Annotated in this window: 50 protein-coding genes, 2 tRNA genes and 2 pseudogenes (2 of these 54 cut by a window edge); 37 read left to right on the forward strand and 17 right to left on the reverse strand. The window is 69.3% G+C overall.

Annotated features, from left to right (window positions below; translation table 11 throughout):
- The 15 genes from OOK40_RS19375 to OOK40_RS19445 all read left to right on the forward strand — a co-directional run.
- On the forward strand, nt 1–430 hold the 3' portion of the coding sequence (locus OOK40_RS19375) for an ABC transporter permease (protein ID WP_266483173.1). Its footprint begins 605 nt before the window's first position; the window shows 430 of its 1,035 coding nt (coding positions 606–1,035); its start codon lies beyond the left edge, outside the window; its stop codon occupies nt 428–430.
- A gap of 77 nt (nt 431–507) precedes the next feature.
- Nucleotides 508–1,545, forward strand: a complete 1,038-nt coding sequence (locus OOK40_RS19380; protein WP_266484441.1) for a substrate-binding domain-containing protein — start codon at nt 508–510, stop codon at nt 1,543–1,545.
- Nucleotides 1,546–1,670: 125 nt separating this feature from the next.
- Entirely contained in the window at nt 1,671–2,855 is a 1,185-nt protein-coding gene (locus OOK40_RS19385; protein WP_266484444.1) for a Gfo/Idh/MocA family protein, read from the forward strand.
- Nucleotides 2,856–2,864: 9 nt separating this feature from the next.
- Nucleotides 2,865–3,869, forward strand: a complete 1,005-nt coding sequence (locus tag OOK40_RS19390; protein WP_266483175.1) for a sugar phosphate isomerase/epimerase — start codon at nt 2,865–2,867, stop codon at nt 3,867–3,869.
- A 282-nt stretch (nt 3,870–4,151) separates the two neighbouring features.
- Nucleotides 4,152–7,835, forward strand: coding sequence for a ThuA domain-containing protein (locus OOK40_RS19395; protein WP_266483179.1), 3,684 nt, complete (start codon nt 4,152–4,154; stop codon nt 7,833–7,835).
- Between the two features lie 85 nt (nt 7,836–7,920).
- Nucleotides 7,921–9,048 carry an inositol-3-phosphate synthase gene (locus OOK40_RS19400; RefSeq protein ID WP_266483182.1) on the forward strand — a complete coding sequence of 376 codons (1,128 nt, stop codon included), beginning with the start codon at nt 7,921–7,923 and terminating at the stop codon, nt 9,046–9,048.
- Complete coding sequence (locus OOK40_RS19405; RefSeq protein ID WP_266483184.1) at nt 9,045–10,202, forward strand: SCO3242 family prenyltransferase; 1,158 nt, start codon at nt 9,045–9,047, stop codon at nt 10,200–10,202. Before OOK40_RS19400 ends, OOK40_RS19405 begins: the two co-directional genes overlap by 4 nt.
- Nucleotides 10,199–11,068, forward strand: coding sequence for a sugar phosphate isomerase/epimerase (locus OOK40_RS19410; protein WP_266483187.1), 870 nt, complete (start codon nt 10,199–10,201; stop codon nt 11,066–11,068). The genes OOK40_RS19405 and OOK40_RS19410 overlap by 4 nt, the downstream gene beginning before the upstream one ends.
- Nucleotides 11,065–11,727 (forward strand): EboA domain-containing protein, encoded by a 663-nt coding sequence (locus OOK40_RS19415; RefSeq protein WP_266483189.1) that lies wholly within the window; start codon nt 11,065–11,067, stop codon nt 11,725–11,727. Before OOK40_RS19410 ends, OOK40_RS19415 begins: the two co-directional genes overlap by 4 nt.
- Nucleotides 11,727–12,575, forward strand: a complete 849-nt coding sequence (locus tag OOK40_RS19420; protein WP_266483192.1) for a TatD family hydrolase — start codon at nt 11,727–11,729, stop codon at nt 12,573–12,575. Before OOK40_RS19415 ends, OOK40_RS19420 begins: the two co-directional genes overlap by 1 nt.
- Nucleotides 12,576–12,587: 12 nt before the next feature.
- Nucleotides 12,588–13,757: a metabolite traffic protein EboE gene (gene eboE / locus OOK40_RS19425; RefSeq protein WP_266483194.1), complete on the forward strand. Its 1,170-nt coding sequence runs from the start codon at nt 12,588–12,590 to the stop codon at nt 13,755–13,757.
- Nucleotides 13,754–15,148: a nucleotide pyrophosphatase/phosphodiesterase family protein gene (locus OOK40_RS19430; RefSeq protein ID WP_266483196.1), complete on the forward strand. Its 1,395-nt coding sequence runs from the start codon at nt 13,754–13,756 to the stop codon at nt 15,146–15,148. The genes eboE and OOK40_RS19430 overlap by 4 nt, the downstream gene beginning before the upstream one ends.
- 47 nt (nt 15,149–15,195) lie before the next feature.
- Nucleotides 15,196–16,239: a sugar phosphate isomerase/epimerase gene (locus OOK40_RS19435; protein ID WP_266483198.1), complete on the forward strand. Its 1,044-nt coding sequence runs from the start codon at nt 15,196–15,198 to the stop codon at nt 16,237–16,239.
- A gap of 570 nt (nt 16,240–16,809) precedes the next feature.
- Nucleotides 16,810–17,190, forward strand: coding sequence for a PadR family transcriptional regulator (locus OOK40_RS19440; RefSeq protein ID WP_266483202.1), 381 nt, complete (start codon nt 16,810–16,812; stop codon nt 17,188–17,190).
- Complete coding sequence (locus OOK40_RS19445; protein WP_266483206.1) at nt 17,187–17,753, forward strand: hypothetical protein; 567 nt, start codon at nt 17,187–17,189, stop codon at nt 17,751–17,753. The genes OOK40_RS19440 and OOK40_RS19445 overlap by 4 nt, the downstream gene beginning before the upstream one ends.
- A gap of 312 nt (nt 17,754–18,065) precedes the next feature.
- On the opposite strand, the gene helR is transcribed toward OOK40_RS19445, so the two are convergent.
- Nucleotides 18,066–20,228, reverse strand: a complete 2,163-nt coding sequence (helR, locus tag OOK40_RS19450; RefSeq protein WP_266483210.1) for an RNA polymerase recycling motor ATPase HelR — start codon at nt 20,226–20,228, stop codon at nt 18,066–18,068.
- Between the two features lie 605 nt (nt 20,229–20,833).
- On the opposite strand from helR, the gene OOK40_RS19455 reads away from it, so the two are divergent.
- Nucleotides 20,834–22,393 (forward strand): aldehyde dehydrogenase family protein, encoded by a 1,560-nt coding sequence (locus OOK40_RS19455; protein ID WP_266483212.1) that lies wholly within the window; start codon nt 20,834–20,836, stop codon nt 22,391–22,393.
- 28 nt (nt 22,394–22,421) lie between these two features.
- Here the strand turns inward: OOK40_RS19455 and OOK40_RS19460 are convergent, their stop codons facing one another.
- Nucleotides 22,422–23,726: a DUF2254 domain-containing protein gene (locus tag OOK40_RS19460; RefSeq protein WP_266483214.1), complete on the reverse strand. Its 1,305-nt coding sequence runs from the start codon at nt 23,724–23,726 to the stop codon at nt 22,422–22,424.
- A gap of 185 nt (nt 23,727–23,911) precedes the next feature.
- Between OOK40_RS19460 and OOK40_RS19465 the strand changes: the two genes are divergently transcribed.
- The 3 genes from OOK40_RS19465 (at nt 23,912) to OOK40_RS19475 (ending at nt 25,022) form a co-directional block, all read left to right on the forward strand.
- Nucleotides 23,912–23,999 (forward strand) — tRNA-Leu (locus OOK40_RS19465).
- 177 nt (nt 24,000–24,176) lie between these two features.
- On the forward strand, nt 24,177–24,872 hold the full coding sequence (locus tag OOK40_RS19470) for a TetR/AcrR family transcriptional regulator (protein ID WP_266483216.1): 696 nt from the start codon (nt 24,177–24,179) through the stop codon (nt 24,870–24,872).
- 27 nt (nt 24,873–24,899) lie between these two features.
- Nucleotides 24,900–25,022, forward strand: coding sequence for a hypothetical protein (locus tag OOK40_RS19475; protein ID WP_266484447.1), 123 nt, complete (start codon nt 24,900–24,902; stop codon nt 25,020–25,022).
- 95 nt (nt 25,023–25,117) lie between these two features.
- On the opposite strand, the gene OOK40_RS19480 is transcribed toward OOK40_RS19475, so the two are convergent.
- Together OOK40_RS19480 and OOK40_RS19485 are read right to left on the reverse strand one after the other, a co-directional pair.
- Nucleotides 25,118–25,471: a DUF805 domain-containing protein gene (locus OOK40_RS19480; RefSeq protein WP_266483219.1), complete on the reverse strand. Its 354-nt coding sequence runs from the start codon at nt 25,469–25,471 to the stop codon at nt 25,118–25,120.
- 222 nt (nt 25,472–25,693) lie between these two features.
- Nucleotides 25,694–27,523, reverse strand: coding sequence for a long-chain fatty acid--CoA ligase (locus OOK40_RS19485; protein WP_266483222.1), 1,830 nt, complete (start codon nt 27,521–27,523; stop codon nt 25,694–25,696).
- A gap of 260 nt (nt 27,524–27,783) precedes the next feature.
- Between OOK40_RS19485 and OOK40_RS19490 the strand changes: the two genes are divergently transcribed.
- On the forward strand, nt 27,784–28,605 hold the full coding sequence (locus OOK40_RS19490; RefSeq protein ID WP_266483224.1) for a helix-turn-helix transcriptional regulator: 822 nt from the start codon (nt 27,784–27,786) through the stop codon (nt 28,603–28,605).
- The gene (locus OOK40_RS19495) at nt 28,602–28,787 is read left to right on the forward strand and encodes a DUF397 domain-containing protein (RefSeq protein ID WP_266483226.1); all 186 of its coding nucleotides are present in this window, start codon (nt 28,602–28,604) and stop codon (nt 28,785–28,787) included. The genes OOK40_RS19490 and OOK40_RS19495 overlap by 4 nt, the downstream gene beginning before the upstream one ends.
- Here the strand turns inward: OOK40_RS19495 and OOK40_RS19500 are convergent.
- A complete protein-coding gene (locus tag OOK40_RS19500) occupies nt 28,745–29,566 on the reverse strand; it encodes a CDP-alcohol phosphatidyltransferase family protein (protein ID WP_266483228.1) in 822 nt (273 codons plus the stop codon). The two genes, OOK40_RS19495 and OOK40_RS19500, sit on opposite strands and share 43 nt — an antisense overlap.
- Before the next feature lie 108 nt (nt 29,567–29,674).
- Between OOK40_RS19500 and OOK40_RS19505 the strand changes: the two genes are divergently transcribed.
- From OOK40_RS19505 to OOK40_RS19525, 5 genes and pseudogenes are all read left to right on the forward strand, one after another.
- Nucleotides 29,675–30,652, forward strand: coding sequence for a zinc-binding alcohol dehydrogenase (locus OOK40_RS19505; RefSeq protein WP_266483231.1), 978 nt, complete (start codon nt 29,675–29,677; stop codon nt 30,650–30,652).
- 63 nt (nt 30,653–30,715) lie between these two features.
- Nucleotides 30,716–31,114: a 6-carboxytetrahydropterin synthase gene (locus OOK40_RS19510; protein ID WP_266483234.1), complete on the forward strand. Its 399-nt coding sequence runs from the start codon at nt 30,716–30,718 to the stop codon at nt 31,112–31,114.
- Nucleotides 31,111–32,205: a glycosyltransferase family 4 protein gene (locus OOK40_RS19515; RefSeq protein ID WP_266483239.1), complete on the forward strand. Its 1,095-nt coding sequence runs from the start codon at nt 31,111–31,113 to the stop codon at nt 32,203–32,205. Before OOK40_RS19510 ends, OOK40_RS19515 begins: the two co-directional genes overlap by 4 nt.
- Nucleotides 32,202–33,041: a class I SAM-dependent methyltransferase gene (locus OOK40_RS19520; protein WP_266483242.1), complete on the forward strand. Its 840-nt coding sequence runs from the start codon at nt 32,202–32,204 to the stop codon at nt 33,039–33,041. The genes OOK40_RS19515 and OOK40_RS19520 overlap by 4 nt, the downstream gene beginning before the upstream one ends.
- Nucleotides 33,038–33,946, forward strand: a pseudogene (locus OOK40_RS19525) (lysylphosphatidylglycerol synthase transmembrane domain-containing protein); the annotation flags it as partial. The gene OOK40_RS19520 and the pseudogene OOK40_RS19525, both read left to right, overlap by 4 nt.
- Before the next feature lie 18 nt (nt 33,947–33,964).
- On the opposite strand, the gene OOK40_RS19530 reads toward OOK40_RS19525, so the two are convergent.
- Both OOK40_RS19530 and OOK40_RS19535 read right to left on the reverse strand, forming a co-directional pair.
- The gene (locus OOK40_RS19530; protein WP_266483245.1) at nt 33,965–34,789 is read right to left on the reverse strand and encodes a RibD family protein; all 825 of its coding nucleotides are present in this window, start codon (nt 34,787–34,789) and stop codon (nt 33,965–33,967) included.
- Complete coding sequence (locus OOK40_RS19535; RefSeq protein ID WP_266483247.1) at nt 34,786–35,535, reverse strand: creatininase family protein; 750 nt, start codon at nt 35,533–35,535, stop codon at nt 34,786–34,788. Before OOK40_RS19535 ends, OOK40_RS19530 begins: the two co-directional genes overlap by 4 nt.
- A 125-nt stretch (nt 35,536–35,660) precedes the next feature.
- Here OOK40_RS19535 and ribA point away from each other — a divergent pair, with 125 nt between their 5' ends.
- Entirely contained in the window at nt 35,661–36,311 is a 651-nt protein-coding gene (gene ribA / locus OOK40_RS19540; protein WP_266483250.1) for a GTP cyclohydrolase II, read from the forward strand.
- Nucleotides 36,312–36,409: 98 nt separating this feature from the next.
- Here ribA and OOK40_RS19545 read toward each other — a convergent pair.
- A pseudogene (locus OOK40_RS19545) lies at nt 36,410–36,621 on the reverse strand (tetratricopeptide repeat protein); the annotation flags it as partial.
- A 226-nt stretch (nt 36,622–36,847) separates the two neighbouring features.
- Between OOK40_RS19545 and OOK40_RS19550 the strand changes: the two are divergent.
- Genes OOK40_RS19550 through OOK40_RS19560 form a run of 3 tightly spaced genes read left to right on the forward strand, consistent with a single transcriptional unit; the run spans nt 36,848 to nt 39,758 of the window.
- A complete protein-coding gene (locus OOK40_RS19550) occupies nt 36,848–38,080 on the forward strand; it encodes a CmpA/NrtA family ABC transporter substrate-binding protein (protein WP_266483252.1) in 1,233 nt (410 codons plus the stop codon).
- Entirely contained in the window at nt 38,077–38,973 is an 897-nt protein-coding gene (gene ntrB / locus OOK40_RS19555; protein ID WP_266483254.1) for a nitrate ABC transporter permease, read from the forward strand. Before OOK40_RS19550 ends, ntrB begins: the two co-directional genes overlap by 4 nt.
- On the forward strand, nt 38,970–39,758 hold the full coding sequence (locus OOK40_RS19560) for an ABC transporter ATP-binding protein (protein WP_266483258.1): 789 nt from the start codon (nt 38,970–38,972) through the stop codon (nt 39,756–39,758). Before ntrB ends, OOK40_RS19560 begins: the two co-directional genes overlap by 4 nt.
- 383 nt (nt 39,759–40,141) lie before the next feature.
- Here the strand turns inward: OOK40_RS19560 and OOK40_RS19565 are convergent, their stop codons facing one another.
- The 5 genes from OOK40_RS19565 to OOK40_RS19585 all read right to left on the reverse strand — a co-directional run bounded on the left by OOK40_RS19565 (nt 40,142) and on the right by OOK40_RS19585 (nt 47,102).
- Entirely contained in the window at nt 40,142–43,033 is a 2,892-nt protein-coding gene (locus OOK40_RS19565; RefSeq protein ID WP_266483260.1) for an NHLP bacteriocin export ABC transporter permease/ATPase subunit, read from the reverse strand.
- A 1-nt stretch (nt 43,034) separates the two neighbouring features.
- Nucleotides 43,035–45,305, reverse strand: a complete 2,271-nt coding sequence (locus OOK40_RS19570) for an NHLP family bacteriocin export ABC transporter peptidase/permease/ATPase subunit (RefSeq protein ID WP_266483263.1) — start codon at nt 45,303–45,305, stop codon at nt 43,035–43,037.
- Nucleotides 45,302–46,108, reverse strand: a complete 807-nt coding sequence (locus tag OOK40_RS19575; RefSeq protein ID WP_266483265.1) for an HlyD family efflux transporter periplasmic adaptor subunit — start codon at nt 46,106–46,108, stop codon at nt 45,302–45,304. The genes OOK40_RS19570 and OOK40_RS19575 overlap by 4 nt, the downstream gene beginning before the upstream one ends.
- A 143-nt stretch (nt 46,109–46,251) precedes the next feature.
- The gene (locus tag OOK40_RS19580) at nt 46,252–46,488 is read right to left on the reverse strand and encodes a type A2 lantipeptide (RefSeq protein WP_266483269.1); all 237 of its coding nucleotides are present in this window, start codon (nt 46,486–46,488) and stop codon (nt 46,252–46,254) included.
- 410 nt (nt 46,489–46,898) lie between these two features.
- Nucleotides 46,899–47,102 carry a hypothetical protein gene (locus tag OOK40_RS19585; protein ID WP_266483271.1) on the reverse strand — a complete coding sequence of 68 codons (204 nt, stop codon included), beginning with the start codon at nt 47,100–47,102 and terminating at the stop codon, nt 46,899–46,901.
- Here OOK40_RS19585 and OOK40_RS19590 point away from each other — a divergent pair.
- Together OOK40_RS19590 and OOK40_RS19595 are read left to right on the forward strand one after the other, a co-directional pair.
- A complete protein-coding gene (locus OOK40_RS19590) occupies nt 47,101–48,963 on the forward strand; it encodes a cellulase family glycosylhydrolase (RefSeq protein WP_266483282.1) in 1,863 nt (620 codons plus the stop codon). The two genes, OOK40_RS19585 and OOK40_RS19590, sit on opposite strands and share 2 nt — an antisense overlap.
- A gap of 325 nt (nt 48,964–49,288) precedes the next feature.
- A complete protein-coding gene (locus tag OOK40_RS19595) occupies nt 49,289–50,368 on the forward strand; it encodes a hypothetical protein (RefSeq protein ID WP_266483289.1) in 1,080 nt (359 codons plus the stop codon).
- Between the two features lie 358 nt (nt 50,369–50,726).
- Here OOK40_RS19595 and OOK40_RS19600 read toward each other — a convergent pair.
- Nucleotides 50,727–50,804 (reverse strand) — tRNA-Met (locus OOK40_RS19600).
- 3 nt (nt 50,805–50,807) lie between these two features.
- On the opposite strand from OOK40_RS19600, the gene OOK40_RS19605 reads away from it, so the two are divergent.
- A complete protein-coding gene (locus OOK40_RS19605) occupies nt 50,808–51,062 on the forward strand; it encodes a hypothetical protein (protein WP_266483292.1) in 255 nt (84 codons plus the stop codon).
- Between the two features lie 110 nt (nt 51,063–51,172).
- Here the strand turns inward: OOK40_RS19605 and OOK40_RS19610 are convergent, their stop codons facing one another.
- The gene (locus OOK40_RS19610; protein ID WP_266483294.1) at nt 51,173–51,754 is read right to left on the reverse strand and encodes a CGNR zinc finger domain-containing protein; all 582 of its coding nucleotides are present in this window, start codon (nt 51,752–51,754) and stop codon (nt 51,173–51,175) included.
- A 106-nt stretch (nt 51,755–51,860) separates the two neighbouring features.
- Here OOK40_RS19610 and OOK40_RS19615 point away from each other — a divergent pair, with 106 nt between their 5' ends.
- Nucleotides 51,861–52,724 (forward strand): SDR family NAD(P)-dependent oxidoreductase, encoded by an 864-nt coding sequence (locus OOK40_RS19615; protein WP_266483297.1) that lies wholly within the window; start codon nt 51,861–51,863, stop codon nt 52,722–52,724.
- 114 nt (nt 52,725–52,838) lie between these two features.
- Here the strand turns inward: OOK40_RS19615 and OOK40_RS19620 are convergent, their stop codons facing one another.
- Together OOK40_RS19620 and OOK40_RS19625 are read right to left on the reverse strand one after the other, a co-directional pair.
- Complete coding sequence (locus tag OOK40_RS19620) at nt 52,839–54,068, reverse strand: hypothetical protein (RefSeq protein WP_266483300.1); 1,230 nt, start codon at nt 54,066–54,068, stop codon at nt 52,839–52,841.
- A gap of 118 nt (nt 54,069–54,186) precedes the next feature.
- Nucleotides 54,187–54,996 (reverse strand): N-formylglutamate amidohydrolase, encoded by an 810-nt coding sequence (locus tag OOK40_RS19625; RefSeq protein ID WP_266483302.1) that lies wholly within the window; start codon nt 54,994–54,996, stop codon nt 54,187–54,189.
- A 222-nt stretch (nt 54,997–55,218) separates the two neighbouring features.
- Here OOK40_RS19625 and OOK40_RS19630 point away from each other — a divergent pair, with 222 nt between their 5' ends.
- The 3 genes from OOK40_RS19630 to OOK40_RS19640 all read left to right on the forward strand — a co-directional run.
- Entirely contained in the window at nt 55,219–56,031 is an 813-nt protein-coding gene (locus tag OOK40_RS19630) for an SAM-dependent methyltransferase (RefSeq protein WP_266483304.1), read from the forward strand.
- Nucleotides 56,032–56,145: 114 nt separating this feature from the next.
- The gene (locus OOK40_RS19635) at nt 56,146–57,051 is read left to right on the forward strand and encodes a LysR family transcriptional regulator (protein ID WP_266483307.1); all 906 of its coding nucleotides are present in this window, start codon (nt 56,146–56,148) and stop codon (nt 57,049–57,051) included.
- A 91-nt stretch (nt 57,052–57,142) separates the two neighbouring features.
- Nucleotides 57,143–57,332, forward strand: partial view of a cysteine dioxygenase family protein gene (locus OOK40_RS19640; protein WP_266483309.1) — the start only. Its footprint extends 389 nt past the window's final position; only the first 190 of its 579 coding nucleotides appear in the window; the start codon lies at nt 57,143–57,145; its stop codon lies off the right edge, out of view.

Below are 57,332 nucleotides of genomic sequence, written 5' to 3' on the forward strand. Positions count from 1 at the left end.
CGTCGGCTGGCTGCTGCTGAACCGCACCACCTTCGGGCGGCGGACCGTCGCCGTCGGCGGCAACGCGGAGGCCGCCCGCCTCGCCGGTATCGACGTACGCCGCCAGCGGCTCTATCTCTATCTGCTCTCCGGGCTGTGCTGCGGCATCGCCGCGTTCATGCTGATCGTCCTGGCCGGTTCGGGACAGAACACCAACGGCAATCTCTACGAACTCGACGCGATCGCCGCGGCGATCATCGGCGGCACGCTGCTCAGCGGCGGCCGGGGCACCATCGTCGGCTCGGTGCTCGGCGTCCTCGTCTTCACCACGATCACCAACATCTTCGCCCTCAACAATCTGGAGAGCGCCGTCCAGCAGATCGCGAAGGGCGCGATCATCGTCGCCGCCGTTCTCGTGCAGCACCGCACCCTGCGCGGCGCCGAACACTGACCCCGGTCGCACCCCCACCACTTCCCCCCTCCCCATCTGTCGCCCCCCAGCCGAAGGGTTGATCCGTCATGCCAGAAATCCCAGCCACCAGCCGCAGAGGACTGCTCTTCGGCACTGCCGCCGTCTCCGCCGGTGCGCTGCTGACCGCCTGCACCAGCAATGAGCCCAAGAAGTCGCAGACGGCAAGCAACAACGTGCCCGCGGCCGACGACAAGCCGGGCAAGGCCGTCACCATCGGCTTCGCCGGACCGCAGGCCGACCACGGCTGGCTCAACGCGATCAACGAGAACGCGAAGTCGCGTGCCAAGAAGTACTCCGAAGTAACGCTGGAAATCACCGAGGGCTCCAACGACACCGCCGCCCAGATCGGCCAGGTCCAGACGCTGATCAACAAGAAGGTCGATGTCCTCGTCATCCTCCCCGCCGACGGCAAGGCCCTCACCCAGGTCGGCCTGCAGGCCATGAAGGCGGGCATCCCCGTCATCAACCTGGACCGGATCTTCGCCTCCCCGCAGGCGTACCGCTGCTGGATCGGCGGCGACAACTACGGCATGGGCCTCAACGCCGGGAACTACATCGGCGAGCAGCTCAAGGACAAGCCGAATGCCAAGGTCATCGAGCTGGCCGGACTCGACAATCTGGAACTCACCAAGCAGCGCACTCAGGGCTTCGACGACGCCTTGAAGAACTACCCCAACATCAAGAAGGTGGCCCGCCAGGCGGCCGACTTCACCGTCGAGTCCGGCCAGGCGAAGATGGCACAACTCCTCCAGGCCCAGAGCCAGTTCGATGCGTTGTGGAATCACGACGACGACCAGGGCGTGGGCGCACTGCGGGCCATCGCGCAGGCGGGCCGCAAGGACTTCCTCATGGTCGGGGGCGCCGGAGCCAAGTCCGCGATGGACGCCATCAAGGCCGACAACAGCGTCCTGAAGGCCACCGTCCTCTATCCGCCGACCATGGCCGCGTCCGCCATCGACCTCGCCCGCGCGCTCGGCCAGGCCAAGGGCGTCAGCGGAATGTCGGAACTGGAGATCCCCGCTTCGATCACCCTGTACTCCGCCGTCGTGACCAAGGAGAACGTCGAGGAGTACCTGCCCACGGGGTTCAGCTGACCGGCCTGCCCGCCCCACCGAGCAACCGACGAGGAGGAACCCGTATGGAACAGAGGGACAGTGAGGCCGCAACGACAGTCGGTCCGCCGGCCGCCGGTCCGCCGGCGCAGGACCTAGGCGTCGGCATGGTCGGATACGCGTTCATGGGCGCCGCCCACTCGCAGGGGTGGCGCACCGCCGGACGCGTCTTCGACCTGCCGCTGCGGCCGGTCCTCGCCGCGATCGGCGGCCGTGACGCAGCGGCCGTGCGGGCCGCCGCCGACAGACACGGCTGGGCGGCGGCGGAGACCGACTGGCGCCACCTCGTGACCCGCGACGATGTGCAGCTGGTCGACATCTGCACGCCGGGGGACAGCCATGCGGAGATCGCCGTTGCCGCTCTGGAGGCGGGCAAACACGTCCTGTGCGAGAAGCCGCTGGCCAATTCGGTCGCCGAGGCAGAGGCGATGGTCGCGGCCGCCGAAGCGGCCAGGGAGCGCGGTCAGTTGGCGATGGTCGGCTTCAACTACCGGCGGGTGCCCGCGATCGCGTACGCCCGCCGGCTGATCGCCGACGGCAGGCTGGGCACCCTGCGGCATGTGCGCTTCACCTATCTCCAGGACTGGCTGGTCGACCCGGAGTTCCCCCTCACCTGGCGGCTCCGGCGCGAGCAGGCGGGCTCCGGCGCGCTCGGCGATCTGGGCGCGCACATCGTGGACCTCGCGCAGTATCTGGCGGGGGAGCCGCTGGTGGGCGTCTCGGCGCTCGCGGAGACCTTCGTACGGGAACGCCCGCTGCTCGCGGGGACGTCGGCCGGTCTTTCCGCGGCGGGCGGTCCTTCCGTGACGGGCGGGGCCGAGCGCGGGCCGGTCACCGTGGATGACGCGGCGGTGTTCACCGGGCGCCTCGCTTCGGGAGCCCTCGCCTCCTTCGAGGCCACCCGGATGGCGTCGGGACGCAAGAACGCCCTGCGACTGGAGATCAACGGCGAGCTCGGCTCGCTCGCCTTCGACCTGGAGCGGCTGAACGAGCTGTTCTTCCACGACCACACCGAGCCCGCCGCGTCAGCCGGCTTCAAGCGCATCCTGGTCACCGAGCCCGAGCATCCGTATCTGGCGGCGTGGTGGCCGCCCGGCCACGCGCTCGGCTACGAGCACACCTTCGCCCACCAGGCCCGCGATCTGGTCGAGGCGATCGCGGCGGGCACCGACCCGGCGCCGTCGTTCGCGGACGGGCTGCAGGTGCAGCGGGTGCTCGCGGCGGCGGAGGAGAGCGCCGGGAAGAACGCCGTCTACACCCCCGTACCGACATCCGTGCAGACACAGCCCTAGGAGGTCCGCATGCCCCGCCCGTTCACGCTCTTCACCGGCCAGTGGGCAGATCTGCCGCTGGAGGAGGTCTGCCGGCTCGCCCGCGACTTCGGCTACGACGGCCTCGAACTCGCCTGCTGGGGCGACCACTTCGAGGTCGACAAGGCGCTCGCCGACCCCTCGTATCTCCACGGGCGCCACGCGCTTCTGGAGAAGTACGGCCTCACCTGCTGGGCGATCTCCAACCACCTGGTCGGTCAGGCGGTCTGCGACAGCATCATCGACGAACGCCACCAGGCCATCCTGCCCGCCCGTATCTGGGGCGACGGCGAGGCCGAAGGCGTACGGCGGCGGGCTGCGGCCGAGATCAAGGACACCGCGCGGGCCGCGGCCGCGTTCGGGGTGCGTACCGTCATCGGTTTCACCGGCTCCTCGATCTGGCATCTGGTGGCGATGTTCCCGCCGGTGCCCGAGCGGATGATCGAGCGTGGGTACGACGACTTCGCCGAGCGCTGGAACCCGATCCTGGACGTCTTCGACGCGGAGGGCGTCCGTTTCGCGCACGAGGTGCACCCCAGCGAGATCGCCTACGACTACTGGACCACCCAGCGGGCGCTGGAGGCCGTCGGCAACCGGCCGGCCTTCGGGCTCAACTTCGACCCGAGCCACTTCGTCTGGCAGGATCTGGACCCGGTCGGATTCCTGTACGACTTCCGGGACCGGATCTACCACGTCGACTGCAAGGAGGCGCGCAAGCGTCTCGACGGCCGCAACGGCAGGCTCGGTTCCCATCTGCCGTGGGGAGACCCGCGGCGCGGCTGGGACTTCGTCTCGGCCGGGCACGGTGACGTCCCCTGGGAGGACGTCTTCCGGATGCTCCGCTCGATCGGATACGACGGTCCGATCTCGGTGGAGTGGGAGGACGCCGGCATGGACCGCCTTACGGGTGCTCCACAAGCGCTTGCCGGCCTGAAGCGCTTCGATTTCGACCCGCCCACCGCGTCCTTCGATGCGGCATTCGGAGGCAACGACTAACGCTGTAGGGCACATTGCCGCAGCTCCAAGCCCGGCGGCGGATCCGTCGCCGGGCCGGTCCCAGCTGCTCGGGTTCGCCTTTGTCCTGCGGTAGGAAGAAGTTGAACTTCTCTACTGCACAAGGGCTTTCCGTCCCGGACGAACCCGACTACGGTCCATGAGGTGTACAGGACAAAGGTGGTCTCGGTGTGACGGCGCACTCCGGTTCCACGGACAGGCCCGCCCCGCGACCGGGGGCAGGGCACAGCCAGCCCGTTCGACCGGCTATCCCGGAGGACATTCGTGCACAGGAAACTGCACAGAGCCCGCAAGGCACTCGCACTCCTCACCGGCGGCCTTCTCGCCGCCGGCTCGCTCGCCCTCACCGCGCCGCAGGCTGCACCCACCGCCGACGCAGCCCCGGCCGCCGAGGAATTCCAGCAGGTCACCCTCGCCAAGGGCGTTGAGGAGACCGGTGAACCCATGTCGCTGGCGGTCCTTCCCGACCGCAGCGTGCTGCACACCTCCCGCAACGGCGAGCTGAGGATGACCGACAGCGCGGGCAACACCCGCGTCGTCGGCACCATCCCCGTCTACTCGCACGACGAGGAAGGCCTCCAAGGCATCGGTCTCGACCCCAAGTTCGGCGAGAACCGCTTCGTCTACCTCTACTACGCGCCCCCGCTGAGCACCCCCGCGGGCGATGCCCCCAATGAGGGCACCGCCGAGGACTTCGCGAAGTTCGACGGCGTCAACCGGCTTTCGCGCTTCGTCCTCAAGGCGGACGGAACCCTCGACAACGCCAGCGAGAAGAAGATCATCGACATTCCCGCGACCCGTGGCATCTGCTGCCACGTCGGCGGCGACATCGACTTCGACGCGCAGGGCAACCTCTATCTGTCGACCGGCGACGACTCCAACCCCTTCGCCTCTGACGGATACACCCCGATCGACGAACGCCCGGGACGCAATCCCGCGTACGACGCACGCCGTACCTCGGCAAACACCAACGACCTGCGCGGGAAGATCCTGCGGATCAAGGTCAACGACGACGCGAGCTACTCGATCCCCGACGGCAACCTCTTCGCGCCGGGGACGGCCAAGACCCGGCCCGAGATCTACGCCATGGGCTTCCGCAATCCCTTCCGGTTCAGCGTCGACAAGAAGACCGGGATCGTCTACGTCGGCGACTACGGCCCCGACGCGGGCGCGGCCGACCCCAAGCGCGGCCCCGGTGGCCAGGTCGAGTTCGCCCGGATCACCAAGCCCGGCAACTTCGGCTGGCCCTTCTGCACAGGCAAGAACGACCCATACGTCGACTACGACTTCGCGACGAAGACATCCGGAGCCACCTTCGACTGCGCGGCCCCCAAGAACGAGTCGCCGTACAACACCGGCCTGGTCGACCTGCCGCCCGCGCAGCCGGCCTGGATTCCCTACGACGGCGGTTCCGTCCCGGAGTTCGGCACCGGCTCCGAATCCCCGATGGGCGGGCCCGTCTACCGCTACGACGCGGCATCCACGTCCCCGGTGAAGTTCCCCGAGGCGTACGACGGAGACTTCTTCGCCGGTGAGTTCGGCCGCCGCTGGATCAAGCGGATCAAGCAGGGCGAGGACGGCGCGGTCCAGTCCATCAACCCGCTCCCGTGGACCGGCACCCAGGTCATGGACATGGCCTTCGGTCCCGATGGCGCGCTGTACGTACTCGACTACGGCACCGCCTATTTCGGCGGCGACAAGAACTCCGGCCTCTACCGCATCGAGAACGCGACCGGCGGACGCTCCCCGGTGGCCGAGGCGGCCGCCACCAAGACGTCGGGCCAGGCACCGCTGCGGGTCGGCTTCTCCTCGGCAGGCACCTCGGACGCCGACGGCGACGCGCTCACCTACGCCTGGGACTTCGGCGACGGCGGCACCTCCACCGACGCCAACCCCACGTACACGTACAAGAAGAACGGCAACTACACCGCGACCGTCACCGCCAAGGACCCCGGCGGCCGCACCGGCTCCGCGAGCGTCCATGTCGTGGTCGGCAACACCGCACCCAAGGTGGTCCTGCAACTCCCCGTCGAGGGCCAGCTGTTCAGCTTCGGCGACGAGATCCCTTTCAAGGTCACGGTCACCGATCCCGAGGACGGGACCATCGACTGCGCGAAGGTCAAGGTGACGTACGTCCTCGGCCATGACAGCCACGGCCACCCCGTCACCTCGGCCCACGGCTGCACCGGCACCATCAAGACCTCCGCCGATGGCGGACACGACCCCAACGCCAATATCTTCGGGGTCTTCGACGCCGAGTACACCGACGGCGGTGGCGGCGGCCAGGCCGCGCTCACCAGCCACGACCAGTCGCAGCTCCAGCCCCGTCACCGGCAGGCCGAGCACTTCACCACCTCCTCGGGCATCAAGCTCTACGACAAGGCCACCGCCCACGGCGGCAAGACGGTCGGCGACATCGACAACGGCGACTGGATCGCCTTCAAGCCGTACAACCTGACCGGCTCCACCAAGCTCACCGCCCGGATCTCCTCGGGCGGAGCGGGCGGCATCCTGGAGGTGCGCACCGGATCGGCGAGCGGTCCGCTTCTCGGTTCCGTACCCGTGCCGGTCACCGGCAGCTGGGAGACCTTCCAGGACGTCGACATCCCGCTGCGGGCCGTACCGAGGAAGACCACCGAACTGTTCCTGGCCTTCAAGGGCGGACAGGGAGCGCTGTACGACGTGGACGACTTCGAGCTCTCCAACACGCCCGTCGACCGGACCGCCAAGCGAGTCCTGGTCTTCTCCAAGACCGCCGGCTTCCGCCACGACTCCATCCCGACGGGCATCGCGGCTCTCAAAGAACTCGGCGCCAGCAGCAACATCACGGTCGACGCCACCGAGGAGGCGGCCCAGTTCACCACCAGCAACCTCGCCCGCTACGACGTCGTGGTGTTCCTGTCGACCACGGGGGATGTCCTGGGCGCCGACCAGCAGAAGGCGTTCGAGAACTATGTCGCCGCAGGCGGCGGCTACATGGGCGTGCACGCCGCGGCCGACACCGAGTACGACTGGGCCTTCTACGGCGGGCTCGTCGGCGCGTACTTCCAGTCGCACCCGCAGATCCAGCCCGCGACCGTGCGGGTCGAGGACCACACCCATCCCTCGACCAGCCATCTCGACGACGCCTGGGAGCGCACCGACGAGTGGTACAACTACCGCACCAACCCCCGTGCACAGGCACGGATCCTCGCCACCCTCGACGAAACCACCTACCAGGGCGGCACCATGAAGGGCGACCACCCGATCGCCTGGTGCCAGACCTACGAGGGCGGCCGCGCCTTCTACACCGGAGGCGGCCACACCAAGGAGTCGTACGCCGAACCGGCCTTCCGACAGCACCTGCTCGGCGGACTGCGCTACGCCACGGGACAGGTCGCGGCCGACTGCAGGCCGAAGACCGGATACCGGCCGATCTTCAACGGCAGGACCCTGGACGGCTGGAAGCAGGCGGGGCCCGGAAAGTTCACTGTCGTCGACGGTGAACTGCGCACCGAGGGCGGCATGGGCATGCTCTCGTACCAGGCCAAGGAGCTGAAGTCCTACTCGCTCAAGCTCGACTGGAAGCTGGACGGCGACGACAATTCCGGAGTCTTCGTGGGCTTCCCGGCCTCCGACGACCCCTGGTCGGCGGTGAACAACGGCTACGAGGTGCAGATCGACGCGACCGACGCACCCGACCGCACGACAGGCGCCGTCTACGGCTTCAAGTCGGCAGACCTCGCGGCTCGCGACCGTGTCCTGCGACCGCCCGGCCAGTGGAACAGCTACGAACTCCGGGTGCAGGGGGAGCGGCTGCAGGTCTTCCTCAACGGTGTGAAGATCAACGACTTCATCAACACCGACCCGGCGCGCAGCCTCAAGGAAGGCTATATCGGCCTCCAGAATCATGGCGCCGACGATCAGGTGTCCTTCCGCGACATCCAACTCAGGGAGCTGCCCTCATAGGCGTCCCCCGAGACGACGGCGGGCGGGGAGGCGCCGTACCCCCCGCCCGCCGTCCCCACCACACCGAGAGGCAGGGAGGCAGCCCGTGACGAACGGGAATGACCGCACGACACGCACCGGAGTCTGGTTCGTGGGAGCGCGTGGTTCCGTGGCCACCACGGCCGTCGCGGGGTGCGCGGCGATCGCTGCCGGACTGCATCCCCCGAACGGCATGGTCACGGAAACCAGGCCGTTCGCCGGATCGGGGCTGCCTCCCCTGTCGTCGCTGGTCTTCGGCGGCCACGACATCGCGCACGGCCCGCTGCCCAAGCGGGCCGAGGCGCTTGCGGCCGGGGGAGTGCTGCCGCACGGGCTGACCGCTGCCGTACGAGGTGAACTGGCCGCCGCCGACGCGGAGATACGCCCCGGTGGGCCACAGTCCGGCGACGCGCGGACCGACGAGGAACTGATCGCCGCCTTCGCCTCGGACATGAGCGACTTCCGGGACCGGCACGGGCTCGCCCGCGTCGTCGTCGTCAATGTCTCTTCCACCGAGCCGGTGCCCGAGCCCGACGCTGTACGTCTGCCGCCCAGCTCGATCTACGCTGCCGCGGCGCTGCGGGCAGGGTGCCCCTTCGTCAACTTCACCCCCTCCACCGGGCTGCGCACCGCGGCCCTCACCGACGCCGCCGCGGCACGTGGACTTCCCCACGCGGGCCGTGACGGCAAGACGGGCCAGACGCTGCTCCGTTCCGTGCTCGCCCCGATGTTCGTGCAGCGCGCCCTGACGGTACGGGCGTGGTCGGGCACCAACCTGCTGGGCGGCGGGGACGGAGCGGCGCTGGCCGATCCGGGCGCGGCGGCCGCGAAGAACGCGGGCAAGGAGCGGGTTCTCAGCGACACCCTGGGCATCGTGCCCGAAGGCGAGGTCCATATCGACGACGTCCCGGCGCTCGGCGAGTGGAAGACGGCCTGGGATCACATCGCGTTCGAGGGTTTCCTCGGCTCGCGGATGATCCTCCAGACGATCTGGCAGGGCTGCGACTCGGCGCTCGCGGCCCCCTTGGTTCTGGATCTGGCACGGCTGGTGGCCCGCGCGCATGAGGTGGGCCTGGCGGGCCCGCTGCCGGAACTGGGCTTCTACTTCAAGGATCCGGACGGCGGTTCGGCGGCGCTGGGGGAGCAGTTCGAGGCGCTGCTTTCCTTCGCCGACCGGCTGCGGGAGGCGCGATGACCTGGCGGGCCTGGGCGGAACTGCTGCGGGTGTCGGCGCTGTTCACGGTGCCGGGGGATGCGCTGGCGGGAGCGGCGGCGGTGGGGCTGCGACCCAATGGCCGGACCCTGCTGGCCGTCGGCAGCTCGCTGTGTCTGTACGAGGCGGGCATGGCGCTGAACGACTGGGCGGACCGGGAGGTGGACGCGGTGGAGCGCCCGCACCGGCCGATTCCGTCGGGGCGCCTCAGCGCCGGGGCTGCGCTGGGGGCGGCGGGTGCGCTGACTGGCGCGGGCCTGGTGCTGGCTTCCCGCGCGGGCCGCCCGGCTCTGGCGGTGGCGTCGGCGTTGTCGGTGACCGTCTGGTCGTACGACCTCTACTTCAAGCACACGGCGGGTGGCCCGGCGGCGATGGCGGCGGCGCGGGGGCTGGATCTGGTGCTGGGCGCGGTCGCGACGGGATCGGGCGCGGCCCGGCTCGGCGACGCTCGCGAGGCGGGGGTCCCCGGCGCGTCGTGGGGCGCGTTCGCCGCGGGCGGCGGCCGGCCGGGGATTCTCGCCGCGGTGCCGTCCGCCGCCGTGCTGAGCGCCCACACATATGCGGTGACATCGGTGTCCCGTCACGAGGCGCAGGGAGGATCAACTGCGGTGCCGCTTGCGGCGCTCACGGCGACCATCGGGCTGGGCGCCCTCGCGACGAGAGGCGCGTGGGGTGGCGGGGTCCATGCCGTGCCGGAGGTACCAGACCCCGCGCCGCGAAGCAGGCGCGGTCGGGGGCGGGGGCTGCCCCGACTGTCCCTCCCGCCCCGGGGGTCTGGGGGCTTGCCCCCCACGCGGCGGAGCCGCACATCGACACAGCCGGGAAGGGGCGGGTCAGGGGAGAGCTTCAAGCGGTCACCGCGACCGCCCGCACCCCGGGCCCCGCTCACCCCGGCCCACCTCGCCACCACCGCGTTCGCCGCCGCCTACATCCGTACCGCCGCCAAGCCCCTCCTGCACGCCGCCCTCAACCCCTCCCCGCCCCTCACCCAGCGGGCCGTCGGTGGTGGCATCCGGGCCATGATCCCACTGCAGGCGACCCTCGCCGCCCGCACCGGCGCCGGTGCCACGGCCCTCGCGGTGATGGCACTGGTCCCGCTCGCCCGCAAGTTCGCACGGAAGGTCAGCGTCACATGAACCCCGCCCCCATCCGCCTCGGCTACGGCACCAACGGGCTCACCGATCTCCGCCTCGGCGACGCCCTCGCCCTCCTCGCGGACCTCGGCTACGACGGCGTCGGTCTCACCCTCGACCATATGCACCTGGACCCGCTCGCCCCGAACCTGGCCTCCCGCACCAGCCAAGTGGCCGCCACATTGGGCAAGTTAGGACTGGGCGTCACCGTCGAGACCGGCGCCCGCTACGTCCTCGACCCCCGCCGCAAACACGGCCCCTCCCTCCTCGACCCGGACCCCGACGGCCGTGCGGCCCGTACCGCCCTGCTCACCACCGCCGTGCAGGTCGCCGCCGACCTCGGCGCCCACGCCGTGCACTGTTTCAGCGGCATCACCCCCGCCGACACCACGCCCGACACGGCCTGGAAGCGGCTCGAAGAGTCATTCACCCCCGTCCTGGAGGCGGCCGCCGACGCCGACGTCCCCCTTGCCATCGAGCCCGAACCCGGACACCTCCTCGCCACCCTCGCCGACTTCCACCGCCTCCGCGGCATCCTCGGCGACCCCGAACCTCTCGGTCTCACCCTCGACATCGGCCACTGCCAGTGCCTCGAACCGGCCCCGCCCGCCGACTGCGTGCGCGACGCCGCCCCCTGGCTGCGCCATGTCCAAATCGAGGACATGCGCCGCGGCGTCCATGAACACCTCCCCTTCGGAGACGGGGAGATCGACTTCCCGCCTGTACTCGAAGCCCTCGCCGCCACCGGCCACCAGGGCCTGACCGTCGTCGAACTGCCCCGCCACTCGCACGCGGGACCCGAACTCGCCCGCGCCTCGATCGAGTTCCTCCGCTCGCAGGCCCCACTGAAGGGAGCACCGACATCGTGACGCCGACCCACAAGGAACTCGACCGGCAGCTCCCCGACGACGCACGCGCCTGGCTCGACGAAGCACTTGCCGAGGCCGCCGAAGCCGAGGCCGCACGTCCCGCCGCCGGGGCCGCGCGTCCCGGCGCCGAGACGCCTCCGGCCGAGCCGTCCCCGTACGCCGTACCCCTCTGGGAGCTCCGTTTCGCCTCAGCAGGCCGGGCCTGTGGCCAGCACTACGCCGACTCCGTACGCACCCTGCTCCTCGTCGAGGCCCGCGCCGACAGCGCCACCCTCACCCGCCTCTATCAGCAGGGCACCGCCGCCGAGCGTCGTGCCGTGCTCCTCGCCCTGCACCAACTCCTCGAAGGGCCCGTCGCCCTTCCGCTCGTCGAGGACGCGCTGCGTACCAACGACACGCGGCTGGTCGCCGCCGCGGTGGGCCCGTACGCCGCCGAGCACCTCGATCCGCACGCCTGGCGGCACGCCGTCCTCAAGTGCCTGTTCACCGGTGTGCCCGTCGATGCCGTCGCCGACTTGGACAGCCGGGCCGCGGGCGACGACGAGCTGGCCAGGATGCTCGCCGACTACGCCGCCGAGCGCACCGCCGCCGGCCGCGCAGTGCCCCCCGACCTCAACCACGTGCTGACCCTGACCGGCGAGCAGTCCGAGGAGTTCTGATGCGTATCTTCGACCCCCATATCCATATGACCTCCCGTACCACCGACGACTATCAGGCGATGTACGACGCGGGTGTGCGTGCGGTGGTCGAACCGTCCTTCTGGCTGGGCCAGCCCCGCACCTCGCCCGCCAGCTTCTTCGACTACTTCGACGCCCTGCTCGGCTGGGAGCCGTTCCGCGCATCCCAGTACGGCATCGCCCACCACTGCACGATCGCCCTCAACCCCAAGGAAGCGAACGACCCCCGCTGCACTCCCGTCCTCGACGCGCTGCCCCGTTATCTCGTCAAGGACTCCGTCGTCGCCGTCGGCGAGATCGGCTACGACTCCATGACCCCCGCCGAAGACGCCGCACTCGCCGCCCAGCTCCAGCTCGCCGCCGAGCACGGCCTGCCCGCCCTCGTCCACACCCCGCACCGCGACAAGCTCGCGGGCCTCCACCGCACGGTCGACGTCATCCGCGAATCCGCGCTGCCCACGGACCGCGTGCTGCTCGACCACCTCAATGAGACGACCGTAAAGCACGCCACTGACAGCGGCTGCTGGCTGGGCTTCTCCATCTACCCGGACACCAAGATGGACGAGGACCGGATGGTCGCGATCCTCAAGACATACGGAACCGAGAAGGTGCTGGTCAACTCGGCCGCCGACTGGGGCAAGAGCGACCCGCTCAAGACCCGCAGGGTCGGCGACGCGATGCTCGCCGCAGGCTTCACGGAAGACGACGTGGACCAGGTCCTGTGGCGTAACCCCGTCGCGTTCTACGGCCTCAGCGGCCGCCCCCAGCTCGACATCCCCGAACCGGAGTCCCTCCACGAGGGCAACTCCATCCTCCGCGGCGGGGAATGAGGAGGCCGACGCATGCGCTTCCGCCACCCCGACGGCACCACCGTCCACCTCTCCTACTGCACCAACGTCCACCCCGCGGAGACCCTCGACGGCGTCATCGCCCAACTGCGCGACCACTGCGAGCCGGTACGCAAACGCCTCGGCCGCGACCGCCTCGGGATCGGCCTGTGGCTCGCCAAAGACGCGGCCGGCGCCCTGGTCGGCGACCCGGCGGCGCTGCGGGGACTGGCTGCCGAGCTCGACCGCCGCGGCCTGGAAGTCGTCACCCTCAACGGCTTTCCCTATGAAGGGTTCGGCGCCGAGGAGGTCAAGTACCGGGTCTACAAGCCGGACTGGGCCGATCCCGAACGGCTCGCCCACACCACCGACCTGGCCCGCCTCCTCGCCTCCCTCCTTCCCGAAGATGTCACCGAGGGCAGCATCTCCACCCTGCCGCTGGCCTGGCGTACCCCCTTCGGCGACACGGCGGCCGGGGCCGCGCACACCGCACTGGTCACCCTCGCCGAGCGCCTGGACGCCTTGGAGGAGCTGACCGGGAAGTCGATACGCATCGGTCTGGAGCCGGAGCCCGGCTGCATCGTCGAGACCACCGCGGACGCGATACGTCCCCTGGCCGCGATCGCCTCCCGCCGCATCGGCATCTGCATCGACACCTGCCATCTCGCAACCTCCTTCGAAGATCCACAGACTGCCCTGGCCGCACTCACCGCGGCGGGCATCGCCATCCCCAAAGCGCAGCTGTCCGCCGCGCTGCATGCCGAAGAACCCCACCTTCCCGAAGTACGGGCGGCGTTGGCCGCCTTCGCCGAACCGCGTTTCCTGCACCAGACCCGCACCCGCACCGCCGCAGGTCTGCGTGGCACGGACGACCTGGACGAAGCCCTCGCCGGCCAGACGCTGCCCGAGGCCGCCCCCTGGCGCGCTCACTTCCATGTCCCCCTGCACGCCCGGCCCGCTCTTCCGCTCACCTCCACCCTCCCGGTGCTCCGGGACACGCTGACCCTGCTGGTCGGCGGCCCGGTCCCGCTGACCCGGCACCTCGAGGTCGAGACCTACACCTGGCAGGCGCTGCCTCCCGAGCTGCGCCCGCGCAACCGCACCCAGCTCGCCGACGGCATCGCCGCCGAACTCGCTCTTGCCCGTGATCTGTTGACCGACCTCGGACTCAAGGAGCTGCCGTGACCGTCGCCGAACAGCCAGCGCCCACCCCCCTTCTCGTCCTGGACGTCGTCGGTCTCACCCCCCAGCTGCTGGCCCACATGCCCCACCTCCAAGCCCTCGCAGACAAGGGATCGAGCGCCCCCCTCTCCACCGTGCTGCCCGCCGTCACCTGCGCCGCCCAGTCGACCTTCCTCACCGGCGCACTGCCGGCCGAGCACGGCATCGTCGGCAACGGCTGGTACTTCCGCGAGCTCGGCGAGGTGCTGCTGTGGCGCCAGCACAACGGCCTGGTCGGCGGCGACAAACTCTGGGACGCCGCCCGCCGCACCCACCCCGGCTACACCGTCGCCAACATCTGCTGGTGGTACGCCATGGGCGCCGACACCGACTTCACCGTCACCCCCCGCCCCGTCTACTACGCCGACGGTCGCAAAGAACCCGACTGCTACACCCGGCCCCCGGCCCTCCACGACGAACTCACCGGCACACTCGGCACCTTCCCCCTCTTCCACTTCTGGGGTCCCGGCGCCGACTTGGTCTCCAGTCAGTGGATCATCGACGCCACCCGGCACATCATGCGCACCCGCCACCCCGACCTGACCCTGTGCTACCTCCCCCACCTCGACTACGACCTGCAGCGCTTCGGACCGGACGACCCCCGCTCCCACCAGGCCGCCACCGACCTCGATGCCGCCCTCGCCCCCCTCCTCAACGACGCCCAGCAGGAGGGCCGCACGGTCGTCGCGCTGTCCGAGTACGGCATCACCCCCGTCAGCCGTCCCGTCGACATCAACCGCGCGCTGCGCCGCGCGGGCCTCCTCGAGGTCCACACCCAGGACGGCATGGAATACCTCGACCCGATGACCTCCCGCGCCTTCGCCGTGGCCGATCACCAGCTCGCCCACATCTACGTCCGCTGTCCCGAAGACCTCGACGCCGCCCGCCAAGCCCTCGCGGACCTGCCCGGCATCGAGCAACTTCTCGACGACGAGGGCAAGAAGACCCACGGCCTGGACCATCCCCGCTCCGGCGAACTCGTCGCCGTCGCCGAGCCGGATGCCTGGTTCACGTACTACTACTGGCTCGACGACACCCGCGCCCCCGACTTCGCACAGCTCGTCGAGATCCACCGCAAACCCGGCTACGACCCGGCCGAGCTGTTCATGGACCCGCTCGACCCCTACGTACGCGTCAAGGCCGCGAAGGCGATCGCCCGCAAGAAGCTCGGCATGCGCTACCGCCTCGCGGTCGTACCCCTGGACCCCTCACCTATTCGCGGCAGCCATGGCCGCCTCCCCACGAGCGACGACGAAGGTCCGCTCATTGTGTGCTCCACCCCCCGCGCTGTAAGCGGCCGCGTGAAAGCGACCGAAGTGAAGTCCCTGCTGCTTCACCTCGCTGGATTCCACTGAAGCAGACGCCACTGACAACCAGGCACGGACATCAAGGAGTTATCCACATGAGCCGCTCCACCACGAACAGCGACCCCGAACTCGCTCACAGGCTCAGCAGACGCGGCATGCTCGGCGTCGCCGCCGGTGCGACCGCCGCCGCCCTCATCGGCGCCGCCGCGGGCCCGGCCGCCGCCGCCCCGACGACGACAACCGCCGCCCCCGCCCGGGGCCGCCCCGTTCTTCCCCCCGGCCGCCTCGGCACCCAGCTCTACTCTCTCCGCGACAAGGTCTCCACGCTCGGCTTCGCACCGGTCTTTGCCGAGCTCGAGCGCTACGGTTACGACGAGATCGAGTTCGCCGGGTACACCCAGGGCTCCGCGGGCCCCATCACGCTCGCCCAGTTGAAGCAGCTCGCCTGTGACCACGGCCTGAACCCCATCGGCAGCCACGTCGGCTACTACTCGAGCGACCCGTACGCTTACACCTTCGCGCAGAACCTGACCCAGGTCCTCGACGACGCCCAGGCCCTCGGCCTCAAGCACATAGGCACCGCCTCGGGCCCCTTCCGCTACGGCGCCACCGTCGACGCCTGGAAGCGGGCGGCCGAGGAGTTCAACAGCTATGGAGCCGCGGCCCGTGCCCGCGGCATGAAGTTCTACCAGCACAACCACGCGGAGGAGTTCTCCTTCGCCACCGACCAGCCGAACGTCCGCCTCTATGACGTTCTGCTCGCCGAGACCGACCCCGAACTGGTCCATCTTGAGATGGACATCTACTGGGCCTATGTGGGCCAGTTCCGCTTCAGCAAGCGCGTCGACGGCACGCCCGCGCCCTTCGACCCCCTGCGCTATGTGCTGAAGCAGCCTCACCGCTACCCGCTCTTCCATGTCAAGGACGGCGTCCACGACGAAGCCGCCCGCGACGGCTACCGGATGGTGGACGTCGGGGACGGCGACATCGACTACAAGCGCTTCATTTCTTCGGTGAACCAGACCCCGGGCGGCTACCGCGAGCACCACTGGCAGACCGAACACGACAACCCCGTCGAGTCGTTCGCGTTCGCCCGCAAGTCCAGCGAGCACCTCCACTCGCTCCGCGAGAACTGCTAGAGGAGGCGAAGGCCCGCCACCGGGCGGCGGTCACCTCATCGTGATCACCGCGTCCGGGTCGGCCAACGCAGACCCCAGGAATAGTGCCCTGCTTCACTGTCGAGCCGCCTGCCTTGGAGGCCGTCCAGCCGTCCAGCGTCTTGCCGTCGAACATCGACATCAGGCCGCCCACCGCCGTAGCCGATGCGGTCATCGTCATCGTCGAGGTCGACCCGCGTGTGACCGACGTGGGATCGAAGCTCACACCGACCCCGGACGGTGCGCCGGTGGCGGAGAGCGTCACCGGCTCGGCGGACCCGGAGAGCACAGCCGCGTTCACCGTCGACGTCAGTTGGTTGCCCCATTGCTGCCGCCGTTCGAGCCCCATCCGCAGGGCGGCGGCACCGCATCGTGCGATGAGCGGGCCGTGTTCACGGCGATGGCGTCGGCGGTGCACTGAAGAGCTCCGCTGATGCTGACTCCCGAGTCTCCCTCCTGTGTCCGCACAGACCCCGGAGTCCGACTTCAACGTCGGGAACGTCTGCTCATTTATCTTGCGGTGCAAGGTAGTCGCTGACTATCATGTACCGCATGACAAAGGAGCAGGGGACGTCCGGCGACCCGCGACGCAGTCAGCTCCTGCGCGGAGCGCTCGACATCTGCCTGCTCGCTCTGATCGCTGAACGTCCACGCTATGGATACGAGTTCGTGGAAGCGCTCACCGAATGTGGGCTGGAGCTCGTCAGCGAGGGCAGCATCTATCCACTGCTTGCCCGGATGGAGCGGGCCGGACTCGTCGAGTCCCATCGTGCGCCGTCGTCCAGCGGTGGGGCACCGCGCAAGTACTACCGGCTGACCCGGGCGGGCGGAGCGGAACTGACACGTGGCCGCACCGTCTGGCGAGACTTCACGGCCCATGTGAACGCGATCCTGACCAACACCGAGCCATCCACGGGGAGAGCAAGACCATGACGACCGAACGGATCCTTGCGATCTGCCGCAGCAACTGGGAGTACCGGGGCGTCGATGACGAGGCCGTCCGGGACATGCTGGCCGAGCTCTCCGCGCACCTCGAGGACGCGGCGGCTGCGGGACGTGTACCCCAGGATGTCGTGGGCGACGACGTCAAGGCGTTCGCCGCGGCCTGGGCACGGGCCAGGATGCCACTGCGCCTACGGTTGCTGCGGATGGCGGTGCTGGTGCCGTCCGCGATGGGTGGACTCCTGCTCGTCGCGCACCTTATTCGGTGGGAGGAAGCAATTCCCGTCACCCCGGGCCGCCTTGCCTTCTGGCTCACCATCAGCTCGGTCACCGTCGCGGTGGAAATACGGCGCGGGACCTTGGGCCTGGGCAAAGGATGGTTGGTTGCGGTGGGCGCCGGCCTGCCGGTCTTGATCCTCACCGAGTGGCTGGCCGGCGACGAGCCGCTCTTCCACGTAGCCCTGTGGGCCTCAGTCCTCCTGACCCTGCCGGGCGCCGCATACGCTATCGCCAGGCGCACCCGCATACAGATGGACAAGCCGCGGGCCAAGTGACACCACGCCCACACTTCCGCGTTTGGCCGCCGACCCCATCGACAGCCCTGCCCCGACGACCAGGATGCGCATCTTCAGCCCCTTGTCTCGCATGGTGAGTTTGGCGAGCTTCTTGTAGCAGGTCAGCGCGGCGGCGAGGCCCAGAAGGCGAGGAAGTGGCTGCCCTTGCGTTCGTCCTGCCCGGACAGCGCGTGCAGCTTGCAAGGTCGCCCCTGACGTCGTACCGCACCGCGATGCTGTCACACGTGCCCCGCTCCCTATCCCGCCGGTCCTCATGATCGGCGGGCGGAGATCACGTTGTCCTGGCCGACGTCAGGAGCTCGTGAGGATGACGAGTTGCCGGGTCGCTCGGGTCATCGCGACGTAGCGGTCGACCGCTGCTTCGATGCCCTTGCCGAACGCCTCTGGGTCGATGAGGACGACCAGGTCGAACTCGAGCCCCTTCGACAGCTCCGGGGTCAGCGACCGGACGCGGGACGTCGCCCGGAACGTGCCCTCTCCGATGTCACCACTGCCGATGACGCAGGCGGTCCCGTCGGCATGTGCGGCGAGCCAGGTGTCGAGGATCGAGTCCAGATCCGCAACAGATCCGTGTACGACGGGGACGCCGCTGCTGCGGATGGAGGCCGGCACATTGGCGTCCGGGAGCACGGCTCGGATGACCGGCTCGGCTTCCGACATGACCTCTTCCGGCGTCCGGTAGTTGATGCTCAGGGAGGCCAGGTTCATCCGGTCGAGCCCGATCCGCTCGAGCCGTTCCTGCCACGACTCCGTGAACCCGTGCCTGGCCTGGGCGCGGTCCCCGACAATGGTGAAGCTCCGGGACGGGCAGCGGAGCAGCAGCATCTGCCACTCTGCGTCGGTCAGTTCCTGAGCCTCGTCCACGACGACGTGCGCGAACGGGCCGGCTAGCAGGTCCGGTTCGGTGCCGGGCAGTGCGGTCTCGTCGATCAGGGTGTCCTTGAGGTCCTGTCCGCGCAGCATCGTCACCGCACCCTCACCGTCGGCATCGGCCTCCAGAAGGTTGTCGATGACGCCCGCCCTGCGCTCGCGTTCGGCGGCGACAGCGGCGTCGTGCCGACGCTTGCGCCGCGACGCCTCCGGGTCGCCGAGCCGCTGCCGTGCCGCGTCCAGGAGCGGCAGGTCGGACACCGTCCATGCCTGGGCGTCCGCGCGCTGCAGCTTGCGGACGTCATCGGGGCCGAGCCAGGGAGCACACATCCGCAGGTAGGCGGGTACCGACCACAGGTCTCCGACGAGGTCGGCCGCTTCAAGCAGCGGCCACGCGCTGTTGAGGGTCGTGACCAGCTCGTTGTCCCGCAGCAGCGACTTGCGGAACAGTTCGGGCGGGACGTCGCCGTCGTGCTTGTCCATCAGGATCGTGACCAGCTCCTCCCAGACCTGGTCGCGTGCCTCGTTGTGCGGAGTACCTGCTCCTGGTGCCTCGAACGCCACGGCCCACTCACCGGCGCTCAGCCAGATGTCGGACCAGTCGGTCGTGACCGTCATCCCCTTGGTGGGCGGCTCCTCGTAGAACCTGACCGCCTTCTCGATCGCCTTCACCATGTCCGCGGACGACTTCAGGAGGGCCACATCCGGGTCGGTCTCGCTCGCCGCTGCGGCTCCCTCGGCGACGAGGTCACGCAGGATGCAGGTCTGCACGCCCTCCTCGCCGAGGCTGGGGAGGACGTCGGCGACGTAGGCCAGGTAGGGCCGGTGCGGACCGACGAAGAGCACGCCGCCCCGGCGGCGTGCGAGGTGGGGGTCGGAGTAGAGGAGATAGGCGGAGCGGTGCAGCGCGACGACGGTCTTCCCTGTACCCGGACCGCCGTCGACGACGAGAGCGCCGCGGGATCCCGCCCGGATGATGGCGTCCTGGTCGGCCTGGATGGTGCCGAGCACGTCTCGCATCCGGGGCGATCGATTGCTGCCCAGGCTGGCGATGAAGGCTGACTGGTCGTCGAGCGCGGCGTGCCCGGCAAACCCGTCCGAAGTGAACACCTCGTCCCAGTAGTCGCTGATCCGGCCGCGGGTCCAGCGATACCTGCGGCGGCTTGTCAGACCCATCGGGTTGGCATGGGTGGCTCCGAAGAACGGCTCGGCCGCGGGGGAGCGCCAGTCGATCAGCAGCCGACGGCCCGCGCTGTCGGTGAGGCCGAGCCGTCCGACGTACACGGGCTCGGGGTCGTCCGCGCCGACCATGTGTCCGAGGCACAGGTCCAGACGGAAGCGCCGCAGTGTGCGCAGGCGAGCGGTAAGGCGGTGGATCTCCATGTCCCGGTCCATCGCCTGCTGGCCTACGCCGCCGGGCGCCTTACGCGTGGCCTCGAGGCGGTCGGACAGTTCTGCGATCGACTGCTCGAGGCACTCCGCGACGGCCGCGAAGTGCTGCTCGTCGCCGGCGATCAGCGTTGGGTCGGCCTTGGGGGAGAGGCGGTCGGGAAGGTCGAACGCGCTGGTGGTCAGAGGGTTCATGTCATCAGCTCCGATCCGAGGTAGATCCCGCGAAGTCCGGCCGCGCGCACACCCGCACGTCGGCGCCGAGTGCCCGCGACCGCAGCGCGGGTCCCACCACCGGCTCGACGTCACCGCACGACCTATGAACCGACAACAACAAACGCACTTTGTGAATCTCCCATTTCCGCAGGTCCTGGCCCTAGGCCAGCGATTCTGCGGCACGACCGGGGCCTTGCCGCAAGCCCCCCGGTGCGCTATATGTTGAGAGTGGAAAGGAGTGGGTACTCCCCTTTCCCTTGATCGTCCGCTCCGGGCGGACATCTCCTCGCACAGCGGCGACGCGCCACGGCCGCGGTTTCGGCTGACTGTCAACTCATGTACGAGCTGCGGGACATAGGTTTCTCGTCCGACGTCGGCATCGGCGCGGCGCACATCGCCGACCTCACTGACAGGGCCACGCGGTCGCGTTGACGTCCCGCTGACGTCGTGACGCGGCCGCGTTGACGCAGTCCCGCACTCCGTGGTCCCGTTGGCGTCACCGCCCAATGACGCCGAGTGCGTGCCACACACTCATGGCCCACCGTCCGGCCCCTCCCGCCCCCTTTCGAGCGGAGACCACCTTCATGGCACCCACCCTCACCGCAGCATCCACCCTCATCCTCAAGCCCGGCACCGCCTGGTCCGACGCCTGGCAGCGCGCTCTCGCCGTCGCCCCCGAGGCCTTCCGGGACGAGCGCGTGCTCAACCTCTGGTCCGCGCAGTGGCAGGCCGACGGCAGCGCCTTGTCCGCCACCAGCCCCGTCGACGGCAGCCCCATCGCGGGCCCGCCGCGCCTGGACGCCGAGACCGCCCAACAGGCGGTACGCGCATCGCTCGACCAGCACCGCGCCTGGCGGCACGTCCCCCTCGAAGAGCGCAGGGCCCGCGTCGGTGCCGCGCTCGACGCCCTCACCGAACACCGCGAGCTGCTGGCCCTGTTGCTGGTCTGGGAGATCGGTAAGCCGTGGCGGCTCGCCCAGGCCGACGTCGACCGTGCGATCGATGGCGTGCGCTGGTACGTCGACGGCATCGAGCCGATGCTTCAGGGCCGCACTCCGCTGCCCGGCCCGGTCTCCAACATCGCCAGCTGGAACTACCCGATGTCCGTGCTGGTCCACGCCATGCTGGTGCAGGCACTGGCGGGCAACGCGGTCATCGCCAAGACCCCGACCGACGGCGGCGTCGCCTGCCTCACCCTGGCCTCCGCGCTCGCCGCCCGCGAGGGCATCCCGATCACTTTGGTCAGCGGCAGCGGCGGCCAGCTCTCCGAAGCGCTGGTCCGCTCCCCGGAGATCGGCTGCGTCTCCTTCGTCGGCGGCCGCGACACCGGGGCCCGTATCGCCACCGCGGTCGCCGACCTCGGCAAGCGGCACATCCTGGAGCAGGAGGGCCTGAACACCTGGGGCCTGTGGAACTTCAGCGACTGGGACTCACTCACCGCCGTGATCCCCAAGCTCTTCGACTACGGCAAGCAGCGCTGCACCGCATACCCGCGATTCGTCGTCCAGCGCGAGCTGTTCGCCGACTTCCTGGCGGCCTACCTGCCCGCCGTACGCTCCATCCGTACGGGGCACCCCCTTGCCGTCGAGAAAGCGTCCGACCCGCTGCCGAACCTCGACTTCGGCCCGCTGATCAACGCGGCGAAGGCCAAGGAACTGGGCGACCAGGTCGCCGAGGCGATCGACCGCGGGGCTGTGCCGCTGCACCGGGGCACGCTGTCCGACGGCGCGTTCCTGTCCGGCCAGGACACCTCGGCGTATGTCCCGCCGGTGACGCTCCTGGGCCCGCCGCCCTCCTCGCCCCTGCACCACGCGGAGCCGTTCGGCCCGGTCGACACGATCGTCCTCGTCGACACGGAGGCCGAACTGCTCGCCGCGATGAACGCCTCCAACGGCGCGCTCGTGGCGACCCTGTCGACCGACGACCCGGAGACGTACGAGCGTCTGGCCCCGCAGATCCGCGCCTTCAAGGTCGGCCAGGGCAAGCCCCGCTCGCGCGGCGACCGCGACGAACTCTTCGGCGGCTTCGGGGCGTCGTGGCGCGGTGCCTTCGTCGGCGGCGAACTGCTGGTGCGGGCCGTGACCGACGGTCCGGCGGGGGAGCGGTTGCCGGGCAACTTCCCCGACTACCACCTGATGCCGTAAGTCCGTAAGTCCGTAAGTCCGTGATGCCTCAGCCGATCCCCTGGCGGTCGGGCAGGAGCGCGAACTCCCGCTCGGCCGCCTCGGGCACGGTCCGCTCCACCGCCTGAACCAGCAGCGCACGATGCCTGATCAACGGTTCCTTCCGCTCCTCGGGCGCGATCAGCAGCAGATCGTCGATTCCGGCCAACAGCCGTCGGCTGACCTGTGGATTGCCCGCCGAGTGCAGCCGTACCTCGGCGAGAGCGAGATCCACGAGATCGGTCCACCCGGGCACGTCCTGCACCAGCCGCACCTCGCCCTTGCCGTCCCGGTGGTGCACCGCCCCGAGCGGTTTCTTCGCCACCACGGTCAGGAACTGCACGATCCGGTCCAGACACTGCACCGCGGTCGTCGGATCGTTCACGGCGGCGGACAGGGCGCGCAGCGCGATGTCCGACAACTGCCGCAGCCCGAACCCGAGATCCTGAGGAAAGGTCCGCTCGACCCCCACGGACACGGTGTAACTCAACGCTCGCCGCGAGAGCTCCGCCGTCCCGTGCACCGCCAGCATCGGCGTCCCCGGCACGACGAAGTCCCCGATCCGGGGGATCAGCCGCAGCACGACCCCCTGCCGCCTCGCGATCCGTACGAGCCGCGCGACATTCACATCCCGCAGCACCCCGGCCCGCCCGTTGTACGGAACCCACGCACTCTCCACCGCGAGCGGTGCCGGTTCCCGCTCACCGCCCGGCTGTCTCACCACCGCGTGCATGGCCTCCCGGGCGATGCGGTCGACGACGGGCCCGACCTGCATCAGCCGCAGCATCGACGTCACGAAGGCGATGAAGAGCAGCACGCTCAGCCCGACCATCACCATGGTCAGCACGCCCTGCACGAACGGCACCGAGGTGACGAGGCGCGGATCGGTTTTGCTCTCGAACGAAGTCAGCACCAGCAGCGACAGCAGAAACGTCGCCAGGAACACCGTGAAGGTGGCCTTGGTGATCCGGCTCCGTACGAAGATCCGCACCACGCGGGGAGTGAGCTGCCCGCTCGCCATCTGGACGGCCACCAGCGAGATGCTGAAGACGACGCCGATGAAGGTCATCATTGCCGAGCTGATCGTGGTGACGATCGTCTTGGCATCATTGGCGAGCTCGATGAGATCCTTGATGATCTCGTACTCCTGCTGGTCCTGCAGAGACGAGATGATCTCCGCATCCAGCTCCGCGGCCACACCCCACAGCACGAGGACGCAGACCAGCCCCGCGGTCGGCGCGAACCAGAAGGTGTCCCGCAGATGCTCGCGCAGTTGCGAGAGGACGCGGGGTCGTCGATAGCTGCGATCACTCACGCAGCCGACGGTAGCGTTACGGTGCGCAGGCGTACGGGTACACGCGGTAGCTGTGCCTGGTGGGTGCGGGAAACGGGCTCTCATCGAGCTTCCGGCACCCCGCTGACCACCGGATATATAGGTGAGGGGCGCTTCAAACCCCTGGTATTGTTGTCCCTGTCGCCGCGGGAGACCGCGGTCACCTTGTCCGGGTGGCGGAATGGCAGACGCGCTAGCTTGAGGTGCTAGTGCCCTTTATCGGGCGTGGGGGTTCAAGTCCCCCCTCGGACACCATCAATGACAATACGGCGATGAGGGCCGCGACCTTAGGGTTGCGGCCCTCGTTGCATGTTCCCTGCCGCAAGGGCAGCCAGGTCCGTGGCTGAGCGCATAGTCACTAATATGGATGGCCAGTGTGTGGTCACGGGAGTACGGGCTCTGCGGTTCGGGGCCTGTGGTGGAGGAGACAGGATGTCGGTCGCGGAGCGCTCCGGTTTGTCCCATGCGGAAGAGGCGCGTGATGCCCGGCTCGAGGACGAGTCGCCGACGCTGTGGGGGCAGGGGTTCAGTGAGGTGGGCCAGAGCATGCTCACCTCAGCGGTGCGATGCTTCGCGGCGAAGGGCTTCCAGGCCACCAGGACGAGGGACATCACGGCGGGCGCCAAGTTGAGCCCAGCCTCGCTGTACGTCCATTTCGCCTCGAAGGAGGACGTGCTGTTCACGATCTCCCGGTTCGGACACGAGCGGGCCCTCGCGGCACTGCAGGGCCCCGAGGACCCTGACGCGGCGGCGCATCTCCGGTCGGTCTTCTCGCGATTCGTGGCCTGGCACGCCCGCCACCATGTGGCCGGCCGGGTCAACCAGTACGAGATGTTCTCCCTCACCCCGGAGCACTACGAGGAGGTGCTCGGCATCCGTCAGCAGACCACCGAAGTGTTCCGGAAGGCAGTCCTTCGGGGTATCGCGGACGGTTCCTTCGTGAAGGTCGACGTGAACCGGGTCGTGCGGGCCATGCTGTCCCTGGCGGTCGACCTCGTCCGCTGGTACCGGCTCGACGGTCCGGACTCGCCCGAGCAACTTGGTGAGTTCTACGCCGAGTTGGCCCTCGGCATGGTGACAAACCCCGCCATCGCGAAAGCTTCTGGCGAGTCTCGCTGGACCGGCTGATCCACGAGGGACCGGTCGGCGCCGAAGCTGCGCTGCCGTGACCGGCTCGGCATCGACCCCGACGGGCTCAACGTCAACGGTGGAAGCATCGCCGTCGGCCACCCCACGGGCGACGGCGCCGTGGGGCGCACCGTCCAGTACCGCGCATGACGACGATTGCCCGTCAGCCGGGGCTGACGGGCAATCGGGCGGACGGTGAGTCCACCGGTCGGCAGGGAGCGGTCCCGCCGGTCGGGGTGTCAGCGTCAGAAGGCCGCGACGGCCTTCGGGTCCGGGCCGTGCGCGTTGTCGTGCGACTTGCCCTCGGTGGCCAGGAAGACCACCAGGGTGATGAAGCCCACCAGCGGGACCAGCCCGAAGAGGACCCACCAGCCCGAGCGGTCCGTGTCGTGCAGTCGGCGGATCGTGACGCCGAGGCTCGGGAGGAACACGCCGACCACGTAGATCAGCTGGAGGAAGCTGGTGCCCAGCACCCGGTCGAGGACCATCAGCACGAGGCTGATGACGGCGCTGAAAAGGGTGAACATCCAGAATTCCTGCCGGCGCGCACGCCCGCTGAATACCGCATATTTCTTGAGTACGTCCACGTACCAGTTCACTGCGTCCCCCCAAAGGACCGCGATGGGGCCTGTCCTCTTGGAGCAAGCCGGTGCGCAGAAGGTAGTGGCTTGAAGTGAGCGGGTCAAACCGTTACCTGTGACGATTGATCAGCGGCGTGAGCGGCGGTTCCTTCGGTTCCGGTGAGCCGACCTGCAGCGCATGATGCTGACTGGTTCCGTTCGCTCCGGAACTCAGGTCGCTCAACTGACGCCACACCCGCCTCAGCGCATGTACAGCGCGTCGATGTCCGCCGCGTACGCCCCTGTAATCGCTCGTCGCTTGAGCTTCAGTGTCGGCGTCATCAGGCCGTCGTCCTGACTGAACTCGTTCGGTAGGATCCGGAACGCCCGGATGGATTCCGCCCTCGAGACCCGGGTGTTCGCCCGCGAGATCGCCCGCTGGATCTGGGCCCGGAGCTCCTCGTCGTCCGTCATCGCGGAGACGTCCGCCGGCTGCTTGCCCTTGAGGCTCTGCCAGTGCGCCAGCGCCTCCGGGTCCACCGTGATCAGGGCCGCGATGTAGGGCTGGTCGTCGCCCACGACCAGGCACTGCGAGATCAGTGGGTGGTGGCGCAGCTGTTCCTCCAGGGGGAGGGGGGCCACGCTCTTGCCGCCGCTGGTGATGATGATGTCCTTCTTGCGGCCCGTGATGACGAGGTAGCCCTCGTCGTCGAGATGGCCCATGTCGCCGGTGGCGAACCAGCCGTCGCGCAGGACCGCCTCGGTGGCCTTGGGGTTGTTGAGGTATCCGGCGAAGACCGTGTCGCCGCGGACCCATACCTCACCGTCGTCCGCGATGTGTACCGCGGAGCCGGGGATCGGGCGGCCCACGGTGCCGAAACGGACCGCTCCCGGGGGCTGGGCCGTGATCGCGCCGGAGGTTTCGGTGAGGCCGTAGCCGTCGTAGACCGTGATACCCGTGCCCGCGAAGAAGAGCCCCAGTTCCCTGCGGAGCGTGGAGCCGCCGGAGACCGCGTTGCGCACCTGGCCGCCCAGGACGGCGCGCAGTTTGCCGTACACCAGGCGGTCGTACACCGAGTGCAGGACCTTCAGCGACGGGCTCGGGCCGTGGCCCGAGCCGGTGGCGTGGCGTTCCACGGCTTCGGCGTAGCGCACCGCGACGGCGGCGGCCTTGTCGAAGAGGCTGACGTTGCCCGCGTCCTCGGCGGCGCGGCGGGCCTTGTGGAAGATCTTCTCGAAGATGTACGGGACGGCGAACAGGAACGTCGGCCGGAAGGTGGCCAGGGCCGGGAGCAGCGTCTCGGGTGTCAGATCGGGCTGGTGGCCGAGCCGGATGCCGCCGCGCAGACAGCAGACGACGACCGCCAGCCCGTAAATGTGCGCGACGGGAAGGAAGTTGAGGATCGACGGCTGCACGCCGGGCTCGGCGAGGATCCCGCCCCAGCCTTCGAGGAGGATGTCGCACTCCGCGGCCAGATTGGCGTGCGTGATGAGGCAGCCCTTGGGAGTGGCGGTGGTGCCGGAGGTGTAGCTGATCGCGGCGACCTGGTCGGACATCACGGCAGCGCGGTGACGGTGAATCAATTCGTCGTCCACATCGATGCCCTGGTCCATCAGGGACTCCACACAGCCCAGGTCCATCTGCCAGATCGCGAACAGCGGCGTCTCGGTGTCAGTGGCCGCCGCCACGGTCATCGCATGGTTCTCGTGCTCGACGACGATGGCCCGGACCTGGGCGTCGTACAGGATCCAGCGCACCTGCTCGATGGACGACGTGGGGTAGACGGGAATGATCTCGACGCCGATGGACCACAGTGCGTACGCCAGAACCGTCCACTCGTAGCGGGTACGGGACATGAGCGCGACCCGGTCGCCGAAGCGGATGCCGTTGGCCAGGAATCCCTTGGCCACGGCCATCACGTCGTCGCGGAACTGCTGCGCGCTGACCGGTTCCCAGGTCTCCGGCCGCATGTCGGTCAGTCGGGAGAGCTGCACCAGGGAGGGGTCGCGCTCGGCGGTCTTGTACACCGAGTCGGCGAGGCCGCCTGACCGAAGCCGTTCGGTACGGAGGGGAGGACCGTTTCCTTGCATATCGCCCTTCCCTTCCCCGTGTTGGGGCGCCGCGCTGTGCAACATAGGGAGCGAAAGGTACATGCAGGGAGTAGTTGCTGCCTAGCTTTCGGACACATCAGCAGGTGGCGCTCTGCACCAGCGCCTTGCGTGGGCGGCTGCCCGTACGCAGGCGTGCTGTACGACCTCACCCTCTGGACGGTACGAGTAACCCAACGTGAACATGGGGTCGTTGTACAGGTGCAACGAGTGCGACAAGCGCGACAAGGGGGTCGCCACCCATGGCGAACAGCAGTGCACCCGAACAGTCCGACAGCCTCAAGGCGTTCGGAGCCGTCCTCAAGGTCTTCCGTGAACGGGCCTCGCTCACGCAGGAGCAGCTTGCGCCGCTGGTCTGCTATTCGCATGCGTGCGTTGCCTCGATCGAGCAGGGGCGGCGCATGCCGCCCGGTGATTTCGTCGAGCGGGCGGAGGAGGCACTGGACTCGTTCGGCGTGCTGCGGGCGGTGGCCCAACATGTGTCGCGGCGGCCGGGTCTGGCCGCGTGGTTCCGGCTGTGGGCCCAGTTGGAGTCCGCGGCCGTCAGCCTCTGCACATACGAATGCCGGGTGATGCCCGGTCTGTTGCAGACCGAGGCGTACGCGCGTGCCGTGATGCTCAACGTCCCACCGCCGCCCACCGAGGCGGAGGTCGTGGAGCGGATCGCCGCGCGCATGGAGCGGCAGGAGCTGTTGACCCGTACGCCACCGATCGCGTTCAGCTTCATCGTCGAGGAGTCGGTGCTGCTGCGGCACACCGGCGGTGAGGGTGTCACACGGGAACTCCTCGACCACCTCATCGCCTGCGCCGAGTTGTGGAATGTCGAGCTGCAGATCATGCCGCTGCGGCAGCCGTATCACGCTGGTACGGACGGCCCGATGCAGCTCCTGGAGACGCCCGACAACAAGTGGCTGGGCTACTCGGAGGGCCAGCAGACCGGACAGCTGAACTCTGGCCCGAAAGACGTCAGCCTGATGCAGATGCGCTATGCCAAGATGCGCTCACAGGCCCTGTCCCCAGCGGACTCGGCGGAGCTGTTGCAGCGGATGCGAGGAGCGCGATGAGCACCAACGACAAGCTGGACTGGTTCAAGAGCAGCTACAGCGGTTCCCAGGGTGACAGCTGCGTAGAGGTCGCGTGCCGACCGGACGCCGTCCACGTCCGTGACTCCAAGGAGAAGGACGGGCCGCGGTTCGCGGTTTCTCAGGCTGCGTGGGTCGCATTCATCGAGTTCGCCGGAGTCTGAAGCGCCTGCGGGCGGTTGGAGGCGGGGGACAGGTCGGGCGACCGGCTGACGTCCGTAGCCGCCTCCCCGTCCCGCACCTGCCACAGCCACCTGATGTCCCGTCCGAAGGACCACACCAGCAACATCAGTGCCACAAGTACCGCCGCGAAGGCAGGCAGGACCGGCAGGATCCCCGCGCCCACCACCAGCAGCACGATCCCCTGCAGCGCCGCCACCGTCTTGCGGGCCGTGCTCGGCGGCAGGGTTCCGTTGAGCCACGGCAGGACCCGCGCCACCGCGACGAACGCGTAGCGCATGGTGCCGATCAGGAGCACCCAGGGGCCCAGGGACATGGCGACGTAGATGCTGAGCACCAGGATGAGGAACGCGTCGACCTCCATGTCGAAGCGTGCCCCCAGCGGGGACGACGTGCCGGTGTGCCGGGCGACCTTGCCGTCGACCGCGTCGAGGATCAGGGCGACCGTGGTGAGGGCGACCAGGACCGTGACCGGGGGCGGGCTTTCGAAGGAGTCCGCGACCAGCGCTGTCACGCCGCCGACGAGCGTCGCGCGGGCCAGGGTCACACGATTGGCCGGTCCGAAGGACTCGAGCCAGGAGCGGCGCAGGGCGCGGGTCAGGGCCGCCCAGGTGGCGACCCCGAAGGCCAGGCCCGTCAGCCAGCCCGCGGGCCCCAGGCCGATCACCATGCCGAGCAGACCCAGCAGGGCGAGCTGTGCGCCCGCTCCCACAGCCGTCTCGTGCCGCAGCGGCCTCATGTCGTACGCGTTGTTCAAGGCCACCGTGCGCAACCTCCGGGTGAGTGACAGAGTCGATCATTCCCGCGTACCGTGGCCGCGGCTTCAGTGACCAGTACGTTAATCACCGCGCGATCGTTCAGGAGGACGCCGATGCAGCGCGTCGCCCGTGCCTTCTGGCTCCGCTCTCCCGGCCACGGCGAGGTCCGGGAGGTCGCCCTTCCGGACCCCGCCGCCGGCGAAGTGCTGGTGCGCACGCTCTTTTCCGGCGTGAGTCGCGGCACCGAGACCCTTGTCTTCCGCGGGGGTGTGCCGGAGAGCCAGTACGGCGTGATGCGCGCGCCGTTCCAGGAAGGCGACTTCCCCGGGCCAGTCAAGTACGGCTATCTCAACGTGGGTCTTGTGGAGGAGGGGCCGCGGGAGTTGGTAGGCCGTACGGTCTTCAGCCTCTATCCGCACCAGACGCGGTTCGTGGTCCCCGCCGGTGCCGTCACTCCAGTGCCGGACAGCGTCCCCGCCTCCCGGGCGGTGCTGGCCGGGACGGTGGAGACGGCGGTGAACGCCGTGTGGGACGCGGCACCGATGCTCGGCGACCGCATCGCAGTCGTGGGCGCGGGCATGGTCGGCGCGAGTGTCGCCGCCGTACTCGCGCGGTTCCCCGCCGTCCGCGTCCAGCTCGTCGACGCCAATCCCGCGCGGGCGGACATCGCCAGGGCGCTCGGCGTCGACTTCGCGCTCCCCGAGGAGGCCGCAGGCGACTGCGATCTCGTAGTCCACGCCAGTGCCACCGAGGAAGGACTGGCGCGCTCACTGGAACTCCTCGCTCCGGAGGGCACGGTCCTCGAACTGAGCTGGTACGGAGACCGGCGCATCAGCCTGCCGCTGGGGGAGGCCTTCCACTCCCGCCGCCTCGTTGTACGCAGCAGCCAGGTCGGCACGGTGTCCCCGGCCAGGGGTTCGCGCCGGACCTTCGACGACCGGCTCGTTCTCGCGCTCGATCTGCTCGCCGATCCCGCCTTCGATGCGCTGATCACTGCGGAGTGTGCTTTCGACGAGTTGCCGGATGTGCTGCCGAGGCTTGCTTCGGGCGATCTTCCGGGGTTGTGTCTGCGCGTACGGTACGACCGCTGAACAGGGCGGACCGTTCGGCCGTACTACAGGTCAGATGTGCCACCGCACCTGGAGGGTCGTCCTTTGTTCAGCATCACCGTCCGTGATCACATCATGATTGCTCACAGCTTCAGCGGGGAGGTTTTCGGACCCGCGCAGCGCCTGCACGGAGCTACGTTCCTCGTGGACGCCACCTTCCGCCGCCCCGAACTGGACGCGGACAACATCGTCGTCGACATCGGCCTGGCCACCCAGGAACTCGGCACCGTCGTGGGCGAGCTGAACTACCGCAATCTCGACGACGACCCCGACTTCGCCGGCATCAACACCAGTACGGAATTCCTGGCCAAGGTCATCGCCGACCGCCTCGCGGACCGGGTGCACGCGGGGGCCCTGGGCGAGGGCGCCCGCGGCCTGGCCGGGATCACGGTCACCCTGCATGAGTCGCATGTCGCCTGGGCGAGTTACGAGCGATCGCTATGAGCCGCTCGGTGCACATCGTCATGCCGGGCGGGGTCGACGATCCGGCCGCGCCCAGTGGCGGCAACGTCTACGACCGCCGCCTGTGCCGGGACCTGCCCGGCACCGGCTGGCAGGTCCGCGAGCACACCGTCGCGGGCAGCTGGCCGCAGCCCGGAGCGGACGCCCGGGCCGAGCTGGCCCGCATCCTGGCCAGGGCCGCGGACGGCGCCGTCGTCCTCCTCGACGGACTCGTCGCCTGCGCCGTTCCCGACATCGTCGTCCCCGAGACCGGACGGCTGCGCATCGCGGTACTGGTGCACCTGCCGCTGGGCGACGAGACAGGGCTCGCACCATCGCGGGTGACCGAGCTCGACGCTCTGGAGCGCAGGACCCTGCGTTCCGTGCCCGCGGTCGTGGCGACCAGCGAATGGGCGGCCCGCAGGCTTGTGGCCCACCACGGGCTCGACCCCGGCCGGGTCCATGTCGCGGCCCCCGGCGCCGACATCGGGCCCCAGGCCTCCGGCACCGACGGCGCCTCGCGGCTGGTCTGCGTCGCCTCGGTGACCCCGCGCAAGGGGCAGCTCCGGCTGGTGGAGGCTCTGGCCGACGTCGCGGACCTGCCCTGGACGCTCGTGTGCGCCGGAGGCCTCGGCCAGGACCCCGCATACGTCGCCCAACTGCGCGCCCTGATCGAAAAGTCCGGCCTCGACGGCCGGGTGCACCTCGTCGGGCCGCAGAGCGGCGCGGAGCTGGACGCGACCTACGCCGATGCCGACCTCCTGGTGCTCACCTCGTACGCGGAGACGTACGGCATGGCGGTGACCGAGGCGCTCGCCCGCGGCATTCCCGTACTGGCAACGACCGTCGGCGGGCTCCCGGAGGCCGTCGGGCACGCGCCCGACGGCACTGTGCCGGGCCTGCTCGTACGGTCGGAAGACGCCGGGGCGCTCGCGACGGCGCTGCGCCGCTGGTTCGGCGACCCCGCCCTGCGCCGTCGGCTGAGGGCGGCCGCGGGTGCCCGGCGCGCCGCGCTGGACGGGTGGGAGACCACGGCCCGCAATCTGGCGGGCGCTCTGGAACACGTCCGACTCGATCCCCGGAGGGCCGCGTGAATACGACCGACGCACCCCGTTACGCCCCCGAGTGGCTCGAGCTGCGGGAGGGCGCCGACGCCGCCGCCCGCGCGACCGAACTCCTCGATCCGCTGCGAGACCGGCTGGCGGACCACAAGGCCGGCGGTCTGGTGATCCGCGATCTCGGCTGCGGCACCGGCTCCATGGGGCGCTGGCTCGCACCCAGGCTCCCCGGCCCCCAGCACTGGATCCTGCACGACCACGACCCCGAACTCCTCCGCCTGGCGGCCGCTCACACTCCCCGTACGGCAGCCGACGGCAGCGGCGTCACGGTCACCACGGAACGCGGCGACATCGCCCACCTGACGGCTGACCTCCTGGCCAGTGCCTCGCTGGTGACGGCCTCCGCGCTGCTGGACGTACTCACCCGGGACGAGGTGACGGCGCTCGCCCGGGCCTGCGCAGGGGCCCGTTGCCCGGCGCTGCTGGCGCTGTCCGTGGTGGGGCGCGTCGAGCTGACACCGGCCGAGCCGCTGGACGACCAGATCGCCGAAGCCTTCAACGAACACCAGCAACGCGAGGGTCGACTGGGGCCCGACGCCGTCACGTTCGCCGCCGAAGCCTTCGTACGGCAGGGCGCGACGGTACGGATGCACGCCAGCCCCTGGCAGCTCGGCGCCGACGACGCGCTGCTGACGGCACAGTGGCTGCGCGGCTGGGTCGGCGCCGCCTGCGAGCAGCGCCCCTCCCTGGCACCCCGCGCCCAGGCGTATCTGCGCCGCCGCCTGGCGGCTTGCGCGGCGGGCGAGTTGACAGTGGTGGTGCAGCACAGCGATCTGCTGGCACTGCCCAGCGCGACGGGCGGAAATTCATGAGCGGGCGGACGAGGGCCCGCATCGGCACGCTCGCCGGAGCGGGCATCCTGGCCGTGCTGGTGTGGCGTCTTGGCACCGGCGCCTTCCTGGACGGACTCCGCAGGATTGACGGACCGACACTTCTGGCCGCCCTCGGGCTGGGCCTGCTCACCACCGTGTTCAGCGCCTGGCGCTGGCGCCTGGTGGCCCGCGGCATGGACATCCGGTTGCCGCTGGGCAGCGCCGTCGCCGACTACTACCGGGCCCTGTTCCTGAACGCGGCGCTGCCCGGTGGCGTACTCGGCGATGTGCACCGCGCGGTACGGCACGGGCAGAACACCGGTGACATCGGCCGGGGCGTCCGCGCGGTCGTCCTCGAACGGACCGCGGGTCAGGTCGTCCTCATCGCCGTCGGCGGGGTGGTGCTGCTCGTCCAGCCGTCCCCGGCGCTGACAGCGGCCCGCAACCTCGCCACCGTGCCGGTTTTCGCCGCGGCCGTCGCCGTCGTCGGCGCGCTGATGATCACGGTCGCCGTCCGGCGGCGCGGGAAGCCCGGCACCTCGCGATGGCACCGGGCGACCCGCACCGCGCTGGCCGAAGCACGCCTCGGACTGCTTGCCCGCGCCAGCTGGCCGGGAGTGGTGATCTCGTCCGTCGCGGTGCTGGCGGGGCATCTGGGCATGTTCCTGCTCGCCGCCCGGGCAGCGGGGTCAACGGCTCCGTTCGCCCAGTTGGCTCCCCTGATGGTGCTCGCTCTGCTCGCCATGGCGCTGCCGCTGAACGTCGGTGGCTGGGGGCCGAGGGAAGGCGTCACCGCCTGGGCCTTCGGCGCCGCCGGACTGGGCGCCGCCCAGGGCCTGACCGTCGCCGTGGTCTACGGAGTCCTCACCTTCGCCGCAAGCCTGCCCGGTATCGGCGTGCTCCTCGGCCCCTGGCTCGCCCGTCTACGTCGCCCGCAGGTCGAACTCGAAGAGCGTGTCCTCGCCGAGGAAGGCGCGTCGGACCGGTGGGCGAAGCGCGTCGCGCATCACCGGCTGTCCGGCGAAGCGCAGCCCGGGGATGCCGTCACCGATCAGGACCGGCGCCACGGTGACGTACAGCCGGTGCAGCGCCTGCTCGTGAAGGAAGCGCGACACGGTGACGCCGCCGCCCTCGACCAGCACCCGGCCGAGGCCGCGTCGCGCGAGCGAGTCCAGCAGGCGCCCCGGGGCGAACGCGTCCTGGTCCGGCAGGGTCAGAACCTCGACACCGTCGGGGACGGCCTTGTCGCGGCCACTGCCGGCGCCCACCACCCACAGAGTGGGGGCTGACCCATCGGTGAACACCCGGCGCCCCAGCGGCACCCGGCCGCGCGGATCGAGAATGACGCGCACCGGGTTGGCCCCGGCGCAGGCACGCACGGTCAGCTGAGGATCGTCCGCAACGGCCGTGCCCGCCCCGACGACCACCGCGTCGGCCAGGGCACGCAGATGGTGCAGATGGCTGCGGTCCTCCTCGCCGGTGACATAGTCGGCGTCGCCGGTACGGGTCGCGATGAAACCGTCCAGGCTCTGCCCGAGCTGCGCGAATGCCACGCGCGGACCGGCCAGGCACAGCGGCAGATAGCGCTCCGCGAGCCACTCGGCCTCGGGCGAGGCGTCCTGCGTCCAGCGCCCGCCGCTCTTCGGGTCCAGGACCAGTCCCGCGGCCTCCGCGTCCGCCCCGGACCGTACGGCTCGCAGCCGCTTCCAGGCCTCCGCCGCGTCCAGCACACCACCGGGGCCGCTCATCGCGTCCCCCGCCCGGAGAGCAGCGAGACGTACTCACCGAAGGATTCGACAAGCGAGGCCAGCAGTTCCTTTCCCTTGTCGGCGGATGCCATGGACGGACGGCCGATGACTCCGGAGTCCGTGTATGCCTCCATACCGAGAGTGAGGAGATGCTTACGCTCGTCGGCAAGGAAATCGGATGTCTCAAAGCCGGGGCGGACGAGTTCGGGATGCGCGTGCAACAGGATGGAAGTCTCCACTTCGCCCGCGTGCATATCGCTGTGCGACGGGGTCTGCACACCGGCTCTTGCCCGGGCGGCGTCCCAGTCCGCCGTGCCCGGGAAAAGCGCCATGCGGATACCGTTGCTCTCGGATTCCTGAACCACATTGCGCAGTACGTAATTTCCGCCGTGGCCGTTGAGCAGAATGAGGGCGCCGATACCGGACCGGCTCAGCGAGTCGGCGATGTCCCGTACCACCGCGTTGAGGGTCGCGGCGGAAATACTGACGGTGCCCGGCCAGGCGGCATGCTCGTGGGAGCAGGAGACGGTCAGCGGAGGAAGGTGGAGTACCGGATGAGCTGCGGCGACCTCACGCGCGATGGTGCAGGCGACGACCGTGTCGGTCACCAAGGGAAGGTACGCACCGTGCTGCTCGAAGCTGCCGATGGGAAGGATGGCGATGTCGGCCCCCTCGGCCCTCACATCCTCCGTGGAGTGCGACGGCAACAGTCCCGCTGCCTGCCGTGGCGTTCCCGAACTGCTCATGTCTTTCCGGCCTTTCGTCGTTCGCTCTGCGCGCCGATGGTCGAACGTGATGAATCGGGCGCCCAGTTGTGCCCTTCGTCATTTTCCCTCACACCACCCGCAGTCTGCCAGATAGGATCGGGCGCATGACAGAAAGTGATGGCGCGTTCCGCGGAAGTGTTCGTCCATCAGGTGTCGAACGAGTGGTGGATGTCCAACTGTCCACCGTGCACGGCGATTTCGTCGCGATCGGCTACCTGGACCGCAATAGCGGCGAGGAACAAATGGTGCTGGTATTCGGCGATGTCGAGCGAGAAGGAGCGCTTACCCGCGTGCATTCGGAGTGTCTGACCGGAGATGTCTTCGGTTCCAAACACTGCGAGTGCGGCGATCAACTGTCCGCCGCGCTGGGCGCCATCGTGCAGGAAGGGCACGGCATTCTCGTGTACCTCCAGGGCCATGAGGGGCGCGGAATCGGCCTGCTGGCCAAACTCCGGGCGATGAAGCTCCAGGCGGAGGGCCTCGACACGGTCGAGGCGAACATCGCCCTCGGGCTCCCCGTCGACGCCCGCGACTACCAGGTGGCGGCGGACATCCTGCACGATCTCGGCGTCCAGTCGGTGCGGCTGCTGTCGAACAACCCGCTCAAGCGCGAGGCGCTGCTGCGGCACGGCATCAAGATCGCCGATCTGGTACCCCTGCTGATACCGCCGCGCGCGGAGAACAGGTCCTATCTCTGGACCAAGCGGGACCGCCTCGATCATTATCTGCCGCACCTGGACGGCGTGGCCGACTAGTCTCGAGGCCGTGTGGTCAGCCGCCGACCGTGGTTGGCAAGGTGGCGTGAAAATGCCGATTGCACCACGACCGGCGGCGGCCTGGCCGCGCAGGAGATCGCTGTATCGCGCGCCATGCGGTACGGGTCTTCCGGGCGCCCGAGCCCGAACAGGCTGAACGCGAGGCTGTGACGGCAGCGCAAGGTGTCCGGGTGGTCGGGGCCCATGGCGCGCTCCCGCGCGTCGAGCGCACTGTGGTGCACATCTGATGTGCCTCGAAGTGGCGGCCCAACTGGCCCAGCGCGTAGGCCATTTCCCGGAGGGCTGCGAGGTGTGCCGGGGTGATCGGCACCTGCTGATGCTCGCGCGAGGCGTCGGCAGGCCGCCCGGTGTGGGGGACAAGACCCCGCCTTCTCCCGGCGCCGGAGCGTGCTCTGGAAGGCTCCGGCTCGTTTCGTCCACCTCACACTGCGTGCCCACGGGACTGCGAGATGTGTGATTTGCGTCCTTGACATACGCGCAATTCCACCGTCGCCGGGCACCCATACCTTCTGGCCATGGAAAACAACCTCGGGCGTAGAGGCTTCCTCCGCCTCTCTGGAACAGCCGCCCTTACCGCCTCGCTCGGCAGCGCGCTCACCGCGTGTGGATCGGCCGACAAGAAGTCCTCATCAGCCAAGCCCGGCCGTACCGTGCGACTTGGATTCATCGCGTTGACCGACTGTGCGCCCCTGGTGATGGCGGAGGAACTCGGGTACTTCGCCGAGCGTGACCTCAATGTTGAATTGATCAAGCAGGCATCTTGGCCCGCCACCCGGGACAACCTGCTCAATGGGCAGATCGATGCCGCACATGCCCTCTTCAGCCTCCCTCTGTCCGTTGCAACGAAGATCGCGGGCAAGGGTTCCACCGACCTCAAGATCGCCATGGTGCTGAACAACAACGGCCAGGCCATCACCCTCAAGAAGGACTTCGCCGACGCCGGCTACGCGGACCTGAAGGCCGCCAAGGCACTCCTTGAGAAGAAGTCCCCGACCCTGGCCATGACCTTCCCCGGTGGTACGCACGACACCTGGCTGCGCTACTGGCTCAAGGCGACCAAGGCCGATTCCTCGAAGGTCAAGATCGTTCCGATCCCGCCGCCGCAGATGGTCGCCAACATGAAGGTCGGCAACATGGACGGCTACTGCGTCGGCGAGCCCTGGAACGCCGTCGCCGTCAAGCAGGACATAGGCTTCACCCACATCACGACCCAGGACATCTGGCAGCACCACCCGGAGAAGGCCCTGGTCGCGGGCGCCAAGTTCGCCGCGGAGAAGAAGGACGTCCTGGCCGATGTGATGGGGGCCGTCCTCAAGGCGTGCAAGTGGCTCGACGACTTGGACAACCGGGCCAAGGCGGCGACGACGATCGGCGCCCCTCAGTACGTGAAGGCACCGGCCAAGGAGATCGAGGGCCGACTGCTCGGCAGCTACGAGCTGGGGGCGGACCTGGGCGAGAAGAAGTTCAGCGGCGACCAGATGATGTTCTTCCGCGACGGACAGACCTGCGCGCCCCGGCGCGGGCACGCGATCTGGTTCATGAGCCAGTACCAGCGCTTCGGGCTCCTCAAGGAGGCGCCTCCGTACACCAAGATCGCTGACGAGATCATCCTGCGCGACCTCTACGAGGAGGTCGCCGCCAAGGAGGGCATCGATGTCCCGGCAGACGATATGAGCCCGTTCCACGTGAAGCTCGACGGCACGATGTTCGACCCCAAGAAGCCGCAGGAGGAGGCGAAGCGGCCATGACGAGCTCGCTGACGCATACGGACCGGGCAGAACCGGCTGAGACGGATGCCCAGCCCGAGCCGCCCGGCCCCCCCGCCGCCTCCCGGTCGCCCATCAGCGGCGGTTGGGGGAGTCGGCTTGCCGAGCTGGGCCGCGGCATCGGATGGGCCGTGCTCGGTACTGCAATCGTGGTGCTGCTGTGGCAGCTGGCCGCATCCCGGTCCACCGACGTCCCGGCCCCGCTCGACGGGGCACGGACGCTGGTCGACCTCCTGGGGGATCCGTTCTACGACAACGGCCCGAACGACAAGGGGGTAGGTCTTCAGCTGGCCACCTCGCTGCAGCGGGTGTTCACCGGCTTCGCTCTGGCCGCCGTGGTCGGGGTACTGGCAGGGCTGCTCCTCGGCGCGAGCCGCCGGGCCTGGCTGGCATTCAACCCGGTGGTGCAGGTGCTGCGTCCCGTGTCGCCGCTGGCCTGGTTTCCGATCTGGCTGGCCGTGTTCAAGGACGCTTCCCAGGCCTCGATATTCGTGATCTTCATTACCGCGCTGTGGCCCACGCTCATCAACACCGCGGCCGGTGCGGCGGACATCCCTCACGATCACCGCAATGTCGCGCGGGTCTTCCGCTTCGGTCGCATCGCCTACCTGAGGCATGTGCTTGTGCCGAACGCCCTGCCGTCGATCATCACCGGTCTGCGGCTGTCGATGGGCATCGCCTGGATGGTCATCGTGGCGGTCGAGATGCTCTCCGGCAATTCCGGGATCGGGTTCTTCGTGTGGGACTCGTACAACGCCGGCAACCTCAGCTCGGTCGTCGCCGCGATCGTCCTCATCGGTCTTGTCGGTCTGATCCTTGACGCGATCCTCGTACGGCTCTCGCGCAAGGTGGCCATCGAGGAGGTTAAGTCGTGACCGTCGAGATCCGCGGGGTGCACAAGTCGTTCCGCCGAAGGGGATCAGCCGCTCAGCACGTTCTACGAGGGATCGATCTGACAGTCGAGGAAGGGGAATTCGTCTCCTTCATCGGCCACTCGGGCTGCGGCAAGTCGACGCTGCTCAATCTGGTCGGCGGACTTGACCGCCCAAATGCGGGTGAGATCGTCGTGGACGGTCAGGCCGTAACGGGGCCGGGTCCGGAACGGGCGATGGTCTTCCAGAACTACTCACTGCTGCCCAGACTGAGCCTTCTCGCGAATGTGCGCGAAGCCGTCCGCGCGGCACGGCCGGACTGGTCCCGGACAAAGGCCGACGACATGGTCGAGCGGTATCTGACCGCCGTCGGGCTGTGGGAGCACCGCGACAAGCGCCCGGGCCAGGTGTCGGGCGGCATGGCTCAGCGCGCCGCGGTCGCCAGGGCCTTCGCCGTGGGACCCCGTACTCTGCTGCTGGACGAGCCGTTCGGTGCGCTGGACGCGCTCACCCGCTCGCGATTGCAGCAACAACTCGTCGAGCTGTGGGGTAGCGAGTCGGAGACCGAGAAGGTGCTCATGGTCACGCACGGGCTCGATGAGGCCATTCTGCTCGCCGACCGGATCGTGGTCATGTCCAATCCGCCGCAGCCGTCGGTGCGCACGATCATCCCGGTGCCGATCCCGCGTCCTCGGGACCGCGCGACGATCACCAGCCACCCGGCATACGCCCGTACCCAGGAGCAGTTGGCCGACCTGCTGCTCGCCGACAACACGGCGGCCGCATAGCCCCGGCCGGTCCCCCGGGCCGGTGCACGTCTGGCGAGCCATCTAGGGCCTGTTGTTTGGATCAGGCCCTGGGGAGTGTCTTCAAAGTAGCGTCGTCCGCCCGAAGGGCGGGCCTGGCGGCGTCTGGTGCGTGCGATCGCAAGGCGGAGGATGGAGCCCACGCGGAGCGTCGGCGACTGACGACAACGCAGCGAGCGTGCGTGCCAGACGCCGCCAGGCAGACGGGACTTTGAAGACACGACCTAGGGGTGAGGTGGCTGCGGGTGGTGGTCTCAGCCTTGTCGCCTCCACGCGGGCTGAGACCACCGCCCGCGGCCACCTCACCGAACAACGCGGCATCGGGCACCGTCGCCGGTCCAGCCCGGTCCCGAACTGCTGTTGAATCACGTCATCTGGCGCCGTACGAGTTCGTGAAGATGCCCGCCCGCATGGGCGAGCAGATCGGACGGCCGGCCCTGCTCCACGATCCGGCCGTCCGACATCACGATCACGCGGTCGGCGTCCATCACGGTCGAGAGCCGGTGGGCGATCACGACGCGGCTTGCGCTCAGGCGGCGGGTGGACTCGATCACGATGCGCTGGGCCTCGTTGTCCAGCGCACTCGTGGCCTCGTCGAAGAAGAGGATGCGGGGGCGGCGGACGATGGCCTGGGCGATCATCAGGCGCTGGCGCTGGCCGCCCGATATCGCGCCGCCGCCCGCGATCATCGTGTGCAGGCCCATCGGCATGCGCCTGATGTCCTCGGCCAGGCCCGCCATCTCGGCCGCCTCCCAGGCCTCTTCCTGGGTGAAGGCCTCGGTGCCGCAGATGCAGTCCAGGATCGATCCGGTCAGCGGCTGTGCGTTCTGCAGGACGACTCCGCACTGGCGGCGTACGGCGGCCTGGTCCAGGGCCGCCAAGTCCTGGCCGTCGTACAGGACACTGCCCGAGGTCGGCCGGTCGAAGCCGATGAGGAGGCGCAGCAGCGTCGACTTGCCGCAGCCGCTGGGGCCGACGATCGCCACGAACTCGCCCGGCCGCACCTGGAGGGACACGTCGTCGAGGACGAGCGGGCCGTCGTCGGCGTAGCGGAAGCTGAGCTTTCTGGTCTCGATCCCGCCGGACAGGGTGCCGGGCTGGGCGCTGGCCCCGCGGACCTCGGGGGCCTCGTCGAAGACCGGCCTGATCTGCTCGAACATCGGCAGTGCGGCGGCGGACGACACCAGCACCCCCGACAGCTGGGTGACCGAGGTCAGCAGCATGGTCACGGAGGTGTTGAAGGTCAGGAACTCACCCGCCGACATGCTCCCGCGCGCGGGACCGGCCAGCAGCATGAACATGGTGAGCGAACAGAGCGGCAGATAGACCGCGTCGAGGACCGTCGTCAGGTTCTTGATCCGCCCCGCCCGCTGCTGGAGTTCCCGGGAGCGGGCGAACTCCCGCGCCCACGCGGCGTACGCGAAGCTCTCCGCCGCCGCGACCCGCAGCTTGGGCAGTCCGCGCAGGGTCTGGAAGGCCTGGTTGTTGAGTTTGTTGCCGAGTTCGACCAGCTCCCGCTGCCAGCGCAGCTGCCACAGTCCCATCCCGAGGAACACGGCTCCGATGACGACGAGCATGGCGATGGCCGTGAGCGCCAGCGGCACGCTGTAGCAGAGCAGCAGTACGAGGTTCATCCCGCCGACCGTGCCCGCCTGCAGGGCCACCGGGCCGATGCCGGAGAGCAGCCGCCGGACGGCGCTGACGCCCATCGCCGCACTGGCCAGCTCCCCGGTGGATCGCTCGGTGAAGAACCTGGTCGGCAGCCGCAACAGCCGGTCCCACACAGCCGGTTGGAGCGCGCTCTCCATACGGCCCTCCATCCGCAGGACCGTGAGGTTCTGCAGCAGCATGAACGCGGCCGAGACGATGCCGGCGATCATCACGGCCAGGGCGACCTGGACGATGAGGCTCTTCTCGGCGGTCGGTACGTACACGCCGAGCACCTGGCCGGTCGCGATCGGCACCAGCGCGCCGAGGGCGACGGTCACCAGTCCGCCGATCGCCAGATTGCGTACGTCCGATGCGGCACCGCGCAGGCTGAAGCGAAGGAGGCGCCAGGGGGTCATGGGCCGTTCCGGCAGCGGGCGGTAGAACATCACGGCACGCGGCTCGAGTTCCTCCGCCTGGTTCTCGCCGATCCGGATGCGCAGGCCGGAGGCCGGGTTCACCGCCTCGTAGCGGCCACGCCGCCACAGAAGGGCGACCGGGGCGCCGGACTTGGCCCAATGGCCTACCAGGGGACCGGTGTTCGTACGCCACCAGCGTCCCTCCAGCCGGACCGCGCGGGTACGGATCCGGGAGCCGGTCGCGATCCGCTCGACGGGACTGATGCGGTCGTTGACCGGGCCGCTCTTCGGCGGCTCGGTGAGCGTGATCCCGGCGGCTTCCGCGACGCGTCGGCAGACGGCGAAGGTCGCGTCGTCGTCGGCCCCGTCCGCTCCGGCGGAAGCCCGCCCGGCCCGCTCGGGCCTGCCGATGGAGGCCAGCAGCGCCTGGTCGGCTCGGGCCCGGACGGTCTCGCCCGCCTTGATGCCTGCGGCCGTACGGTCCTCGTGGGCGCGCTCAAGGGTTTCGATCCAGCGGTCCACCGCGGACAGCAGCCGGTACTGCTGGTTGACCATCTGCTGCCACAGTGCGGCGTCGACGAGCAGATCGCCCGCGGCCTGCGCGCTGTACATCGCGCCGTACTGGACACTGCCGGAAGGGACCGGCATCCACAGGATGTCGTCGTCGGCCATGGCCTCGTCGGTGGCCCGGCCCTCCAGCGGAGCCTGGAACAGGACGCCGAGGCCACGTCCGGTGCCGAGGGCGAAGGCGTGCTCCAGCGGGGTCGGCGCCTCGTACCCCGTCTCGTACCCGGTCCCGTACCCCGTCTCGTACCCCGTCGGATACTGGGACCCGTACGCCGGGTACTCGCCGCTGTACTCCGGCCGGTACAGCTCCCGCAGTGGGATCCGGCGCAGCAGACAGTCCTGCGAGGGCCTGCCGAGCAGGGTGTGCCGGGGGCCCTCGACCGGGCCCAGCAGCAGGGTGCCCGCTTCCAGGCGGCCGAGGAAGTGCCAGTGCCCCTGCTGGACGGCGTCGACCGCGAAGAGATCCAGGGTGCCGCCGACGACGAGCCACAGCACGTGCGGCCCCTCCAGCGGCAGACTGCGCAGGCCCGTGCAGTCGACGGGCGTGCCCAGGCCGCCCAGGGCATGGGTCACGGCGTCGCTCTCGCCCGGTCCCACGACCGCGGCCGGGTGAACGGATGCCACGTCAGTGCTCCTTGACCAGCTGGGCGTACGCGCCCCCGGCGGCCACCAGGTCCTCGTGACGGCCGCGTTCGACGACCGAACCGTGGTCGAGCACCACGATCTCGTCGCTGTCGCGCACCGTGCTCAGCCGGTGGGCGATGACGACGCAGGCACACCCGCGGCGCCGCAGATTGTCGATGATGATCCGCTCGGTCTCGGCGTCCAGGGCGCTCGTCACCTCGTCGAGCACCAGAATGCTGGGCCGCCGCACCAGTGCCCGGGCGATCTCGAGTCGCTGCCGCTGCCCGCCGGAGAAGTTGCGGCCGTCCTGCTCGACCCTGCTGTGGATGCCGTCGGGACGCCGTGCGATCACGTCGTAGAGTGCCGCGTCCTTCAGGGCGGTGACGACGGCGTCGTCCGCTATCGAGGGGTCCCACAGCGCCACGTTGTCCCGGACGGTGCCCTCGAAGAGGAAGACGTCCTGGTCGACGAAGGAGACCGATGCGGCAAGCGAGCTGCGGGAGATGTCCTCGAGTCGCTGCCCGTCGATGCGGATCGTCCCCTCCCACGGGCTGTACAGACCGGAGATCAACCGCGAGACGGTGGACTTGCCGCTGCCGGACCCGCCGACGAGCGCGACCTGCCGGCCGGGTCCGACCGTCAGGGAGAAGTCGCTGAGCAGCGGCTTGTCGAGCGGGCTGTAGCCGAAGGTGATGTTCTCCAGGGACACATGGCCCTTCAGCCTGCGTGTACGCGCGTCGGTCTCCCGGCGCGAGTAGAGCGAGTCCACGGGGAAGCTCTCGACGTCCTTGAGGCGGGCCACGTCGGCGGCGAAGTCCTGGATTCTGCCCGCGACGCCGTTGAGGCGTGTGATGGGCGCGGTGAAGCGGGTCACCAGCGCCTGGAAGGCGACGAGCAGACCGATCGAGATATGGCCCTCCACGGCCCGCAGACCGCCGATCCACAGGATCAGCGCGCTGTTGACTGTCGCGAGGGTCGGCGCGACGACGGCCAGGAACGCGCTCGGCACGCCGAGCCGCTGCTGTTCCTCCAGTGTGGTCGCGTGCTGGCCCGCCCAGCGGCGGAAGTATCCGCTCTCGCCGCCGGTGGCCTTCATGGTCTCGATGAGCTGAAGACCGGTGTACGAGGTGTTGGTCAGCCTGGCGCTGTCGGCGCGCAGCTTCTGGGTGTGGGTGGCCCGCAGCCTGATCACGATGCGCATCGCGACCACGTTGAGCAGGGCGATCCCTATGCCGATGACGGTGAGTTGAGGGTCGTACGTCCACAGCAGGAGGGCGTAGAGGATCACGACGACGCCGTCCACGCCCGCCGCGGCGAGGTCCCGGGCGAGTGTTTCGGCGACCGCGTCGTTGGACTGGAGGCGCTGGACCAGATCGGCCGGGCTGCGCTGCGCGAAGAAGGTGACCGGCAGCCGCAGCAGGTGCCGCAGGAACCGGGCGCTGCTGAGCGTGGACGAGATGATGCGGCCGCGCAGCAGGTTCGCCTGTTGCAGTCCGGTCAGCACCGCGGTCAGCGCCACCATCGCCGCCATCGACGCGAACAGCGGTCCGAGCAGCGAGGTCTGATTGCCGATCAGGAACATGTCGATGTACGTACGGCTCAGCGCGGGCACCGCCGCGCCGACCGCGACGAGCAGCAGGCTCGCCAGCAGCGCCGCGAGCAGGGTGCCCGTCGTGCCGCGCAGCCTCGCGGGCATCGCGCGCATGATCCCGGGCTTGCGGCCGCCGCGGCGGAAGCTGCCGGAGGGCTCGAAGATCAGGGCGACACCGGTGAAGCTGGTGTCGAAGTCCTCCGTCGCCACGAAGCGGCGGCCCTTGTCGGGGTCGTTGATGTGCACGCCCCGGCGGCCGAACCGCCCGCCCATGCCGTCGTAGACGACATAGTGGTTGAACTCCCAGAACAGGATCGCGGGCGCCCGCATCTCGGCGAGTGCCGCGGGTTCCATCTGCATGCCCGTGGCCTGCAGTCCGTAACTGCGCGCGGCCTTGAGGATGTTGCTGGCCCGCGAACCGTCCCGCGAGACTCCGCACGCGATCCGCAGTTCCTCCAGCGGCACATGCCGTCCGTAGTGCGCGAGCACCATGGCGAGCGAGGCGGCGCCGCACTCCAGAGCCTCCATCTGGAGCACGGTCGGCGTGCGAACGGTCTTCTGCTTTACCCGCTTCTTGGGCTTGGGCGCTCCCCGGCGAGCGCCGCCACGTCGCGGAGCGGGCGCGCTCTCCGGGCGGTGCCGGCCTCGGCCCGCCGACGGCAGTTGCTGCTGCGTGGTCATGGAAGCAGCCAATCGATCGGATGCTGCTGGGCCAGGCGGACGGAACCGGTGGCCAGGGTCATGGAGTCCACGGCGTACGGAGGGCCCTGCGAAGTGGACCAGGAGTAGCCGGACTTGGTGCCCGACGACGCATCGAGCCTGACCAGGACCTCGACGGGCTGGCCCGCCTTGGAGAACTGCTCGCCCAGCTGGCTGCTGCCGAGAAAGCCGGTGATCCGCTGCCGGGTCTGGGCGGTCCGGCCGACCGCCTTCACCCGGCCGCGCAGCACTCCGTACTGCTGTGTGGGCACCGACTGGACCGTGAGATCCACCGTCGCACCCACGCGCACGGGGGACGCGCTGTCGGCAGGGACATACAGAACCGCCATCAGGGGGTCGTCGGCCTTCTCGACGCGTTCGACGGCCGCCATGTCCGCTCCGGTGGTGACCACCGAGCCGATCGTGGTGACCAGCGCTGTCAGCCGGCCCGCGGCGATAGTACGGACGACGGTGCTGCCCTGGGCCGTACGGACCTTCACCAGGGGAGCGTTGGCGGGAACCCTCGCGCCCTCTTCGGCAAGCACCTCGGTGACCTGGCCCGAGACGGGGCTCTGCAGGACATAGCTGCCCTGGGCGTGTGTGAGGATTCCGGGCGCGCGAAGGGTCGAGGTCACGGTGCCGGTCGCGGCCCATACGGCCGCGGCGATCATGACGACGACCGTGACGGCGAGGACAAGCCGGCCGCGCGGCCGGGCGAAACGCACCGGCAGATCGATTTCCTCGGGCGACTGGAGTTTGGAAAGGGCCTGTTGGCGGAACTGCACGGACACTCCTCGGGGGGCGGCGACCGAATGCCCCGGACCCGTGGGGGATCCGGGGCACGTGGCCCGGCCGGTCGACAGGGAGGGGAAGCCGACTTGCCGTAGTCACCGCAACTGCCTGTGCCGCCCGGCGGCACAGAACCGGCTCAGAGACCGGCGGCCAGGCCCGTGATGCCGGAGGTGTTCAGGCCGGTGACGCCCTCGGCGGTACCGACCAGGGAGCCGACGGTGCCGGACGCGGCGTCGACGATGCCGGAGACGGGGACGAGCGAGTCGGCGGTGCCGAGGACGGCGCCCGCGGCCTGGCCCACCAGGCCGCCGGACACGTTGTCCAGGTCGGCGTCGGAGATTACCTGGGTCTCAACCTGGGGGGTGGAGTTCATGATGAGCTTCCCTTCGCATGGCTAACTCGAATTTCTGCGACCGGGTCTTTCGACTCTCCCGCAGTGCGAAGGATCAAAGCACGCAGGCGTGTTGCGCAGCTAATCGGACAGCGTCGGATCAAGGCGCTTCCGGTCCGCTGAATTACGTCGCGTGCACGGTCGTCCATGGGTTGGTGCCATCTTCTTCACGTATTCGCCGCGCCTCAATTCCGATGCCCGGGTGCCTCCTTGGCCGAGGGGAGGACATTCCGCACCAAACAACGGACCAGCAGGTCAGCGCCGGGTTGCGGCGCCGGGGACTGTGTGGCGCCTGGGTATTCGGTGTGCAGATTCACCGAAGAACGCTTCCTCGTGTCAGGTGGTGCGTGCACCGCCGACGTCCATGTGTAGGGAGTGTTTCCTTCGGGTGTTCACAGGGTGTTCAGCGCTGCAATCGGCACGGCATTACGGGGGAAATGGTCCGGCCCCCGGTAGAAGCGGAGATAACCGTATAACGGAGGTGCGCCCGACGCGAGCGGAATGGTCGATTCCGGCGTATACCACGGCGTTTGGCGGTACTCGACCGGGCTTGGGCCATTGACGTCTGACGGCACGTCAGGAACGGTGATGGGCATGGCGATGATGCGTGCGCGTCTGATCGGTCTGCTCGCCCTCATGACCGCGCCCCTGACCACCGGGGGCACCACGTCCGCCGCCGCGACCCCGCCCGGCTCGCTCTGGTTCGACGAGCAGGCCGCCGCCGCGTTCACGGTCGACCACGGCCGCTTCACCGACGGGCTCGGCCGCGAGGTGGTGCTGCGCGGATACAACGTCTCCGGCGAGACCAAGCTGGAGGAGAACGGCGGACTGCCCTTCGCGTCCGTCGCCGACGCCGAGAAGTCCGCGACAGCCCTGCGCACGCTCGGCGGCGCCAACAGCGTCCGCTTCCTGCTGTCCTGGGCCCATGCCGAACCCGTCCGCGGCCAGGTGGACAGCGCCTATCTCGCCGCCGTCACCGCGCAGATGCGCGCCTTCCTCGCCGCCGGCATCCGCGTCTACCCCGACTTCCACCAGGACCTGTACTCGCGGTATCTGTTCAACCCGGGCAGCTGGTACACCGGCGACGGCGCCCCCAAGTGGGCGGTCGAGGCCGGCGGCTATCCACGGGAGTCCTGCGGGATCTGCCTCTTCTGGGGCCAGAACATCACCCAGAACGAGGCCGTGAAGCGGGCGGCGTACGACTTCTGGCACAACCGCGGCGGTGTCCAGGACGCCTTCCTCGCGACCGCCCGGACCACCATGGCCTACCTTGCCGACCACCTCACCGACGCGGAGTTCGCGGCCGTCGCGGGCTTCGACCCGTACAACGAACCGCACGCGGGCTCGTACGACACCGGCCAGACCAGCCGCACGTGGGAGCGCGACCTGCTCTGGCCCTTCTACGAGAAGTTCCGCGCCCGCATGGACGCTGCTGGATGGCAGTCCAAGCCCGTCTTCGTGGAACCGAACCTCTTCTGGAATGCCAACCTCTCCTTCCAGAAGCAGGAGGGCGGCCTCCTCGACGCGGGCACCCTCGGCCCGCGCTATGCCTTCAACACCCACTTCTACGACCAGAAGGCCATCTCCGGAATCTTCATGTGGGGCAAGGCCGCCGACGGGCAGTACGCGCGCGACTTCGGCACCGTCCGGGACCGCGCGGCGGGCGCGGGAACGGCGGCGGTCGTCAGCGAGTTCGGCCATCCCCTGACCGGAACGGTCTCCGACAAGGCCCCGACCGTCTACAAGGCGATGTACCAGGCCCTGGACTCCCGGCTGCCGGGCGCCTCCTGGTGGTCCCGGCCACAGGACTCGGGCCCGGTCCTGTCCGGTACGCAATGGCAGTGGGACATCTACAACGGCCGCCACCACGAGCTGATGAACGGCAACCCCGACAAGGTCCGCACCACCGGCGACGCCTGGAACGACGAGGACCTCTCCGCCGTACGCCTCGACGACTCCGGGACGCCGGTCCTGCGGCAGGACGCCAGACTGCTCGACCGCCTCTACCCCAGCGCCACCGCGGGCCGCGCCCTCGCCTTCACGTACGAGGACCGCTCACGGGACGGATCGGCCACCCTCACCTGGAATCCCGTGCCGAAGTCGCTCCCGCGCGTCCAAGAGCTCGTCGGCTCCGGGCAGTACGGCCTCCTGCTGTGGCGCTCGGACGGCGGCTCGGCCCCCACTGAACTCCACCTCCCGGCCTCCTTCGAGACCGCCCGGACCACCGTCGTCTCCGACCTCGGCACGGTCAGCGGCCTGCCGTCGTACGGGTCGGATGTGCCGATCGCGGTGGCCCCGGAACCGGGCGGAACAGGCAGCCGCCGCCTGCTGCTCACGGCCGGGAGCGCCGACGCCCTGCACTACGCGCTCGTCACCAACGGGGCGACGGCGCCCTCGGCGGAGCTACTGAGTGCGGCGCGGGCGGAACTGGCGGGGTGGGCGGCGGGGCTCGACTGAGGCTCGCCTCAATCACTCCTCGCCCCGAAGCCTGCCCAGTTGCAATTTCAGGTACGCAACGCACCTCTTTGCTGGGCAACAGACCTTGTTCGGCAGCTCCCTTGCTTGCTCCACTGCTGGTGGACCGTTCCTCGGCCACCCGTCCCTGATCCTCAACAGCGCTCATACACGTCGGCTGGGAACCGAGTAGTACCCATTCCGATCCGAATCGAATTCACCGCGTTCGGCAACAAGGGCTTCAGCTTCTCCCACAGCCTGGAGAACGCCGCCGGCAACGTCCTAACCGGCATATAGCATCGGCGCAGAACAGCCTTGGAGGACTTGCTTGACGCGCACCACGCCACCGCGCCCTGTCGACGTCGAGGCGGTCTTCCCCGCACTCGCCGCCCACCGGCGGACCGCGACACGGCTGCACCCGCGCCCTGGTGCACCCAAGGCGGAGGAGAGTTCGGTCGCCGGGCCGCTGCTGTGGCCGGCCCACGAACCGTGGCCGGTCTGCACCGCCGTCCACTCCAAGGGCACGGGCCACCTCCTGTCCGACGTGCACCTGCGGCGGCGCATCCAGGACGAGGCGCGAGGACGGGACTACACCGACGAGGAGCAGCTGCTCCTGGAGGGCATGACGTCCGGACTCCACGTCCCGGATCTGGGCGACGCCGACCCGTTGCCGCTTCTGGCCGTGGCCCAGCTCTACACACGCGACGTGCCGGACCTCGTCGGGCCCGACGAATGCGACCTGCTCCAGGTGTTCTGGTGCCCCTTCGAGGTACACGGCCCGGACCGCACGATCGACGTGGTCCTCAAGTGGCGGCGTGCGGAGGATGTCGGCACCGCACTGACGCCGCAGCCCGAACCGCCGGTTGCCGGCCGCGAGGAGTGCGTCCCGACCACGTGCGTCCTCCACCCGGAGCAGGTCGTGGAGCACGAGTACCTCGGCCTGCTGGGTGAGGAACTCCAGGAGGAGATCGCCGAGTGGGAAGAGGGACTCCTCGACGAGGAAGACGCCGAGGACGCCTACGACTCCTCAGCTCCGGCGAGCTACGCCACTTACGAGGAGTACGAAGCGGCCATGGCCGCCGCCCGCTCCGAGGAACCGGACGAGATCGACTACATGAGCGACCTCTCCATCGCCCCCGGCTGGAAAGTCGGCGGCTACGCCTCCTGGCACCTGACCGACCCCGCCCCCGTCGACTGCCCCCAGTGCGGGACTCCGATGCCGCCGCTGCTCACCGTCGACAAATGGGAGTGCGACGGCGGCTCACGGAGCTGGCTGCCTGTCGAGGAGGGCGCCGACGATGACCCGGGAGTCATCGATCCCGTCGGTGTCTATCTCGGCCGCGGCCAGATGCGCGTCCACACCTGCCCGACCGACCCAACCCACCCACACCGTCTCAGCTTCCAGTGAGCCCCCATCAGGCCGCATGGCAGCAAGCGGACTCTCGACCCCGGCCAGAAAAGTAAGAGCCGCCCGCACCTCGGTCCGCTCGGGCGTCCTGCGCGACCACCACCGCGGGTACTTCCTTCCCCCAGGACCCTGCGTGCCCAACACCAACAGCAGCGCCCAGCCTCGACCACAGGCCGCCCGCGAGCGTTGACCCCCTTCTCCCCGTCCGGGAAGCACCGCACGGGAGTCCGGGAACGATCTGAGCAGCGGCCGTCGGCCGAGGGAGAGGGCCAGGGGGTAGCGGCACCGTTTCGGTCTGCTCGGGTATCCAGAGATGCTTCCGGCCCCCTCGTCGCCTGGGCTTCGAAGGGGCCGGAGTTGGTAGCGGGGGCAGGATTTGAACCATGCGACCTCTGGGTTATGAGCCCAGCGAGCTACCGAGCTGCTCCACCCCGCGTTGGTGGGACCACTGTACGTCAACGCCGACCCGCGCGACGGTGAATTTCCCGGCGCACGGGGGAACGAGGGCGAGCACGCTGAAGCCGCGCAGCAGGTTCTTGATCACAAGCAGAATTGCCCTGGCGTCTCGCTCGGATTCACCCGCCAGACCTCCCAGGAGGTCCCACGTACCCCCGACGGTCTCCCCGTCCACGTCACCCCGGTCCTGGTCGTTGGCGAGCACTACTACAGCCGGATCAAGAACCGCGCTCGCTGAGCGGGTGCAGGCATCGGCGGTGATCCCGCTTCCACGAAGTGGCTGCCCGGGGCTGCGGGAGCGCGGCGCGCCCCATGTGCCCGGCTAGGGCCTGTCGTTCGGATCAGGCCCTAGCGGCCTTCCTCCTTCGCCTTGCGGCTGCGGTAGGTGCGCATGGCGACCTGGGCTCCGCATCGATTCGGGCTGCAGTAAGCCGCGGAGGAGTTGCGCGTCCGGTCGTAGAACCCGAGGTGGCACGGCGGGTTCCGGCATGCCTTGAGTCGCATCCAGGAGCCGCGCAGGGCTACGTCGGATGCTGCGGCGAGCATCTTCGCGAGCGCGCCCGGTACGCCGCTCTGGGTGGGCGCGAGGTGTACGCCGGAGGCGGTGATGACAGGAGCCAGGGGATACAGCTCCGCGCTACGGCGCAGATACTCCTCGGCTCCGGCTCGGCCCGGCTCGTCCTGCTCGCCCGCATGGGCCAGCAGGACGAGGACCAAGGCGTCCCTCAGCTCACGGGCGGCGGCGGCATCGGCATCCGTGACCAGCGACGCGGAGTCGATGAGGTCCTCCTTCCGCAGCCACCGCGAAAAGGCGGCACCGTCGAGGAGTTCTTCACGACTGCCGTCGATCGCACGGGTGTTGACGAAGGTGAGTACGACCTCCGCCGCCGCCGAAGGGCTGAGCGTCGTTCGGCTTGCATCCATGGCCATGAAGCCCACAGTACCCGAGGCGAGTGAGGCGTCATTGCTGTCAGGCATAGACATCTGGGTGCCAGTTTGCTTGCCAGTTATGAGTTAAGTGCTTATGGTCCTAACCATGACGAACGACAGTGACACCTCGAACACTGCCCGCACCTGGTTCATCACCGGCTCCTCTCAGGGCCTCGGTCGTGCACTGGCGATCACCGCCCTCGACCGCGGCGACCGCGTCGCGGCCACTGCCCGCCGCACGGAGTCGCTCGCCGACCTCGTCGACCGCTACCCCGGCCAGGCCATCGCGCTCGAACTCGACGTCCGAGACGAAAGCGCGGCCCACCGCGCCGTCGAGCAGACCCTCGCTGCCTTCGGCCGCATCGACGTGGTCGCCAATATCGCGGGATACGGACTGTTCGGCGCCGTCGAGGAGGCAACCGACGCACAGGCCAGGGCCATCTTCGACACCAACGTCTTCGGCCCGCTGAACGTGCTGCGCGCGACGCTGCCCGTCCTGCGAGGGCAGCGATCGGGCCACATCCTCCAGGGATCCTCGCTCTACGGGCAGTTGGCGCACCCGGGCGTCGGTCTGCTTGCCGCCGGCAAGTACGCGCTCGAAGGACTCTCCGACGCACTGGCTGCCGAGCTCGCCCCCCTGGGCATCAAGCTCACGCTGATCGAGCCGGGCTACATGGGGACCGGTTTCCTGTCCCACCTGGTCTTCACCGAACCCACCCCTGACTACGACCGGACCGTGCGCGCCGTCCAGAGCTCGCTCGGTGAACTGTCCCCTGAAGCCTTCCTCGATCCCGCCCGAGTCGCCGCGGCCGTCATCACCGCCGTCGACGCCAAGCAGCCGCCCCCGCGTCTCGCCCTGGGACGCGCGGCGGAGGACGACATTCGCGGCGCCCTCGCCGCACGCCTGCGCGAACTGGACGACTGGACCGGCGTCACGCGGGGCGTGGACGCCGCTCTCCAGGAGTCCTGACCAATCGGCCCTGGCTGCGGCCGGGTTGACGGAGGCACCGCAACGGACTCCAGCCCGGCGGCAAAAGCCGGGCAAGGACTGGCGATCCAGGTGACAACCGGCATGCCTGGACGATCAACGCCTGCCCGCTGCGAGGCGGCCGCCCGCGGCGGTTCTGACCTCGAGCTCCTCCATCGGGTCGTCGCGGAGCTGGGTGAGCCGCTGGCTGACTCGCGGATGGTCGGGTGCGGAGGCGACGGCCAGCAGACGGGCGTTCGGTTCGCAGTCCCAGAGCGACTCGGTGTACGCCCAGTCAAGCCCGGCCGGGTCGATGGCCGCCAGTGCCTTCAGGTAGGCCGGCCGTTCGTAGGAGTGCGGGGTGTGCAGCCAGAATCGGCGCAGTACCGGCGTGGCTTCCGCGGCCGCCGGCCCGAAGCGGGCCAGGCCGGCGGCCAGCCGGTCGGGCCCGCACCACTGGCGCGCCTCGTCGTGGGCGGCGAGGTCCCGTATCAGCGCAGGCAGGTCCTGGGTTTCGCCGTGTTCGGCCAGAACCCGGATTCCGGTCCAGGACAACCAGTCTCGCTCGTCCGCCGCCCATGCGCGCGCCGCGGGTACGGCGAGGGCGCCGAGTCGCTCGACCGCACGGGCGAGCCAGGGGAGTGACCACCTGCCGTCCACCGTCCCAAGTCCGGGCACCAGCGGGATCAGGTCCGGCTCCGGCGGGCGACCGGCCAATGTGTGCAGGGCCTCGGCCTTTGCACCGTCGGCCGTGTCCGCGTCGGCGAGTACGGACAGCAGTCGGCGACGGCTCGGACTCAGCTCGACGGTGTGCGTCCTTTGCGGGCGCGGATGCGCGGACGTCCCGTACCCCGTCCCCCAGGACACCCAGGGCTCGGAGCGCCACAGCAGCGGCTCCTCCCCGCTCAGCCGGGCACGCGCGACGTCGGCCAGGTCGTTCCACCACTCCATCGGCCAGGTTCCGGCCACCGATTGGAGGACGTCCACCCAGTGCTCGCCCTCCCGGATGTAGGCCCGCAGGGCATCGCGGGCCTCGGCCGAACCCGACACGGCCAGCAGCTCCAGAATGCCGGTGGCCCGCTCGCAGTCGTCCTCGTCACCTGCCAGCACGGCGACCACCGGATCCAGCGCCAGTCCCAATTCCTGGATCAAGCGCGCCAGATAGAGGTGGCGGTCGTCCACCGAGTCCCATCGCCAGTCCTGCCGGACCTCGTCGTACACCAACTCGCTTGCTGTCGCCGGATCGTCCGTCGCACGTAGCGCGCCCAGACCCCGACCTCGTTGCAGAAGACCTTTGAGCGAGTCCACCGTTGCGTAAGCCTGGTCACCCGCTGATTCGTTGCTCATCCATGCGGAGCCTGCCCGAGACGCAGCAGAGTCACCAGGCAATTTTGGAGCGCCGCCAAGGGGGTTGCTGCGCAAGAGGCCGGCGATCGGCCAAGGGCGAGCGGGATGGCCCCGACCGCTACGGGACCCTCGTCCCGCCCGTGTGACCGACCAGGTCGGCCACCGCGCGTGCGAGCGCCGCGAGGCCGGGGCCGGCGGGGCCGCCCGGTTCCGCCATGTAGAGGTCCCTGCGGATCTCGATCATCAGCGCGCTGACGCGAGGGTCCTTGCCGTAGTACTTCAGCGGCACATACGTACCGGCGAAGGGCGTGTTGACCGCAGTGCCGCCCAACCCTGCGAACGCCTTCTCCGCCAGGGCGACGAGCTCCGGCGGAGTGTGGAAGTCGTCGGCGCCCAGGCAGATCGGCGGCCGCGGGCCCTCGCCGTGCAGCTCGTACGGCAGCGGCTCGGTCGGATACGAGTGGATGTCGACGACGACGGCGCGTCCGGTGGCCGCCAGCCGCTCGCCGACCGCCGCGGTCATCGCCTCCGCGTACGGACGGAAGTAGCGGTCGATCAGCGGCTGCGGGTCCACATCCGGTGAGCGCAGCTGCTCGCCGTGCGTGGTGTGGGTGTAGACCGCGCCCATGCCGACGGCCAGCATCTCCTCCCGCTCATCGGGAAAACGCTCGGGATCGATCACCAGTCGCGAAAGACCGTTCACGAAACGCCAGGGGGCGACGGAAGCAGCCTCTGCCGCGGCGGCGGCAATCTCCGCGGTGTGGGCGTCGGTGATGTGGTCGAGTTCCCGCTCAAGCGCCGCGTCGTCCAGCTCGATGCCGCTGCGCACCGGCGCGGGGATGGCCCGTGCGGAATGCGGGACATGCAGAAGGACAGGGGAGTGGTCGGCGCCGGGAAGAAGCCGGAAGGGTGGGGGCTCGTGGGACATCGTCGTCCTTCCTGCCGGGCGTGCGGAGATCGACGAGCATTCTACGAAGCCGGAGCAGGCCGTACCGGCGATTCTCACCTCCTGGAACGGCGCAACTGCCCCCAGCCCGACCCCGCGCCCAACTGCTCGCCCTGGGCGAAGAGTTGCTTGCCCGTGGTCCCTCCTCCTGCGAGGATCACATGATCGACGACGCAGAATTCCTGACCATCTAGGGAGCGCCTCATGACCGGGAGCGAGCCGGCCGTCCCCAGGATCGACACCAGCAAGCCGCATCCGGCCCGGGTGTACGACTGGTTCCTGGGCGGCAAGGACAACTACCCGGTCGATGAGCAACTGGGTCGCCACATCATGAGTATCGACAACCGCGCCAAGCATGTCGCCCAGACCAACCGGTGGTTCATGCAGCGCGTCACCCGATGGATGGCGGGCGAGGCGGGCATACGCCAGTACCTCGACATCGGCACCGGCATCCCCACCGAGCCCAATCTGCACCAGATAGCCCAGGGCCTGGCGCCCGAGTCCCGCGTCGTCTACACCGACAATGACCCGATCGTGCTTACCCACGCGGAGGCGCTGCTGCGCAGCACCCCCGAGGGCGTGACCGACTACATCCAGGCCGATGTGCGCGAGCCCGGGCGCATACTTGAACAGGCCAGAAAGGTCCTCGACTTCGAGCAGCCGATCGCCCTCTCGCTGGTGGCGCTGCTGCACTTCGTCGCCGACGAGGCCAGTCCGTACGAGCTGGTGGGACAGCTCCTGGACGCGTTGCCGTCCGGCAGCTATCTCGTACTGTCGCAGCTCACCGCCGACTTCGACCCGCTCGCCGTCCAGCGCGGCGTCGACATGTACGCGGCGGGCGGCGTCACCCTGGTGCCGCGCTCGCGCGACGAGGTCGGCCGCTTCTTCGAGGGGCTTGAGCTGACGGAGCCCGGCATCGTCCAGCTGACGCGGTGGCACCCCGAGCTGGGCGTGGACGAGGTCACCGAGGGGAACGAGGCGGCTTCGCTCTACGCGGGAGTGGCGCGCAAGGCGTAGCCGTGGAAGTAGGGGTCGTCGGCGGCGCATATCGGCGGGGTACATCGGCGGCGTATACCGGCCAAAGGAGCGGTCGGGATTCCTGGGTACCCAAATTCTGCTTATGATTCGGATGTGTTCGATTCCCGGCACATCAGAACCTTCCATGAAGTGGTCAGGGCCGGTTCGTACTCGGCGGCCGCCCGCACCCTGGGCTATACGCAACCGGCGATCACCCAGCAGATGAAGTCCCTCGAACGGGACGTCGGCACACCGCTGTTCATCCGGGTCGGCCGCACTATGCGTCTCACCGAAGCGGGTGAGGCCCTGTCGCGGCATGCCACGGTCATCCTGGACAGCATGTCAGTCGCCCAGCAGCAGATGAGCGCGCTGACCCGGCTGCGCGCGGGAAGGGTCCGCGTCTGCGCGTTCCCCAGCGCCAATGCCACCCTCATCCCCGAGGCGATGGCCCGCCTCGCCGCCGCCCACCCCGGTGTGCGCGTCGACCTGCTGGAGAGCGAGCCGCCGGAGTCGCTCCATCGCCTGGTACGCGGGGAGTGCGACATCACGCTCGCCTTCACCTATCCCGGCCTGCATGAAGAGGTGCCGGACGAGCTGGTGGAGATCCCGCTCCTGGAGGACCAGTTGACGGTGCTGCTGCCGACCGGGCATCCGCTGGCGCGGCGCAGAGCGGTGCAGCTGGCGGATCTGGCGCAGGAGCGCTGGATAGCCGGGTGTCTGCGCTGCCGCGCCAATCTCCTTCACGAATGCGGCGAGCAGGGGTTCGCGCCGGACATCGCGTTCACGACCGACGACAATCTCGTGGTGCAGAGCCTGGTGGCGGAGGGCCTCGGCGTCGCGATGATCCCGGCGCTCGTACTGAACTTCCTCTGCCACCGCAAAGTCACCGGACGGCCGCTCCAACCCGCGTCCCGGCGGCAGATCTCGGCGTATGTACTGAAAGAGCATCTGCGGATACCCGCGACGGCGCTGGTACTCGAGGAGCTGAAGAAGGTCGCGGCAAACAAGATCGGCTGCTGAGACAGCGGCGACCCACTGATAAGCGGAGCTTGGGAAGTCACCAAGAAACCGTCGTTGGACGTGATGGGTCGGGCGGCTCGACGCTGCGCATATGACCCTCTCGACCAGAACGACCGCCTTCACGGCCGCCCGCACGACCGACCGCCTCGACGTGTTGATCGCCGACGTGCGCGAGGCCGTCGGGAGAGGCCTGCCGCCGGACCTGACGGCGTATCTGGTCGGCGAGCGCCTCGCACCGCATCTCGGTGCGGACGATCTGCTCACCTCCGAGCAGTGCGAGA

The sequence above is a fragment of the Streptomyces sp. NBC_01481 genome, assembly GCF_026339995.1.
Classification (GTDB): domain Bacteria; phylum Actinomycetota; class Actinomycetes; order Streptomycetales; family Streptomycetaceae; genus Streptomyces.

What these genes read in the sequence shown, in the direction of transcription:
- OOK40_RS19570 (WP_266483263.1), bottom strand. Translation starts at nt 45,305, where the DNA reads ATGACCACGCAGCAGCAACTGCCGTCGGCGGGCCGAGGCCGGCACCGC.
- OOK40_RS19440 (WP_266483202.1), top strand. Translation starts at nt 16,810, where the DNA reads ATGACAAAGGAGCAGGGGACGTCCGGCGACCCGCGACGCAGTCAGCTC.
- OOK40_RS19435 (WP_266483198.1), top strand. Translation starts at nt 15,196, where the DNA reads ATGAGCCGCTCCACCACGAACAGCGACCCCGAACTCGCTCACAGGCTC.
- OOK40_RS19620 (WP_266483300.1), bottom strand. Translation starts at nt 54,068, where the DNA reads ATGAGCAACGAATCAGCGGGTGACCAGGCTTACGCAACGGTGGACTCG.
- OOK40_RS19530 (WP_266483245.1), bottom strand. Translation starts at nt 34,789, where the DNA reads ATGAGCGGCCCCGGTGGTGTGCTGGACGCGGCGGAGGCCTGGAAGCGG.
- OOK40_RS19485 (WP_266483222.1), bottom strand. Translation starts at nt 27,523, where the DNA reads ATGCAAGGAAACGGTCCTCCCCTCCGTACCGAACGGCTTCGGTCAGGC.
- OOK40_RS19580 (WP_266483269.1), bottom strand. Translation starts at nt 46,488, where the DNA reads ATGAACTCCACCCCCCAGGTTGAGACCCAGGTAATCTCCGACGCCGAC.
- OOK40_RS19515 (WP_266483239.1), top strand. Translation starts at nt 31,111, where the DNA reads ATGAGCCGCTCGGTGCACATCGTCATGCCGGGCGGGGTCGACGATCCG.
- OOK40_RS19455 (WP_266483212.1), top strand. Translation starts at nt 20,834, where the DNA reads ATGGCACCCACCCTCACCGCAGCATCCACCCTCATCCTCAAGCCCGGC.
- ntrB (WP_266483254.1), top strand. Translation starts at nt 38,077, where the DNA reads ATGACGAGCTCGCTGACGCATACGGACCGGGCAGAACCGGCTGAGACG.
- helR (WP_266483210.1), bottom strand. Translation starts at nt 20,228, where the DNA reads ATGAACCCTCTGACCACCAGCGCGTTCGACCTTCCCGACCGCCTCTCC.
- OOK40_RS19625 (WP_266483302.1), bottom strand. Translation starts at nt 54,996, where the DNA reads ATGTCCCACGAGCCCCCACCCTTCCGGCTTCTTCCCGGCGCCGACCAC.
- OOK40_RS19610 (WP_266483294.1), bottom strand. Translation starts at nt 51,754, where the DNA reads ATGGCCATGGATGCAAGCCGAACGACGCTCAGCCCTTCGGCGGCGGCG.
- OOK40_RS19470 (WP_266483216.1), top strand. Translation starts at nt 24,177, where the DNA reads ATGTCGGTCGCGGAGCGCTCCGGTTTGTCCCATGCGGAAGAGGCGCGT.
- eboE (WP_266483194.1), top strand. Translation starts at nt 12,588, where the DNA reads ATGCGCTTCCGCCACCCCGACGGCACCACCGTCCACCTCTCCTACTGC.
- OOK40_RS19405 (WP_266483184.1), top strand. Translation starts at nt 9,045, where the DNA reads ATGACCTGGCGGGCCTGGGCGGAACTGCTGCGGGTGTCGGCGCTGTTC.
- OOK40_RS19615 (WP_266483297.1), top strand. Translation starts at nt 51,861, where the DNA reads ATGACGAACGACAGTGACACCTCGAACACTGCCCGCACCTGGTTCATC.
- ribA (WP_266483250.1), top strand. Translation starts at nt 35,661, where the DNA reads ATGACAGAAAGTGATGGCGCGTTCCGCGGAAGTGTTCGTCCATCAGGT.
- OOK40_RS19590 (WP_266483282.1), top strand. Translation starts at nt 47,101, where the DNA reads ATGGCGATGATGCGTGCGCGTCTGATCGGTCTGCTCGCCCTCATGACC.
- OOK40_RS19410 (WP_266483187.1), top strand. Translation starts at nt 10,199, where the DNA reads ATGAACCCCGCCCCCATCCGCCTCGGCTACGGCACCAACGGGCTCACC.
- OOK40_RS19505 (WP_266483231.1), top strand. Translation starts at nt 29,675, where the DNA reads ATGCAGCGCGTCGCCCGTGCCTTCTGGCTCCGCTCTCCCGGCCACGGC.
- OOK40_RS19385 (WP_266484444.1), top strand. Translation starts at nt 1,671, where the DNA reads ATGGTCGGATACGCGTTCATGGGCGCCGCCCACTCGCAGGGGTGGCGC.
- OOK40_RS19495 (WP_266483226.1), top strand. Translation starts at nt 28,602, where the DNA reads ATGAGCACCAACGACAAGCTGGACTGGTTCAAGAGCAGCTACAGCGGT.
- OOK40_RS19445 (WP_266483206.1), top strand. Translation starts at nt 17,187, where the DNA reads ATGACGACCGAACGGATCCTTGCGATCTGCCGCAGCAACTGGGAGTAC.
- OOK40_RS19630 (WP_266483304.1), top strand. Translation starts at nt 55,219, where the DNA reads ATGACCGGGAGCGAGCCGGCCGTCCCCAGGATCGACACCAGCAAGCCG.
- OOK40_RS19420 (WP_266483192.1), top strand. Translation starts at nt 11,727, where the DNA reads ATGCGTATCTTCGACCCCCATATCCATATGACCTCCCGTACCACCGAC.
- OOK40_RS19550 (WP_266483252.1), top strand. Translation starts at nt 36,848, where the DNA reads ATGGAAAACAACCTCGGGCGTAGAGGCTTCCTCCGCCTCTCTGGAACA.
- OOK40_RS19535 (WP_266483247.1), bottom strand. Translation starts at nt 35,535, where the DNA reads ATGAGCAGTTCGGGAACGCCACGGCAGGCAGCGGGACTGTTGCCGTCG.
- OOK40_RS19490 (WP_266483224.1), top strand. Translation starts at nt 27,784, where the DNA reads ATGGCGAACAGCAGTGCACCCGAACAGTCCGACAGCCTCAAGGCGTTC.
- OOK40_RS19585 (WP_266483271.1), bottom strand. Translation starts at nt 47,102, where the DNA reads ATGCCCATCACCGTTCCTGACGTGCCGTCAGACGTCAATGGCCCAAGC.
- OOK40_RS19390 (WP_266483175.1), top strand. Translation starts at nt 2,865, where the DNA reads ATGCCCCGCCCGTTCACGCTCTTCACCGGCCAGTGGGCAGATCTGCCG.